Source organism: Collinsella aerofaciens, from assembly GCF_020709435.1.
Lineage (GTDB): Bacteria > Actinomycetota > Coriobacteriia > Coriobacteriales > Coriobacteriaceae > Collinsella > Collinsella aerofaciens_AU.
Map to the genome: position 1 here is coordinate 1 of NZ_JAJFDP010000002.1, position 57,671 is coordinate 57,671.

The window sequence follows — 57,671 nt, forward strand, 5'->3', positions numbered from 1 at the left end:
TGTACCACGTGCTCATGGACCCGAACCCCGACGGCGCCGCGCCGGAAGGCCCCGAACTCGCGAGGATGCGCAAGGCGATGCGGGTGACTCAGAAGAAAGCCGCCGCGGAGCTCGGCCTGTCCGCAGCCACACTCGGGCACCTGGAACATGGGAGACGGCGGTCGACGAAACTGGAGAGGAGGTATTACGAGCTCCTGTGCGAATTGGAGAGAGCGCTCCCGCAAACTGCCTCTTGACAACTTATAGGAGCGTCGGTTTTAGCGTCGAAAAACGTGGGTGCTTCAGGGGTCCAAATTAGGTCGTTCACTTCTCGGGAAACCATTCACCTTCGATTTACTGGTGCTTATAAACAGCGAGGGGGTCGCCCGGCAGGCGGCCCCCTCGCTTGTTATTCATCCCTCGGCAGCGGTTTCATGCTCCAAAAGACAACGTTCATAATCACGACAACCACCAACACCACGCCGTTGGCCACCCAAAAGCCCATGTTAAGGCCGAGCCACTCCGTGGTGCCAAACAAGTCCATCCAAATCTGCGTCCAGTTCATGCAAACGCTCCTTTCTGCATCAATCCCCCACTACAGCAGCTCGCCGTAGCGCTTGACGTAGGCCTTCTTAAGGCTTGTCGCCAGCGCCATGTACAGCAAGATGCACGGAATCAGGAACAAGAAGTACTCGACAGGCAGGGCGCCCAGACCCAGCGTGGGGCCAAGCGGGCTAAACGGGATCAGCGTGAGCAGCGCGATGCCCGTCATCGTGAGCAGCATCACCGGAGCCGAGGCACGGCTCTGGATAAACGGCAACTTAGGCGTACGGATCATGTGGATGACCAGCGTCTGGCTCCACATAGACTCGACGAACCATCCAGCCTGGAACAGCGCGATGTAGGCCAGCTGCATCTGCTCCAGCGCGGCGCCCGAGTAGACGCTCGCCAGGTCGTTGAACAGCACGCCATGGCTCACGAACAGGGGGCAGAAAACGAAGTACATAAAGATATAGGTCATAAAGTCGAAGATGGAGCTGGTGGGCCCGATCCAGATCATGAACCTGCCAACACTCGAAGCGTCCCAGGTACGCGGCACGCGCAGGAACTCCTCGTCCACGTTGTCCCAGGGAATCGCCAGGCAGCTGCAGTCATAGATCAGGTTGAGCAGGATCAGCTGGATGCTCATCATCGGCAAAAACGGCAGCAGGGCGGATGCGGCAAGCACGCTGAACATATTGCCGAAGTTGGAGCTTGCGGTCATCTTGATGTACTTGATCATGTTGGCGTAGGTCTTGCGCCCCTCGATGATGCCCTCCTCGAGCACCATCAAATCCTTCTCGAGCAAGATGATATCGGCCGACTCCTTGGCCACGTCGACCGCAGTATCGACCGAGATGCCGATGTCGGACGACTTCATGGCCGAGGCGTCGTTGATGCCGTCGCCCATGTAGCCCACCACATGACCGTTTGCACGCAGCACGGACACGACGCGCGCTTTTTGATCGGGCGTAAGCTTGGCAAAGACCTGCACGTCCTCGGCGCGACGAGCGAGCTCGGCGTCGTCCATTGCGGCGATATCGCTGCCGAGCAGCATGTTGTTGACCTCGAGTCCCACCTGCTTGCAGATGGTGCGCGTGACCTTCTCATTGTCGCCGGTCAAGATCTTGGTGGCTACACCGTGGTTGCGCAGCGCCTCGATAGCATCGGCCGTGGACTCTTTGGGCGGATCCAAAAACGCCAGGTAGCCGATCAGCACCATGTCGCGCTCATCATCGGCGCTAAAGGCACCGACAGGCGACGGGTTGGACTTTTGAGCGATTGCCAACACGCGGAAGCCGTCGTCGTTAAGGTCGGCGACCGTTGCCAAAATGCGCTCGCGCACCTCGTCGTCCAGCACGTGAACGCCGCCGTCAATCTCGGCATGCGAGCACACCGACAGCATCTCCTCGACTGCACCCTTGGTGACCATCTGGGTTTTGCCGCTTCGATCGCGCACCACGGTGGTAAGGCGACGGCGCGTAAAGTCAAACGGCACCTCGTCGACCTTCACATAGGCCTCGGAAAGGTCGGTGAGACTCGGGTCGTTTTGCTCCTCTTCCTCGGTGCATTTGATGATCGCCAGATCCATCAGATTCTTGTAGCCCGTCTGGAAATAGCTGTTGAGGTAGGCATGGCGCAGAACGCGCGAATCCTCCTGGCCATCGATGTTCCAGTGATACTCCAGCACCACCTGGTCCTGCGTCAGCGTGCCAGTCTTGTCCGTGCACAGCACGTCCATCGCGCCAAAGTTTTGAATCGAGTTGAGGTTCTTAACGATGGTCTGCTTTTTGCTCATAGCCACGGCGCCCTTGGCAAGGCACGTGGTAACGATCATGGGCAGCATCTCGGGTGTCAGGCCCACGGCGATGCTGATGGCAAACAGGCCAGCATTAAGCCAATCGCCCTTGGTGACGCCGTTAATCATAAAGACAAACGGAACCATCACCATCATAAAGCGGATGAGCACCCACGAGACGCTATTGACGCCTTTGGAAAAGCTCGTCTCTACGGCATCCTCGGACAGGCTCGATGCCATAGAGCCAAACAAGGTCTGCTCGCCCACGCTAAAGGCGAGCGCCGTCGCGCTGCCCGAGATCACACTGCTGCCCATGAGGGCGATGTTCTCGAACGACGTTGCCGAATCGGACTCGGTGCACGTCGCGGGAACCTTCTCGACCGGCTCGCTCTCGCCCGTCAGGCTTGCCTGGCTCACAAAGAGGTCCTTAGCCTCAATGATTCTTACATCGGCGGGAATCATGTCACCGGCGGACAGGTGCACGATGTCACCAACCACCACGTCGTCGATGGGAATCTCGGTCCTAGGGGCATCCTCGCGGGTGACTGTCACGGTGGTCGTAATCATATCGAGCAGCTTTTCGGCCGCGTTGCCGCTGCGCGCTTCCTGGATATAGCGCAGCGTGCCCGAGAGCACGACCATCGTGGTGATGATGATCACCGTCAGCGGGTCAAAGTCTTCGGGCGTGCTGCCCATCATCGACAACGCTGGAAACACCATGTCGGTCGCTGCCGAAATGATGGCCAGGAAAAACAGAATCGCCGTGAAGGGATTGACGAACGCGTCCGCAAGCTTGCGGGCAATCGACTTCTTCTTGCCACGCGTGACCACGTTACGCCCGTTGTCGGCTTCGCTGTGCGCGACCTCGTCGCGATTAAGGCCGCCGAGATTCGAGCCGACCCAGGATAGGGCCTCCGTCAGCGGAATGGTCGCCGCATACTGGATGCGACCCTCCGCGCGATGCCTCATCAGTTCGTTTTGCGCCTGAACCGCAGACGGCGTATGGCGCATAGTCATCTTCTTCAATTGCCTCGCTCCGTTCTATCGATCGGACGCAGGGCGAATCAGCCGCGCGCCCCCATCAAAGTGGACCCGCGCCGGCAACTTCGTCCTGCGTTACTGGTACTGTCACTGCCGCTCACGGTCCTCACCTCTCTTTCGCGTCCGCGACTGTCTACAGAATAGAAAAGCCGCAAGACCGAGCACATGGCTGGTTTCTTGCGGCTTTCTTGCGATTTGGCAAGGATTGTCAAAGTGACTATTTGGATCGATGGGAGCGAATACCCGAAGCGTTACTCGGCCATTTTGTAGCCCACGCCCCATACAGTCAGCAGGTAGTGGGGGTTGTCTGGTTCGGGCTCAATCTTCTTTCGAATTTTGCGGACGAAGGCCATGATGTTGCTGTCATCGAGCAGATACTCGTTTTGCCACACCGCCCGGTAGATTTCCTCTTTGCTAAAGACCGTACCCCGGTTGCTCGCCAAAAAGGCAAGGATGTCGAACTCCTTGGGCGTGAGCGAGACCGGCGCGTCCGACACCTTGACGGTGCGCGAGGCCAGGTCGATCGAAAGCTCGCCGATAACGATGGGTCCAGTGGCGGCACTTGCCTGCGAGCCGGCAACCGCCAGCTCGATAGCAGTCAGCTTGCCCGATGCGATATCGGCAAACACGGGCGCGAGCTCCAGGGCGGCAGCGCTGCCAGACGAGAACAGCGCGCTGCTGAGCTCGGCGGCCTCGGCCGGCGTAATCGCGATGTTGGTTCTGTTGGTACGCATAGAACCGCCCTAGAACAAGCTGCTCGAGCGGGCCAGATAGACCCGCTTGATCGTCGAAGCAACAACAAGATACAACACGCTCAGCAGCGCAACGATGCCCAGATACCATACAGGCAGCGTGGCGAGCCCAAACAGCTGCGCCACCGGACTGAGCGCAAGGAGCGCCGTGACAACGAGCATGACGGCAACCATCACCACGAGCGGTGTGCAAGGACGATCCCCGTCGCGGACACTGCGCGTTCGCAACACCAGGAGCACGAGCGATTCGGTCCATGCGCATTCCAGCAGCCAGCCGGCTTGGAAGGTCGCGATAAAGGCCGCTCGACCCGCCGCGTCGAGCGCGGCAAAGGGCGCGCCGCAGACGGCGGGGCATACGCCCAAGAACAGAATGGCAAACGTAATGATGTCGAAGGCCGAGCTCGCAAAGCCAAAATGAAGCATAAAGCTGCCGAGCCCCTTACCCGACCAGGCCCTGGGGCGGGCAATCTCTGCATCGTCAACGTTATCCCACGAAAGCGCCAGGCAGGTGGCGTCGTAGCACAGATTGAGCAAGAGCAGCTGGGTAGCGGTTGCCGGCACAAAGGGCAGGAAAATGCTCGAGGCGGCAACCGAACAGATATTGCCAAAGTTGGAGCTCGATGCGATACGGATGTACTTGGAGGCATTGGCGAACGAAGTCCTGCCCTCGCTGACGCCCTCGGCGACAACACCCAAGTCGCGCTCGAGCAGCACCAGGTCGGCCACCTTTTTGGATTCGGCCGCAGCCGAGTCCACGACAATGCCGACGTCTGCCGATGTGAGCGCCGGCACGTCGTTCACGCCGTCTCCGATATAGCCGACGATGTGGCCGGAGAGGCGAATCAGGCTAACGATCTGCGCCTTCTGTGCGGGCGTAAGCTCGGCAAACACGCGAGCCTTCCCCACCCGGATCAGCGCTTCGGATTCCTCCATGGCCTGAAGCATGCTGCCGGTGATAACGCTATCGGCGGGAATGCCCAGGCGCGAGCATGTTGAGCGAGCGACCGAAGCCGAATCACCCGTGAGCACGCGCACCTCGACGGAAAGGTTAGACAGCGCCTGCACGGCGGCACGAGCGCTCGCCTTGGGCCGATCGAAAAAGCCCAAAAAGCCGCACAGCACCAGGTCATCCCAGTCCGCCGACGTCGTGCTATAGGCGACGGCGAGCACTTTGATGCCATCGGCGCGCATGTCCTCGGCAACCTCGTAGGCGCTCTGACGGCCATCGGCATCCATGGGCACCAGCTCGCCCTTAAAGTTTGCCCAGGCGCAGCGTGTGCACACGCTTTCAACCTCGCCCTTTACGATGGTCAGATGATTGCCGGGGCGAATCTGTAGCCCCAAACAACCAAGCGCCCCGGGCGTGGCGTCGAGCTTGACACCCGAAGCCTTGGTGACGTGGTCGAAGGGGTCAGAGGCATGCAGTGCAAAGGCGTGGCCAAGGTCTTTCGCGGCAAGGTGCAGCTCGGGTGCCGCGCACGCATCGGCAATGGCCCGATTGAGCTGATTGGCAGCGGCCCCCTGGCTCGTGCTCTCCAGATACGCCAGGTTGAGCGTCTGCTCGCTTTCGTTGCCCAGGATATCGGTGTAGTACTCGAGCACCGCGGCATCTTCGGTGAGCGTGCCTGTCTTGTCAACGCACACCACGTCCATGGAGCCCAGTGACTCCATGGCGTCAACGTTCTTAACGATGACCTGCTTGTTTTTTAGTCGATGGGCACTGCCCGAAAGGCAAACGCTCGTGACAACCGGCAGCATTTCGGGAACCAGGCCCACGGCCGTGCCCAGGGCAAACAGCAGTGCCTGCGCCCAGTCGCCCAGCACAAAGCCTCGAATCATAATGACAAACGGCAGTACGATGAGCATGCATCTTACCAGGGCGGCGCAGATGCTCTTGGCGCCGGCACCAAACTGTGTGCCCATTCGAGCGCGACGGCGCAAAACGGGCTGCTCATCGGCAATGCGGGCGAGGACGGTTGCCGACGCCTTGCCGTCGACAATGGTCGTTCCCGCGCGAACGGTCTCCCCTTCCCGCTTGGCGGTCTGACCGCTCTCGCCTGTAAGCGACGATTCCGAGACAAGGACCTGGTCGCCCTTGGCAAGGGTCACGTCGACCGGGCAGAGCATGCCGGCATATAGGCGGACGACGTCGCCGGGCACAAGCCGGTCGGCATCAACTTGAATCCAACACGCATCGACGCGTTTCCAAACGGCCGCGTGGTTCGCTTTAAACATATGGCGATCAAAGCTGCGCTTGGCCTCATTTTCGTAAAACAGGCGCACCAGGCCGCCCACCAGCCACATCAAAAAGAGCACAGCTGGCGCGAACACGCCCGTCTGGCCTTCCACCTGCGGCAGGACATCGACCAAAAAAGCCAGCCCGGCAAGCGCAAGCAGCAGCGACGAGAACGGATTAAAGAACGATTTTCTAATCATCGAAGCCTCTTTCTAGCACGGCTTCGATTGTATCCGAGGGCACTCGCCGACAACCCCGCCCCAACCCTTGCGACTTCCTTGCTTTTAGCCGTGACAAAAGGGTTGTCCCTTTGTCACATTATTCGGAACGAAGGGCCTCCACGGGGTCCTTTTTGGATGCGCTGCGGGCGGGCAGCAGGCCGGCAACAACCGTCAGCAGCACCGAAATCGCGATGAGCACCAGCGCATCCTGCACGGGCAGGCTCATCAGGTTGGGGACCTGTTTGGCCGCAAGCGCCCAGGCATTGACCGGAAAACTCACGAGCACCACGACGACAATGGCAAAGACACCGGCGATGAGGCCTTCGATAAAGGTCTCGGCATTGAATACGTTGGCCACGTTGCGCTTCGACGCGCCGATCGCGCGCAGGATGCCAATCTCCTTCTTGCGCTCCAGCACACTGATGTAGGTGATGATGCCGATCATGGTGGAGCTCACCACCAGACTGATGCTCACGAATGCGATGAGCACCAAGCTGATGGTGTTCACGATGTCGGTCACCGAGCCCATGATGATACCCATGTAGTCGGTGTACGAGATTGCCTGCTCGTCGTGGCCGGCGGCTTTGACCTGCTTGTTGTACGCATCGATATGGTCGAGTACGCGCTCCTTTGCCTCAAAGTCACGCGGGAAAATCTTGACCGAGATGGGGTCGGCCTCATCCGCATAGCCCAACGTGGTCAGATTGTTGTCGTAGGTGAGCTTCGACGCCTTGGCATAGCTCATCATGAGCGAACTCAGGTCCTCGGCGTCCATGTTGAAGTGAACGGCATTGGCAAAGGCGCTCGCATCCACGTGCATGGCGCTCGCCAGGCTGGCAAAACTCGAAGACATCTGCGTCGCCATCTGGTCCATGAGCCCCGCCGCGCCCGCCTTAAGCTGGGACGATACGGTCGTCGCAATCTGCTCGCTGATTGCCTTCATCACCTGATCCATAGCCTGCTGCAGATACGGAGCCAGCTGCTTTTGCACATAGTCGGTCATCGCCTGTTGCAGGCGCTCGGCCAAGGCATCGCCGCCGAGCGCTTTGAGCTGGGCCAGGATTTGCTGGGCTGCCGTATCACTCTCAAGATACGCCGAGAACGCGGCGGCAAGCTTTGACGTGTCCTTAAGATCTTCGGGTGTCAGCGCCCTAAACTGATCAGACTGCAAAAAGCCCTCAAACAGCTGGTTGGCAAGCATTCCCACCTGCTGCATTTGCTCGGGCGTAAGTTCCAGACCGTCAAAGATACCCGAGAAATCTGGGGCTGGCGCTTTGGCCATGATGTCGCTGAAGTCGATGTCCTTCCCAACGCCCGAAAGGTCAATGTCCAGACCCGACAGATCGATGCCCGTTAGATCAATGCCGCCGCCAGCCGCACCCGAGAGCGCAGACGTATCGAACGAGAACGCGCTCTTCAGCGCCGCCTCGTCCACACTGAACATGCTGCCCAGATCCATGCCTTGCTTGGCCTCGCCTTGCAGCTCATCGAAAGACTTGCCCGTAAAGACATCCGTCTCGGGATGGGCGAGCTGCTCTTGCACAATCTGCGAATCGGCGGCGCGCTCCATAAGCTGGCGAGTCAGAGCATGCGTATAGGCAATGCCCGGAGACAACGCACTCGCATTGGCCGTCTCGTTAGGTCGCACCACGCCCACAATGTGCACGTCGATGCCATCGGCAACCTTGGCGGCCATAAAGTCGGCGTCGTCAGACATGTCGGTCCACATGCCGGTCTCTTCGTTTTTGCGATACGCATCGGCCGGCGACAGCACCTTAAACGTCGTGGACAGCGCATCGTCGTAGGTAAAGTCGGCGCCGGTCTCGGGCGTCTCGACCCCACCGTCAGCCGTCATGGCGCTGCTAACCAGATCGTTGAGTTCATTGATATCCAACGCACCGATGCTGTAGAGCGTGTAGTCGCCCACCGTGCCGCGACTCGAAAGCACCATCACGGCTTCGTTAGCAGACGTAGGCCAATGCCCCGCCACGACGTCGTATTGGCTGTCGAGCAGGCTCTGGTCGTCGATCATCTCGTTAAAGACCGAGGTTCCCATGGATTCCATGCTCACCGTTGCCGCCGAGCTCGCACCTCCGCTCATGGCCTCGGTCATGGCGTTGGGCACCAGCCGGACGGGCTTCTCGTCGCCCTTACCCGCACGATAGACAACTGGCGTCACGCCATAGCCATACTGGATGGCGTTGACCTCTTTGTCGATACCATCGCCGCCGTCGTCAAGCCATGCCTTAAAGCTCGTCATGTCGTTGGACTTAACGCTCGCAAACATATCCTTTACGGCCGTGACCACGGGAATCTTATCGGTTCCCTGAGCCTTGCCGTCGGTACCGTCGTCGGACGAGCCCTCGTTCTTGGACGTCTCATCATCCGCAGCCCCCTGCCCGCCCATCATGGACGACAGGTCGTAATCCTGCTTGGAAATGGTGAGCGGGTAGCTCGAGAGCGTATCCTCCTCGACCTTTTTGATGTAGCCGTTTACGCCGTTGGACAGCGCAAGAATCGCCGCGATGCCGATAATGCCAATCGACCCCGCAAAGGCCGTCATGGCCGTACGGCCCTTCTTGGTCATAAGGTTGCGGGCAGAAAGCCCCAGCGCCGTCACAAAGCTCATCGAGGTTTTGCGCGTAGGCTTGGCCTCGCGGCGCGTGGCGTCAGCGACATCGAAGGGATCGGAATCGTCGGTGATCTTGCCGTCCGCCAGGTTGACAATGCGCGTGGCATATTGGTACGCCAGCTCGGGATTGTGCGTGACCATGATAACCAGGCGGTCGCGCGCCACGTCCTTGAGCAGATCCATGACCTGTACGGATGTCGTTGAATCCAAAGCGCCGGTCGGCTCGTCTGCCAGCACGATCTCGGGATCGTTGATCAGGGCGCGGGCGATGGCCACGCGCTGCATCTGTCCGCCCGATAGCTGGCTCGGGCGCTTGTTAACGTGCTCGCCCAGGCCGACTTTCTCCAACGCCTCGCGCGCACGCTGGCGGCGCTCGGCATGCCCCACGCCCGTGAGCGTAAGCGCCAACTCCACGTTTTCCAAAATGGTCTGATGCGGAATGAGGTTATAGCTTTGGAAAACAAAGCCGATGCGGTTGTTGCGGTAGGCATCCCAATCGCGATCGTGAAAATCCTTGGTCGAAATACCGTCGATCAGCAGGTCGCCGGAATCGAAATGATCGAGCCCGCCGATAACGTTGAGCATCGTGGTTTTACCCGAACCCGAGGGACCCAGAATGGCCACGAACTCGTTATCGCGAAAAGACAGGCTTACGCTGTCGAGCGCCACCTGCGTAAACGACTGCGTAACGTATCTTTTGCAAATACCTTTGAGCTCCAGCATCGATGGGCTTCCTCCCCGCACAGGGACGGGCACGTCGGCCTTTCCCCATCACTCGCGTGTAATGCGTTTTTCCTACCCCATCTCACCTTTGTCATACACGCTAGCAGGAGAATTGGCAGTGAGCTAGAGGATTGGATCACTTGTGGTGCTGCATTGGCTCCGGGTCCCGCGTTGGTGCCGACCCTGAGTAGGAGCCGGCTCTACGGTCGTACCAACGATGCTGCGAAACCGGTCCCGCAACGGCTCCAAACGGGACTTCGGCAACGGTCTCACGTCAGCTCCAGACCCCAACGAGTGGCGGCAAAGCGCTCATTTCCGGCCAAGCCGCCACTCGTTCACGGCAGTCCTCGTTCAAAGTTGCCCAAAAAGGCCCTACTTCTCCAATCCACACGGCATCACATTATCGCTACCGCGACGGTCTTTGGTCACAGCAGCAAAGAAACGATAACCGCCCGAGAAGTTATAGCAGTCAAAACCGTGCTGAGCGAGAATGCGACAAGCGATGTAGCTGCGAAGACCACTTTGGCAAATAACATAAACAGGCTTTGCCACGTCAAACTCCCCCAAGCGAGCGCGCAAGTCATCAACAGGGATGTTCATAAAGCCGTCGATATGACCGCGACCATACTCGCCAACCGTGCGAACATCGAGCAGCTGCACGCTTCCGTCGCGCGGCAGATCAGGCTCCTGTTCCCAATGCCACTGCTTGAGGATGCCCGAGTCAACGTTCTCGATCATAAAACCAGCCATGTTTACCGGGTCTTTTGCCGAAGAATATGGCGGCGCATAAGCCAAATCCAAATCCTTGAGTTTATCGGCCCGAATACCGGCCTGGATTGCCGTCGCCAGCACGTCGATGCGTTTATCGACGCCATCGACGCCCACAATCTGCGCACCCAGCAGACGCAAGGTTTCCCTCTCAAACACGACTTTCATGGTCATGGGCGTCGCTTCGGGATAATAGCCCGCATGCGATCCGGGCGACAGCACAACGCTCTCGCAATCAATACCTGCCGCACGCGCTGCTTTCACAGAAATTCCCGTGCTCGCAGCTGTCAAGTCGAACACCTTGATCACCGAAGAGCCCAACGAGCCCTGATAGTGACTGTCTAGGCCACAGATCACATCGGCGACGATACGCCCCTGTTTATTGGCGGGGCCCGCAAGGGAAATCACTGCGTCCTCGCCCGTCACCTGATGCTTGACCCGCACGGCATCGCCCACGGCATATACGTCGAGAGCAGATGTCTCCATGCGATCGTTCACCACAATGGAGCCCTTGATGCCCAGCTCGATGCCAGCTTCCTTTGCCAAATGGCTCTCGGGGACAACGCCGATAGCGAGCAGCACCATATCGGCCACGATAGAATCTTCGCCCGCCACATGAGTGACCACACGGCCATCGACCTCTTCAAAACCCGTCACGTCGGCACGAAGTCGCAGGTCAATGCCATGCTCGCGCACTTCCGTGTGAAGCAGCGTTGCCATATCGTAATCCATGTTGTTCATTAGTTGACGAGGGCGCTGCAGAAGCGTCACCGTAAGGCCCAGGTCGCACAGGTTCTCGGCAGTCTCGATGCCGATAAAACCGCCGCCGATCACCACAGCGCTCTTCGGCCTATGCTCTTGTGCATAGTCATGGATATGCAGCGTGTCCTCGACCGTTCGCAAGCTGAAGATCTTATCCGAATCGATCCCCGGAAGCTCAGGGCGAATCGGGTGCGCGCCAGGCGAAAGAATCAGCTTGTCATATGTCTCGACAAATTCTTCGCCGGTGAGCAGGTTGCGGACGTCAACCGCATGCACATCGGGGTGAATGGCGATCACCTCATGACTCGTCTTCACGGCAATGCGGAATCGATTCCAAAATCCCTCGGGCGATTGCAGCGTGAGCGCAGACTCCTCCTCAATCACGCCGCCAATAAAGTATGGCAATCCGCAATTGGCATAGGACACATAGCCCGTGCGCTCGAAAACAACAATCTCCGCCTGCTCGTCAAGCCTGCGCAAGCGCGCCGCGGCCGATGCGCCGCCGGCAACGCCTCCCACGATAACCACCTTCATGGTTAACGCACCACCTTTCCACCGTAGCTATTGATTCCGCCAATGTTCTTCACGTTGCTGTAGCCTGCACGCTGGAGAAAACTCGTGGCACGACCGCTACGAGCACCACTCAAGCAATGTACAAACAGCGGGGCGTCCTTCTTTGGATATTCGGCAAGCACGCGGTCGATGCTATCGAGGGGAATGTTGACGGCCCCGGGGATATGCCCCTGCCGATACTCATCGGCGCCGCGTACATCAATCAATACCGCGCCTTCGGTCGCCTGGCACTCCTCAACACCTTTGTTGATATCCACCCCAGCAAATAAATCAAACAATCCCATGATGAGCTCCTTTGCTCGCTTGTCCTATCGCTTGATGCCAGTATGTCCGGAAGACATAGGCCGGTTCCGTGACCAAGTCACCATATGGGTGGTTTTCTTGAGAGCAAGCAGCGAGCAGCGGGCGGATAGGCACCACAGCAAAGTCATCGCTACGGCAGGCGCGCCAAACCGTCGACATCCAGAACAAGGATGCGCCCGCGCTTCACCTCGATAAGGCCCTCATCGGCAAGACGACGCAACACGCGTGTCACCGCCTCGCGAGCAGAGTTGATATCACGCGCCAATTCGTCTTGAGTGATCCGGAGCTCCATCGACTCCGCTGCCCGGCATCGCTCAACCAGATAGTCGGCAACGCGCTGGTCAAGGCGCCTGAAGAGCATCTGCTGCAGCACGCGAACCACCTGGGAGTAGCGCTGCGCCTCTACTTCGAGCATGAAAACCTTGACGTGGATATTAACGTTGGCAAGATGCTCGCAAACACCAATAGGAACAACGAGGAGCGTGGATTCTCGTGTCGCAGTTACGAGCGTGTCGAATGAGATTTGCCGAATAACGCACGACGCGGTGGTGACGCAGCATTCTCCCTCACCGAGCCGAAACAGCGTAACCTCCTTGCCCTCCTCGGAAAGAAGGCTGACGCGGATATCGCCGTGGACAATGAGGAAGACGCCCGTGCAAGAGCTGTCGCTGCCGCCAATAAGCTGTCCGGCATCAAAGGCGCGCAAGGCGGATTGCCCTAAAACAAGAGCGCGTTCGTCGTCAGACAAATGCTCCCAAAACGGAAACTTCTTTACGATATCTTGCATCCCGTCCATTTGTGGCTCCTTTCCCCATTAGGTTTAATCTAGCAGGAAAGATGCAGGTGAAAAGGGACGGCGGCATATAAATGAGCTGCCTCCCATTTCTTGGAAACGAGAACATAACAAGAGCAGATTTGATCTCGAAGAATCGAAATCAAAGAGGCCCCGGGAATCCCGAGACCTCCTCAATATACATAGTTCAGCTTGTTTATTGCCCGCTATTCGCAATCGCCTGGTCGATAAGCTTGTCGAGCGCTGCGCGCTGCTCAGCGGAGCTGATGGCGCCCACGATGGGCTCCCCTACGATGTTGCCATTCTGATCGATGACATACGTTGTCGGGAACGAGAACAAATTTGACGTAAACTTACCGGCCTCGCTATCCGACTTGAACCAGATGTTCTTATATGTCACGCCCTTCTTGCTCAGTACGTCCTTGGCATCTGCAATCTCGCCCTTGTTGCCATCGAGCGTAAAGGAATTGACGCCCACGACCTGGCCGCCCTTCTTGGCAAGCTCCTTATTCAGGTCCTCAAGGTCGCCCAACTCACCCACGCACGGCTTGCAAGTGGTGAACCAGAAGTTCATGACGGTGACCTTGTTCTTAGAGAACAGCTCGTCGCTGTTCACGTCGTTGCCATCCAGGTCCTTGCCCGTAAAGCTGGGGAACTTCGTCGCCTCGCTCGAAGCATTGGCACCAGCCGTCATGCCAGCGGTCGAAGCGTCGACGCTCTCGCCTGCACTCGGCGTGCTTCCACAGCCGGGGAACTCCTTCTCCAGGCTCTCGAGCTTGTCCTCGATCTCCTTGATCTGCTGTGCACCGGCCTTGAGTGTCTTAAGCTCATCCGCCGTGAACTCATCCTTGGCGCCGTCGATGGTCTTGAGCAGAAAATCGCCGTAATTGCTGCCGTCCTCAATCATTGCCGAGTCTTTATTTGCCGCATTAAATACCTTTTCCCACAGCGCGTTATCACTCGAAAAGATCTCGTTCTCCTTCTGCATGAGTTTTGCATACAACTCGGCGGCCTCGTCGGCATTGGCCGGCTTCTGCGCAGTGAGTTCTGCGATCTTAGGATCGGAGCTCGCAGATTCGCTCGCATTGCCACCGGGCGCCGAACATGCCACAAGGCACAAGGCCAATACCGGCACCATAAACAGGGCCGCAATCTTAGAAAGCTTCATAGTCATTCCTCCGTTTTGTCGAAGCTTGTTTACTTTTTATCGGCGGTCAAGGGAAGCTTTTCCGCCGACACATCCAGGCCATAGCGATAGCTGATGGCATCGACAGGACAGGCCCCGATGCACTTTCCGCACCGGATACATTCGGCATGATCGGGCGCGCGGACCACATCAACGTCCATCTGACAAACCTTTGAGCACTTGCCGCACGAGACACATTTGCATGCATCGACCCGAATCCCCAGCAGGGATACCTTATTCATGAGCGCATAGAATGCGCCGAGTGGACAAATCCATTTGCAGAAGGGGCGGTAGAACAAAACGCTCAGCACTACCACGGCAATGAGAACGGCAAGTTTCCAAGTAAAGAGATGTCCCAACGCAGATCGAATGCCGGCATTGGCAATGGCCAGCGGAATGGCGCCCTCGAGCACACCCTGCGGACAGATGTACTTACAAAAGAACGGGTCGCCCATGCCCACGTCGTTAACCACCAAGACGGGTAGCAGCACCACGGCAAACAGCAGCACGACGTATTTGATGTACGTGAGCGGCTTAAGCTTTTTCGTGGAGAACTTTTTGCCGGGAATCTTGTGCAGCAGCTCCTGCAGCCAGCCAAACGGGCACAGAAAGCCACATACAAAGCGTCCCAGCAGCACGCCGAGCAAAATGAGCGTACCGGTAACATAGTAAGAAAAGTTGAACTTGGACGAGCCCACCACCGACTGGAACGACCCGATGGGGCACGCACCCGATGCCGCGGGGCACGAATAGCAATTAAGTCCAGGTACGCAGACTGTTTTTCCCGCGCCCTGATAGATGCCGCCTTTGGCAAAGTTTGGCAGGTGAATGTTGGTGACGAGCGTCGCCGCCGCCTGAATGAATCCGCGAAATCGAGCCAAAACATGCGACGCAGTGTTTTCTCTTTTATCCAATTCCGATACACTCCAAGCACAGCCTAATCGCTTTGGCCAGCACGGCATCTGCCTCGCCACGCATAACGCCAAAGCACACCATGGCAATTCCGACGATCAACAAAGCGACCTGTACCACGGGTTTTACCGCTTTGAACAACCTGACCACTCCTTTCGTTACGCGACTATTGGACCATATCGGCTATAAAATCCGTGTTAAGCGCGATTTGAAATGTGCAAGGAGACTGTTATGCGTATTTTGATCGTCGAGGACGAGCGGGCGCTGTGTGACGCAATCGCGCGCAGCTTGCGAAACTTGGCGTACAGCGTCGACTGCTGTCACGACGGACAGGAGGCGCTCGACCTGCTGGGCGTCGAAGTCTTTGACCTCGTGGTACTCGACCTCAACCTTCCCCGTATCGATGGCATGACCGTGCTCAGGGAACTTAGGAAAACCGACTGCGAGACCAAGGTGCTGATTCTGTCCGCGCGTGGCGAAGTATCCGATAAGGTCGACGGACTCGATGCCGGCGCCAACGATTACCTCACCAAGCCGTTTCATCTGGACGAACTTGCGGCAAGGATCCGCAGCCTTACCCTCAGGCGCTTCGCACAAAGCGACATAGTATTAACCTGCGGAAAACTCAGCTTTGACACCAAGGCGCGCATCGCTTCCGTGGGCAGCGAGGCCTTATCTCTTACACGCAAGGAAACGGGAATCTTGGAATACCTGATGCTTAATCAGGGGCGTCCGGTAAGCCAAGAGGAGCTTATCGAGCACGTTTGGGATAGCAGCGTGAACAGCTTTAGCAACGCGACCCGCGTTCACATCTCGTCACTCCGCAAAAAGCTACGCATCGCTTTGGGATACGACCCGATTCGCAATCGGATTGGAGAGGGCTACGTTATGGAGGATAGCGAATGAAAAGGCTTTCGTTGCAATGGCGCATAACGATTATGACGGCACTGCTCACGTGCGCTGCGTGCGTGCTGACGAACTGCCTGGTCGGCTATACGGGCATGCGCTACATGGATGCTATCGGCAGCGACGTCTCGGCCCTTAGCGCAGCCGGCGAAGATTCGCCCCAGGCGTTCGACCCAACGAAAGCGACCCTCGATGACGAGGTCACGATCGTCGTAAACGACGCACAAGAGTCTTTTGGCACGACAGCCTGGTGCATCACGGCTGGAGTCACACTCCTTGGCGGCGTGCTGGCATACTTTGTGAGCGGCCGTGCGCTCAAACCGCTACGAGCTTTTGCCGCCCAGGTTGAGCGTGTGCAGCCTGACAACCTAAGCGAAATCAGACTCAGTGAAGATGTGCCCACCGAGCTACAACGATGTAGCGCCTCTTTCAACGACATGATCGCCCGTCTTGGCGAAGGGTTCTCTGCACAGCGTCAGTTTACCGGCAACGCCGCACACGAGCTGCGCACCCCGCTCGCCCTTATGCAAGCACAGATTGAACTATTCATCTCCGAGCACTCCGGTTTGCAACCCGAAACAGCCGAGCTGCTCGGCCTGCTACAAGAACAAACCGAGCGCATGTCTCGAATGACCAAGGTATTACTCGAGATGAGTGAGCTCCGCAGCGTTCCTTGCGAGGACGATGTTGAACTCGGTCCCTTGTCCGAAGAGGCCCTCACCGACCTTGCGCCACTTGCCGAGAATAAGGGCATAGCCCTCAATTGTGCTGGAGACGCTTTGACAATCGGAAGTGATACGCTCCTCTATCGGCTGGTGTTCAATCTGGTCGAAAACGCCATCCGTTACAGCCGCCCCGGCTCGACTGTCAACGTCTCCATCAGCGACAGCGACAGCCACGTGCTCCTGCGAGTCAAAGATGAGGGCCCGGGAATACCCAAACAGTACCGAGAGAGCATCTTCCAGCCGTTCTTTCGTCTAGATAAATCCCGCAGCAGGGCATACGGCGGCGCAGGACTCGGGCTAGCGCTTGTTTGGGAGATTGCAGCCCTACACGGCGGCACGGTAGAGGTCGAAGCAAGTTCCGAGAACGGGACCACCATGCTCGTGACCCTCTCAAAGGGGGCCACCACGTGATCCGACTGTCCAGGGGTCCCACTCGGCATTGCGAAACGCGTCCCAAAACTTGGACATGAGAAATGGGAGGCAGTTCGCATCTGTGCCGAGGACGAAGTCCTGGCGGGAATTCAGGATGCGCAGAGGAAGCTTACGGCAGAAAACCCCGACAGAGTCGTGACCGTCGGCGGCAACTGTATGGCGTCGCTTGCCCTCTTCGATTACCTGCACGGGAAATACGAGAACGTTGGAATCGTCTGGATCTATGCGCATCCGGATGTATCCACGCTGAATGATGGCTACCCCAACGCTCACGCCATGGTACTTGGCAACCTTTTGGAACAGGGTGCACCGCAACTCGTTTCGCGGATGCGGCATCCGGTGTTTAAGCCGAGCGATGTCCTGCATGTCGGGCTACAGCAGCTCCACGACTATCAGGAAGTTTGCTTAAACAAGCATAGGTGTTGCGGTTTTAGCCGATGTCCTCATGGAGGAAAACGACATGCTGGGTCTGTCTGATTAAAGTCCAACAGTTTCCATGAGGCATCTAGCACGGTAAAAGCTAAAGACCCGGGAGACCCCAAACTGTCAACCATCTTTACGGGTGCAAGGGAAACGGGCAAGACAGCCCCCTCTCGCTCCTATCCGAAACGGCGCTTGAACACGGCTGGATTGCAGCGAATGTCTCCGCCATGCCCGGCATGCTCGAAGATATCATCGAGCACACAAAGGAGGCCGCAGGCCGTTACCTCTCGCAGCCCCATACACGCGTGAGCGGAGTTCAAGTTGGGCAGCGGGGCGGTTTAGCGCGCCAATATAATCAAATCGTGCACTTCCATAGCCTCTCGTCTACGTGGTGTACCGTCGTCTCCCCTTTTATCAGAGTTGGGCGATTTCAGGCACCCGAGCTGAACTCAAATTGAACTCAACGATGCCTTATCGGTCGAGGGCGTCCTAGCGAGAATATACAGAGGCGCACATTTCGCAGGGAACCTCCCATTCGTTATCATATCGGGATGCTGTCAAGGCAGCGTCAATGCGTTCGACCTACACCTTCTCGCTTTTCGAGGCCTCGTCTGCAGGACCATCGGAATCGATACGGAATCGATCGGCATACCATTCATCCGAAGCAATCACCTTATGGAGCATCTGGAGATGCAGGTCGACATAGTGGCAGAACGCCTTGCCGCATTCCACGAGAGGCGCATTGTTTCTCTCGTTGGGCTCGGCTCCAAAATTAAACTCGACCTCATAGCCCTCCCCAGGCACACCCATGCTCGGCAGAACATCAATGGAGAAGTGGACGAATCCAGACGTCACCTTGTATACATCTTTTACCTTTGGATCGAACTTCTCGAGTAAGTCTTGAAGTCTTCCATCGGACATCTTCTCACCCGAGAAATCTTTCAGCTTGTTCACAGGCACACCTTGAAACACCTGCTTGAGAAAGTCATCCTGGTCTTCGGCGGCGAATAATGCGAATGTCCGCAGGCAGACTCCAACCTGTGCGCGGAGAAGCTGGGCGACGCAAACAAGATTCCTCGACTCGAGCATGGAGATGAATCCGTCTATCAGTCTCATCGCATACTCAGAGGAGGATGCCAGATATAGATCCCATTGGGTAAAGTCGCCGTTCATGAAGGGAATCACTGCATTGCGCTCGGCGACTCTCAAGGCACTCAGGCTTTGTTCTATTTTCTCAGCTTCTTGTTTGAACTGTTCGCTATCCAAAATGCCCCCAAATGCCGGCTTCTCAACAAATCAAAAAAGCAGGAGAGATAGAGATTAGGTTCCTGCTCCACTGAACCCGCGCTTCCAGTCGAGACACTCCTCCTCGAAGATCTCCCCAGAGTCCCGTCTCTCGCGCCCCTCACGGAACTGTCCATATCAGTGTAGCCAATCCAAGCACAGCCCCACCGCACGGCCCAGTCGCTTCCGGTCCTGCGTGGCCCCATGAAGGCGGAAGGGCGTGGTTGTCGTCATCGCGTTCCTTTCTCCTCATACCTTTTGGGCATGCGTCACGGGCCCCCGCGCGGCGCCGAGAGCGAATCGGCGCAGGCTTGGGGCCAGTTGCGTAGAGGTTGAGGTTCGGGTTTCGCCGGCTTACGCAGCTTGGCGGGCAGAGCGCCCGGGCTCGCTGCGCCTAGGGCGCGGCGGGATCCGCGACGCCGGAGGTGTCGATCTCGCCCAGATTGGCGAGCTGCTCGATGAGGGGGAGGCCCATCGGGTCGTCCACCTCGACGCCGCCGAGCACGATGGTGCTGTCGCGCGTGTCGATTTGGGTTGTGAACACGGCCGGGTCGAAGCCCGAAGCGATAAAGCCAATGCCCGCGAGGACAACACCCGCGGCAACGAGCCCGCCCGCCACGGCGAGGTAGATCTTCTTCGCGCTGGTCATGGTACTCACTCCTTTCTACGCCGCGAGATGCGCGGCAGCGCCGCCCTTCTCGCCCTTGCCCTTCCAGAAGGGCGAGGCGGCCTTCCTCGCCCAGAGCGCCGAAAGGCGCGCAATTTGTTTTGAGGCGGCCCAAGCGCCAGCACCAACGAAGAGCGCCACGCCGACGAGGCCGAGCCCCACGCCCGCCGAGGCGAGGGCGTACGGGAAGTGGCCGATGGTGACGCCGCTTACGGCAAGCAGGAGCTCAACTACGCCCACGCCCCCGAGTGCCGCCGCGACGATCCACACGCAGAGTGCCAGCAGCCAGATGCAGATATAGACCGTGACGGCCACGGCGGCGAAGGCGGCGAGCAGCGGCACCCACACCGGGGAGCCCACGATGGTCAGCACCCACAGCAGCGTGGTGCTGCGCCGGCGCGTCCTCGCGATCGCGCGCGGCACGGCGGGCAGGTCGTCGAGCGTGGCCTCCGCCACCTCGCCGGGTGTGCCCATGGCGGCCACGGCCTCCTCCTCGCTCATACCGTCCTCCATGCGGTCAGCGATGGCCTCCGCATAGAACGCCTTGGTCTCCTCCACCTGCTCGGCCGGCAGGCAGGCGAGCAGCTCGCCCAACCGGCCCAGAAACTCATCGCGCGTCATGGTGCGCCCCCTCAACGTATGCGTAAATCTCCCGTACGGACGGCCACTCGGCCAGGAACTCCTCGATGCGTGCTCGCCCGTCGTCCGTGATGCGGTAGTACCGGCGCAGCCGCCCGTTGTGCTCGGCGGAGCGCGCCGTGATGCACCCGGCTTTCTCCAGGCGCTTGAGCAGCGGGTAGAGCGTCGACTCCGTGAGCCCCATGCTCGCCGGTACGTCCTTCACGATCTGGTAGCCGTAGGACTCCTCGCCGGAGACGGCCGCGAGCACGCAGGCCTCCAGGAAGCCGCGCTTCATCTGTGCCTCCATCCGCACACCTCCTCTCGTCATATACTATGCTATACACACTATACGATGCAAGGTATTAGACGTCAACTCTCATCGCGAAGATTCTCCGGCCCCTGCGCGCTGCGAACGTGATGTCGCGGGGCGGTTGGCATTATGCATGAAACGTCAAGTAACGCTCTTTTGATCCACTTCCACTCGGCCCCATTCGCCTTGTACAACGCCCCCTTTCAACCTTGGGTTCAAGAGAGCCGCTAGGCTGGACGTGCCGGACGGTAAAGTCCTGGACGCCATGGTGAACTTCTCCGATGCCATGGGGGTCATGGGTCTACGCCGATGGAGTCCCACGTACGCGGCAGGGCTCGCCCGTCACCGCTGGTCGCCGGACGGTCCCCACGCCCCGCTCGCCAACGCGCAGGCGACAGCAGCAGTCCAGCGCTGGCTGGAGACGCCGGAATGCCCAGAAGATGCGTTTCCCATCGCTGCGGCAGAGCTTTTTGCAGGGGTGGCAGTTTTTCTATATCCCAAGGTCAGATAGGCTTCGGTAGCCACCTTGGAAGCATCGCCAATAGACTCTTCCTTTATACGTTCGGCATAATCGTAGGCGATACCCACAAATTCCAGTCCCGAGCAACAGGAGTACAATTGCTGCAATTGTTGCCAGCTGTTGGGAGATGGAAGATGGACTGCGATGGCTACCCGCGCATTCCCATGCCGTTGATGTGCACCGCCTTTGTGCCGGGGCAGATTGACGCTGCGGTTGCAGGCATTTCCGACCCCGATTCACGCACCATCGCCACGGCAGAAGCGCTGTACTTTCGCGGACAGGCCACGCTCGCTGCCAAGACGGCGCGCCCCTATCTTGACGCCACCGATCCCGCACTGCGCTATTCCGCATGCCTTATCTGCGGATATGCCAGTCTGTCGCTCAACCGTATCGCCGACGCCCGCCGGTGCCTTGCTGGCATCCTCGATACGCCAACTGACGAGGAATCGCCCGCCGTCCACGCCACGCATATCCTGTTCGCCTCGGCCGCGAGTGTCCTGCTGCACTTGCCTTCCCCGTATTCTGCTGAAGAGTTTTATCCACTTGCGGCGCATCTGCCCGAAGGTCTGCGCCTGTTCGCCAGCTACGTGATGGCGCATGCCCTATACCTGCGCGGCGAATATGGCCGCAGTCTGGGCATGGCAGAAAACGCCCTGATCATGAAACAGGGAAGTTATCCCATCTCGGAGCTGTTCCTGCACCTGTCGGCTTCCATGGCCTGCATGAGCCTCAAGGACATCGACGCCGCAAAGGCACACTTCGGAGCCGCTTGGGACGTTGCGCGTCCCGACGGCCTTATCGAACTCATTGGCGAGCACCACGGCCTTTTGCAGGGGCTTATCGAGGCGTGTCTAAAAACGCAATACCCTGACGACTTCGCACACATCATCGAGATTACGTATCGATTCAGCTACGGCTGGCGGCGCATCCACAACCCCGATTCGGGCGAGGACGTGGCCGACGATCTGACGACCACGGAATTCACCATGGCCATGCTCGCCTGTCGCGGGTGGACCAACGCCGAAATCGCACGCCATATGGGAGTATCGCCGGGCACCGTCAAAAACCGCCTATCCGGCGTATACGCAAAGCTTGGCATCGGCACACGCGCCGAGCTGGTCGCGCATATGTTGCGTTAGCAACCGGGCTGCCAAGCGCATCGAACGCGTTCCGGAACCCGGCGCTTCGCTCAATCAATTTGGACATTTTGACCCTTGAACGGCACTACCGCCACGGGGAACCTTCTCGCAAAATTGGATTATTTCCACCGATACCTGCGGGATGGGAGCCAAAGATGCTTGATCGCCGTTCGTTACTTGTTGCCGGAGCATCCTCGTTGGCAGGCATCATGCTGTCTCGCGTGCCGGGAAGCAAAAATGCATTCCTGCTGCCGTTCGCCCCCACCGAGGCATACGCCGACGAAGATGATCCCTTCAAGGTCTTGGTGCTCTCGCGCACCATGTTCGGTGTGGTCGTGGTCGACGTCGCCAACAAGAATACGCCCATCACGGGTGCCCAGGTCACGCTCACATCGCGCTACGCCGCAGGCAAGCGGCTCACCGCTACGACCGATGACGAAGGCACGGCCATCTTTGAGGTCGCGCCGCTTTCGGAAGGCTACGTGGACGAGGCGACGCTTCTCGACGCGTACGACTTTAACGGCGGTATCTCCATTAGCATGGCGGACTACCGTGATGTCGAGATTCCCCTCGCGCGTATCCAGGGCGGCACCGCCATAACCGCGCCCACGCGTCCGCTTTCCGACGGCGAGCCGTACTTCCGCCAGCTCACATTCGACGAATGGGACATCCAATACGCTGAAGCCACGTTCATGGCATTGCCGAAGAACGACACGGCAAACGAGCAGCCCGATACGCACGCCTTTACCGTGCAGGCACATCTGCCACAGGGTGGACAGGCAACGCTGCACATCAACAAAGTGACGCCTGCCGCGGGCAGCTCACCCGAAACCGTCACGCAGATTGGCCAAGTCAAGGCCAGCGCATCGGGTGCGGATAATCTGGCGACGTTCACACTCGAAGACAAGTTCCTCGATGCGGCATCGGACCTTCTGGAAGAAGGCTGCAAGCTGTGCTTTGTCCTCGACTATCGGGGCAAAACCTACACGCTCTCCTCCCCCATGGCCGTTGTCACTGCGCCGGCCGCAAAGGCAGAATCGGGATCGACCACTATCGTCCCCACTACCATGGACCAAGAGATCACTCCGTTTGATTTCCCGGCGGCGTTTCCCGGCATCGGCGGCAATAAGTTCACGTGCTGGATGCCCTCATTCCCCATTTTGTTCGATTTCTCGTTTGCTGGATACGTGCTGTTTGGCGGAGGATACAAACCGGTCGGCTACATGAACGATTCAGGCAATCCGGATCCGGAGTACTGGAAGAAATCGCCGCGCGAGTCGGGCGCCAAGCAGGCAAACCGCTACCTCGACGAGATGGAGGGGAAGTGGAATCAGTACAAGAGTATGAGTGCCGGTTCGGGAACCGATCCAAGAAACACTAAGCTCCTTCGCCACCATTGCACGCTGCTGTTCACGATGGATATCGCCACACAGCTGTACGGCTCGCTCGCCTACGATTGGGTGGGCAAAACCTGGGGCAACAACAACGACCCCGCATACGGCAATATTAAGGCGCTCTTTCAAGTAAGAACCGACCTCAATTGGACCGAGCAGTTTACCCTAGGACCGGTGCCGTTTTTCCTAAACGTCAACCCCTGGGTGCTGGCGAAGCTGGCGCTCGCCGTGGGTGCCCACACGCACGGCAGCGGCGCGGCGTTTTTTAAAAACATTTCGCTCGACTTTTCAAACACCTCGGGCTCATTCACCATCCAGATCGGGCTTGCCGTCACCTTTGGCGCCGGCGTTGCAGGCGTCGCTTCGTCTGCCGTGCGCGGCGCCGCATCCCTCACGCTGTTCATTGGGTACGAGAAGGCAGATGGACACCAGCTTCCGCGACTGCGCGTAGGTGCAGACGTCGATGTCGATGTGATACTCCAGTTCGTAATGTTCAAGTGGACCACCAAGGCTTGGTCGGGGTCGTGGCCCACACTCCTCGATTCGTGGAATATGTCGGTGAACAATGGCAACCAGTATGTGCTCCAGCGCTCTGAGCTCGCATTGGGTGGAGATACGCCTTACACGTTGGATGCCCGCTTCGGCACGCCCAGCAACATCGAGGCGGGCGGCGTGCCGCAATTTATCGCATCGGCCACCATCGTCACCAACGCCGAGCTGCTCGCACGCGCCGAGGTTAAGGCCGCTGTCGTAAACGCCGCGCCTGTCGCACGCGATTGGGAGCAAGCGGTCACGCGCATTGAACTCGAGGCAGATGCAGAAAGCGACGACACGGGGCAGATCGAGCATTTCGTCCACGCACTGATAGAGAACGGCGAAAACGCCGCGTCGATGTATAAGTACACCTATATCGGGCAGGCGAAGGACGCCGCTGCGGACCCCAACGCCAATTCTGCTGGTGTATCGGAGGACGAGCGTGGCGGCATCAAGCCCTCGAGCGACAACGTGCTGTTTGCTGGCGTGCTCAGCGAAGCCCACATGAAGCTAACGGTGATTGCCGGCGTGGAGTGCTTGTTCCGTATCGCCTCGGTGCGCTACGGCGAGAATGGTCGCTCGCGCCTGGTGGTGCACACAAAGGCAAACGGCACGTGGTCCGCTCCCACGCCCGTGGACTTTCCCCTTGGGTTTGGCGAGAACGACGTGGAGCGCGACGGCATATACGATTACGACTTCGACGTGGTGGAATATACGGACGGAAGAGGAAACCAGGACGCCTACGTGCTACTGGTCTCGGGCGAGCGCCCCGACGGCGACAACACCCTTTTCGATACGGCAAGCACAGCCGGCATACTGTCCGTCGTGCGCCTGCGCATAAGCAACGGCGGAGTTCGCGTGGTGTCGCATACGTCATGGCGCAGCATTTCGCGCGGCCGCCTGCAAGAGGATGGCTACCATTGCCTGCAGTGCCCGCGCATCACGGTGGGCAAGACGCTGGTCGACGGACGTCTGTCGGGTGCCTACCTCCACCGCCGCGGAACCACCGCAGAAAAGGCGCTCGGCAGCGAGGCCGAGGTTGCGCTGGAGTGCTTTACCCTGTGGTCGGACGTTTCGGGCGACAGCCTGACGTTCCGCCAAGTTCTCCGCTTTCCACAAGCACCGTCGAGTATCGAGCTGGGCGAGCCCGAAAATATCAACGGCAAAATGGTGGTGCCCGTTGCGTACGAGACTGCAGACGGTTGCGGCTGCGCATCGTACGCCGTGATCGGCCAGTCCATCGCGGGCTGGGGCGTTATGTCGCCAGATGCCACAGTACCCCACGCGGTGCCGTGGCCGCAGCACACGGGCTTTTTGGCTACCGTCAACGAGCAACTGCAGCATATTACTTGGACGCGAGGCGCATCGGTATTTGCAACGCAGCCCGTGGGTGCCGCAGGCTGCGGCCCGGCATCGTTTAGCGTAAGCAACAACGGCAGGTGCGTGCTCTATGTAGAGAACACCGATGGCAAAGTGGGACAAACCTACGACGAAGAAGGCAACCCGGTAGCAGTGATGGGCAAGCACTTCCGCATCTTCGCCAGCACCTTGGCAGGCGATCTGTTCACGGAGCCGTTCGTGATGTGCGAGCTGGACCATCCCGTCGATCAGATAACGACATTTTTGACGTCGGGGAGCATGCTCTCCGCGCTCGCCACGCACATTGTGAGCGCGGAGAAGAGCGAGGCAGAACTACACGGCATCGAAGTGCCCTTGGTGGCGTGTGCCACTCCGACGGGCGCGGTCGCTACCTCGGGCGCGGTGGTGCCCGGAGCAGCAGGCGAATCCTTCATGGTCACGGTGCGAAACGACGGCAACACCTTGCTGACCGCCGGCACGATCGATCTGTACCGAGAGGGCTCCAGTCAGCCGTTCTCCAGCGCATCCATCGGGTTCGGAGTGAACGCACGCATGGCATCGATCTACGATCCAGAGCTTGCCGAGGACGCTTCGGCCAACGACATGACACACGTGAAGTACACGCTCGAGACGCTGGGCGCACATTTTGCAACGCACCCGCTGGTAGCCGACAGTGGCAACGCCGTGCTGGCACCGGGTTGCACGGCACAGTTCCGCATGAGCTTCGCCATCCCCGAGAGTTGGAGCGACGAAGTGGGCAAACGCGTAACGCTGTATGCGAAGGCGCGTAATCTGGTGGCGCTCGATCCCGTAACGCTCGAGGAAATTCGACCGGGCGCAAACTCGGCGCTGGGTGCCGTACTGCACGAACTTCATGTGCCCGACGCGGCATGCGAGCGCTCAGAAGTTCAGGTCGGCGTATGCGGCAGCGCGGATACGACAGAACTTCACGACGCCCCGATGACGGTCGACGGCGATGGCGGCACGAGTGGCGGCAGCACTGACGAGGGCGGCGGCTCCGGCGGAAGCAGTTCCGGCAGTGGCAAGGACCACGGCAATAACAAGCGCTCCGGAAAAGCGGGCGCGCTTGCGGGCACGGGCGATGTCAACGCTCCCCTCACGGCAGCCGCTGCAGCACTCGCCGCGGCAGGCGCCGGCCTTATCGCCTACAGCGCCCGCCGCACGGCGCTCGAAACCGACACCGCCAATGAGGTCAATTCTGATAGACCTCGCTAGCTCCTAGCTACTTTTGTGAGAGACGCCGACTCGGCTCATCGAGCACCAAAAAGGGCTGGCCCCGATAACTCGGAGCCAGCCCTGAGTCGCCTGACATGGGAATCGCAGTCCGCTACTTGAGCTTCAGCGCCTCCATCATGGGCACGGCAGCATCCCAGTCGATCTTCCAGCCGATCGACACACGGACGGTTTCACCCGTCGCGGGAGCCGTCGCAAACAGCGTATGGCCGTTTTCGGGACCGGTAAAGCGCAGCCACGTTATGCCGTTGTACTCGACCTGGTCGGTTGTTGTCTCCTTGCCTTCGTAGACCTGCTCTAGGCTTGCAACCTCTTCCTCCGGCGAGCGCGGGAAAATGCTGATGTTCAGGCGTCCTCCAGTCTCGTCGTGGAAGAAGTTTGCCTTTTCGCGCTCTTCGTCGGACGAATCCAGCGTGTACCCATCGGCGGCCTCGATGCTGTACGATGCGCAGTCGATGCCCGTTAAATCTGTCTTCTCGCCAGAATCGGCCACGCCGCCGGCCGCCTTGAACTCCTTGGTCTCGCAGTCCGTGGTGTCAAAGTGCATGGCCTCATGATTCTTGGCAGGGGCGTAAGCGTCTACGAACTCGACAGTGATGGGCCCGTAGTACGCCGTCTTGGGCGCCCAGAAGTAAACATACTCAACGGTCTCGCCCGGACCGATATCTGGCCTCTCGGAAAGGTCAATTCCCTTGTGCAGATCATCGGGAGCTTCGCTTGCGACGTAGTCGAGCACAGCCGCCTTGCCAGAAGTAAACAACGGGTCGCCTGCCTCAAGATCGCCCTGAGCAGCATGCACGTTAAAGGAACTGAACGTCCTGTTCTTTGTGTTGTTGTTGGTAATCTTGATGTGCAGGTAAAAGCCGTCCTGCTGCTTGGCATCACCGCGATAGAACGTACCGTGAGCCACAGACTCATAGGTAATGCCTGCTACCTCGACCGTCTGCGAATCATAGGCCTTGGCCTTCTTGGACTTCTCCTGCACAGGTGCGCTCCCGCCCGAGCCACTCGGCGCATTACCGCCGCAGCCGGCAAGCGTACACGCCAACACAGCCGAAAGCGCCACGGTGGGAATTCCTAACAGCAGCTTCTTCGTCATGGGCTTCATCATCCTCACCGCTCCTTTCGCTTGCAGCTCATCCGTTGCCCGAGGCCTTCGTCGTCCCGTGGCATCGGCTTCCACAATGAGCGTATGACGAAACACGGCGCCGGCGAAGTGACCCGTGGCCCAAATAACGACCCACCAGCGTTCCTTATGGGCCAAAAGAACTCGCACATGCACGCCCCCGGCCCATAAAACGAGACGTCTGTCCCAATGTTCGATTCGATCCAACAATCCGCACGACACGTTTTCGACAACGTATCCAACCGCAAACGCAGCAAGACGCATTCGGCCGCCTTCAAATTTACTCGGGCAGAACCGACTCGGTTTTGTCCGAGTAAACTCGAGCATAAACTGATCCATGCGATACAATTAACTCGGACAAAACCGAGTCGGAAGGAACCGAGTAAGTGGAATTTATTGGCAGGGAGCGTGAGCTCGCCCGTATTAAGAAAACGCTCAAAGCACCCGAGCAGCGCAATGTTCTCATTTACGGCAGGCGTCGCGTCGGAAAAAGTGAGCTCATCAAGCAGGCACTAACCGATTTGTCGGACGTCGCAACGGTCTATTACGAGTGCCGCCAAACCTCCGAGGCAGACAACCTCGAGAGTCTGTCCGTCCTTGTTGCTGAAGCGCTGAGCTTTCCTCCGCTCGCCTTCACAGGCATCCGCGAGCTCATCGAATTTCTGTTTGCCCAAGCTAAAGACAAGAACATTACCCTCGTTCTCGACGAATACCCCTACTTGAGAGATGCGGTTAAAGGCCTAGACAGCATTCTTCAGACCTCAATCGACGCCCACAGGGAAGACTCACGTTTAAACATTGTCCTGTGCGGCTCCTACGTTGAGATTATGAAATCCCTCATCGAGCATGAAAGCCCCCTCTACGGGCGAATTGATCTCGCGCTTGAGCTTAAGCCCATGGATTACTTTGACGCTGCGAAGTTCTATCCCGCGTTCTCGCCCGAGGACAAGGTGCGGCTCTATAGCGTTTTTGGCGGTATCCCCTTTTACAATCGCCTCATCGATCAATCCCAAAGCGTACGCGACAACATCATCGAGCTCGTCACGGAACCTGGCGCCCGCTTAGAAAGCGAGGTGCCGTCCTATCTCAACGCCGAGATCTCGAAGATGACCAACGCCAACGAAGTTTTCGGGGCTCTCGCACAAGGCTACTCCCGTTGGGGGGACGTGCTGGCACAGTCGCATGTCTCGAGCGGTCCGGCCATGGCAGACGTGCTCGACAAGCTCATGTCACTCGAAATCGTCCAAAAGCGTGCACCCATCAACGACCCTACGAACAAGCGCAAGTCTGGCTACTTTGTAGTGGATCCGCTTTCGCTCTTTTACTATCGCTATGTTTTCCGCAATGCCTCAGCGCGTCAGCTGCTCGACTCGGAAGTCTTCTATGATCGTCACGTCTTCCAAGACTTCGAGGAAAACTACGTTCCTCATATGTTCGAGGAGATCTGCCGTCAATACCTCGTGCGGCAGAACAGGACCGGCAAGATCGAACCGGCTTTCGACGCCATAGGCAAGTACTGGTACGACGACCCCGCAAACAAAACGAGCGGCGAATTCGATGTGGTAACGCAAGACCCCGAGGGCTACGCATTCTACGAAGCAAAGTTCCGCAAATCCCCCATCACGCAAAAAATGGTCGACGAGGAAATCGCCCAAGTCGAGGCAACGGGACTCAAGTGCCATCGCTATGGATTCTTCTCCCGTTCGGGCTTCGAAGCTGGCGAAAGCGATCGAACCGTCTTCATCGACCTGCCGCAGATGTTTGGATAGGACAGGACAGGTCCCTCCCGCATTCCAAGCATTCATTATCTAATCGAACGATTGTTCGATGGATTTCGTGTTGGTTGGAATCGTCTGTGGGCTGGGCTATGCTACCTTGACTATCTATATGACTAAAACGCAGCAAAGGAGCACCGAGAGAGCGAGTATGGCAAAAAACACCGCAAACTATGGTAACGACAGTATCCGCCAGCTCAAGGACGAGGAGCGCGTACGCCTGCGCCCTGCCGTCATCTTCGGCTCGGACGGACTCGATGGCTGCGCGCATGCCGCCTTCGAGATTCTGTCCAACGCCGTTGACGAGGCGCGCCAGGGCTACGGCAAGCTCATCACCCTTACCGCCTTTCGCGATGGCTCCATTCAGGTAGAGGACAACGGCCGTGGCTGCCCGCTCGACTGGAACCCCTCCGAGAAGCGCTTTAACTGGGAACTCGTCTTTTGCGAGCTCTACGCCGGCGGCAAATACAATAACAACCAGGGCGGCGACTACGACTTCTCGCTCGGTACCAACGGCCTGGGCTCGTGCGCGACCCAGTACGCCTCCGAGTACATGGACGTCACGGTTTGGCGCGATGGCAACAAGTACTCCCTGCACTTTAAGAAGGGCAAGGTTGTCGGCGCCAAGAAGAAGGCACTCGAGATTGAGCCCAGCGACGAGAACCGCACCGGCACCACCATCAAGTGGCGCCCCGATCTTGAGGTCTTTACCTCGATCAGCATTCCCCACGACTGGTATCGCGAGACCATGCGCCGCCAGGCCGTGGTCAACGCCAACGTGACCTTCCGCCTGCGCATCGAGGGCGACGATGGTGAGTTTTCCGAAGAGGATTTTTGCTATCCCAAGGGCATCGAGGACTATGTGCTCGAGAAGGTCGGTACCGACTACCTTACCGAGCCCTTCTTTATCGAGGCCGACCGTCGCGGTCGCGACCGCGAGGACCTGCCCGACTACAACGTGAAGATTACCGCGTGCATGTGCTTCTCGCGCACCTTCATGATGCAGGAGTACTACCACAACTCATCGTGGCTCGAGAACGGCGGTTCGCCCGAGAAGGCCGCCCGCAGCGCTCTGACCAGCGCCATCGATGCCTACATCAAGCAACAGGGCAAGTACAACAAAAACGAGAGCGGCATTAAGTGGCAAGACGTCCAGGACTGCCTGGTGCTGGTGACCAACTGCTTCTCCACCCAGACGTCCTATGAAAACCAGACTAAGAAGGCCATCAACAACCGCTTTATCCAGCAGGCTATGACGGCCTTCTTTAAGGAGCGCCTCTCGACCTACTTGATCGAGAACAAAGACGCTGCCAACAAGATCATGGAGCAGGTGCTCATCAACAAGCGCTCGCGCGAGAACGCCGAAAAGACGCGCCAGAGCATCAAGACCAACCTGCAGCAGAAGACCGACATGGCCAACCGCGTGCAGAAGTTCATCGACTGCCGCTCCAAAGATAAGAACCGTCGCGAGATCTACATCGTAGAGGGCGACTCGGCAGCAGGCGCCATTCGCACCTCGCGCGATGCCGAGTTCCAGGGCGTTATGCCCGTCCGCGGTAAGATCCTCAACTGCCTGAAAGAGGACTGCCCGCGCATCTTTAAGTCCGACATCATCATGGACCTTATGCGCGTGCTGGGCTGCGGTGTGGAGATCAAGGACAAGCGCATCAAGAACCTTGGTGCCTTTGACCTGGACAACCTCAACTGGAACAAGGTCATCATCTGTACGGACGCCGACGTCGACGGTTATCACATCCGTACGCTCGTGCTCACCATGCTCTACCGCCTGGTGCCCACGCTTATCGACGAGGGTTACGTGTATATCGCCGAATCGCCGCTCTACGAGATCAACTGCAAAGAGAAGACCTACTTTGCCTACACCGAGCTCGAGAAGAACGGCATCCTCAAGGAGATTGGCGACCAAAAGTGCTCCATCAACCGCTCCAAGGGTCTTGGTGAGAACGACCCGGACATGATGTGGCTCACCACCATGAATCCCGAGACGCGTCGTCTGATCAAGGTGGAGCCCGAGGACGTCACCAAGATGGAAACCATGTTCAACCTGTTGCTGGGCAACGACGAGGCAGGCCGCAAGCGCCATATCTCCGAGCACGGCAAGGAATATCTGGACCAGCTGGACCTGCAATAGCAGCAAATCGATAACGACGGCCCATAAGAAGTTCAAGAGGAAATCGTGGCAAAGAAGAAGACGAAGAACCAGCCAAAGAAAAAGCAGGTCAACGCCGAAAACGTCATCGGCCTGCACTCCGAGGTCACCGACCAGCCGATCACGCAGACGCTCGAGGTCAACTACATGCCCTACGCCATGAGCGTCAACGTCTCGCGTGCGTTCCCCGAGATCGACGGTTTTAAGCCCTCGCACCGCAAGCTGCTCTACACCATGTACAAGATGGGTCTGCTCAAGGGCGAGCGCCAGAAGAGCGCCAACATCGTGGGTCAGACCATGAAGCTCAACCCGCACGGCGACGCCGCGATCTACGAGACGATGGTGCGCCTGGCGACGGGCAACGAAGCGCTGCTTGCCCCCTTCGTAGAGTCGAAGGGCAACTTTGGCAAGTACTATTCGGGCGACCTGAGCTACGCCGCCTCGCGTTATACCGAGGCCAAGCTCTCCCCCATCAGCGCCGAGATCTTCAAGGACATCGACAAGGATCCGGTCGACTTCGTCGACAGCTACGACGGCGCCATGAAGGAGCCGCGCCTGCTGCCCACCACGTTTCCCAACATCCTTGTCTCGGCCAATAAGGGCATCGGCGTCGCCATGGCATCCGACATCTGCGGCTTCAACCTCAACGAGGTCTGTACTGCCACCATGCACTACCTGCAGGATCCCGACTGCGACCTGCTCGAGTACATGCCCATGCCCGACTTCTCGACCGGCGGCGAGATTATCTACCGTCGCGAGGAGATGGAGAAGATCATCGAGACCGGCCTTGGCAGCTTCCAGATTCGCTCCCGCTGGCGCTGGATTCCCGAAGAGCGCATCATCGAGGTGTACGAGATTCCCTACACCACCAAGACCGATGTCATCATCGAGCGCATCGTCAAGCTCTCCAAGGAGGGCAAGGTCAAGGAGATCGCCGACATCCGCGATGAGACCGACCTTTCGGGTCTGCGCATCGCCATCGACCTTAAGCGCGGCGTCGACCCCGACAAGCTCATGGCCAAGCTCTATCGCTCGACCACGCTGCAGGATTCGTTCTCGTGCAACTTCAACGTGCTGGTCGATGGTTACCCTCGCGTTATGGGCGTGCGCCAGATTCTGCACGAGTGGGTCAAGTGGCGTATTGAGTCCACGCGTCGCCGCATTAACTTTGACCTGGGCAAAAAGTCCGAGCGCCTGCACCTGCTGCACGGCCTCGAGGCGATCTTGCTCGACATCGACAAGGCCATCGCCATCATCCGCGGCACCAAGCTCGAAGCCGAGGTCGTGCCCAACCTTATGAAGGGTTTCGACATCGACGAGACCCAGGCCGAGTTTGTTGCCGAGCTTAAGCTCCGCAACATCAACGAGGAGTACATCCTCAACCGCACCAAGGACATTGCCAAGCTTGAGGGCGAGGTTGCCGAGCTTGAGGAGATCCTCTCCAGCGAGGAGAACATCAAGAAGGTCATCAGCGACGAGCTGGCCGCGGTCAACAAGAAGTACGTGATGCCGCGCCGCACGGGCAGGATCGAGCCCCACGAGGTCATCGAGGTAAGCCTGGAGCCCGAGGTCGAGGAGTACCCGGTTACCATCATGCTCTCGCGCGATGGCTATCTTAAGAAGATGACGGACCGCGTGCTCAAGAAGGCGACCACGCTCAAGTACAAGGACGGCGACAAACCCTTTATCGAGTTCCCGTCCTCCAATACGCACGAGCTGCTCGTGTTTACCAACAAGAGCCAGGTGTATAAGTGCAAAGTCGCGGCGTTTGAGGATACCAAGTCGGCACAGCTGGGCTCGTACCTGCCGACCGATCTCGAGATGGAACCCGACGAGAGCGTCATCTGGGTCATCGACCCCGAGGACTACAAGGCCGACGTGCTGTTTGTCTTTGAGAACGGCCGCGTGGTGCGCGTCGCGCTTTCTGGATACGTCACCAAGACCAACCGCAAGCGCCTCAAGAACGCCATTTACGGTGGCAGCAAGCTGCTGTATGCCCAGGTACTCAAGGAAGATCGCGACATCGCGCTGGTCTCGAGCGACTATCGTTTGATGAACTTCAACACGTCGCTGCTCAAGACCAAGACGACCACCAACACGCAGGGCGTCCAGGCCTTTACCGCCAAGAAGGGCCGCTCGGTCACCACCGTCGGCACGACCGAGGAAATCCTTGGCGCCGGCGTCTCGGCCGAGAAGTTCACCGCGCAGAGCCTCCCCTCAGCCGGTGCCCTCATGAAGGAAAACGACATGCCGAGTCTGTTTGACTAAAACAGCGGCAGCCAAACCGTCATGGTTTTACAAAGCAGCGGGGCCCGAAGCGCAGCAACATCGCGCTCCGGGTCCCATGCATTACAGCAGCATCATCCCTATAGACAAAATGCTGCATAAAGTGGAACAGACATAAGCCCATCATTCATTCCAAAGGGCTTAGTCGATAGCCTGATAAGGCGCACGCCTGGATGGGTCTTTTTTAGCGAGGACAGACTTCGAGATCTTGTGTTCTCCCCCGCCTTGACTTCAATCGCAGACAAGCATCCCTGTTTCTCTACTACAAAGTCGATTTCCGCACGATTGTCTCGCGCCCAATAATGCAGCGGATAGCCCATGGCTGAAAGCTGTTGGGCAACGTAGTTTTCGGTAAGTGCGCCCATGAATGTGCCACCGATACCGGCAAGAATATCGGCGCGTTGAGCACCGGCTTTGGAGACGAGCAGCCCTGTATCAGCCTGATAGATTTTAAAAGCAGAAGGGTTAACAAAGGCCTCTAAGGGGCTTTCGATCTGCCCGACTAGGCTGCAGCGCGCCACCGTACCCGACAATACAAGCCAGTCGAGAGCATCTCCAAAGAGAGACGCATTGCCCCCCGCTCGCACTACCTTGTATTGAAATTTACGATTCTCTTTGGCAAGCTGCTGTGGAATGGAGTCGAAGCACGCACGCGTCTTTGCGCTCAAGCGTTCATCAGCATATTTATTGGTGTCGGCGGAATATCCGTCGAGAATAATCCGATGCTTTTCGGCCACATCAATGATTGACTGATCATCGATGTACGTTTGGACCGCCTCGGGCATTCCGCCAACAACAAGATACTGTCGATAGAGCCCAAGCGCCTTTTCATGAAGGCTTGGCGCAAGAGGTCCCATTGACTCGAATGATGAGCGTATCTCGTCGACCAGCTGATCGTGCCCCATCGCCCAGAGAAACTCCTCGAAATCGAGTGGAGTCATCTCAATCAAGTCGGTCTTTCCAACGGGGAACGAATACGACTGATGGTTAATGGCAACCCCAAGAAGCGACCCAGCAGCCGCAACGTAATACTCGGGAGCATCTTCGCAAAAGTATTTAAGGGAAGTGAGCGCTTCCTCGCATGCCTGGATCTCGTCAATGAACAGTAAGGTTTTGCCAGGCACGATACGCTGCCCCGTGCGAGCCTCGATCGCGTGTACGATCGAATGAGGGTCAAGACCGCCCGAAAAATCCGCTCGCGCCGACCGGTCGTTCTCAAGATTAACGTAGACAACCGATTCGAAAAGATCCTGGGCGTACGTTCTGAGCAGATAGGTCTTGCCACACTGGCGCACGCCTTTGACCAGCAAAGGTTTTCTATCAGCCTTGTCTCGCCATTCCCTAAGGAGCTCGTCTGCCTTGCGACGCATACGCAACCTTCCCTCATGAATTTCTGTTCAACAATATTTTAACGCAGATTAATTTGTTTTCAGTTATTTTTCTGCGTTTAAAAATTGTTCTATACGGTACTTGAGGGAATACACCCCTATTCATATACTCGCGATACAACCGATTGCTATGTGTTCTTCTTGTCCTTAGGCCAGCTTGCGAGCGAGCTCTCGCACCTCTTTCAACTTGGGCGACGATGCCATGCTGTCGCGCTCGGTCATACCGCTGATGGCGACAATGCCCTGGTCCTCCCACTTGCAGTACGCGCAGGTTGACTTGTACATAGCGATCGCCGCATCATAGACGCCCTCGCTGTGGCTATCGAGCAAAAGGGCCGTCTTGGTGAACGGGAAGCCCGTGGCACCGAAGGCGTACAGGCGGTCGATGGCGGCCTTCTCCTGCGCAGTGATATCAAACCAGTAGATGGGCGAAGCGAAGACTCCCTCCTTCATGCCGCAGGCGCTCGGCACGCATTTTGTTGTAAGCAAAACAGATGGAGCTATTCAGTCGTCTGTAGATCGCATCTCTCGTTCGCGCTCTCCAAAGAAGGTGCAAGCAGAAGCATCACGGGCATTGATCGGCGCCGATATGGATCACGACATGAAACCGTAAGGGTTGGCCAGAGGTTGCTAGATTCAGTAGCTCGCAGCAATAGAGCGAATGACGACTTCGGCGATATAATCCGTGTCATCTTGATTGTTCCCGCGCGGAAGGTACAGCTCATGTCCAAGCTCAACATCGACCAGCGATCGATTCGCGATCTTCTCACCGATAAGCGATCAGACTTCCTCATCCCCGACTACCAGAGGCCCTACGCCTGGGGCGAGGATGAATGCGCAACGCTGTGGGATGACCTGTTCTCGTTCGCTTTTCCAGGCGATGACTACGAGCGTTTCGACAGCGAGAACGACGAATACTTCCTAGGACCCATCGTCACCTTTAAGAACCTCTCTGGCCAACTCGAGATCATTGACGGCCAGCAACGCCTCACCACCATCATGCTGCTGCTCCGCGCGTTCTACGACAAGTTCACCAACATGAAGGATAAGCAGTCTGTGAAGATGCGCGAGGCAATCGCCCGTTGTGTATGGAAGACCGACGAGTTCGACGAGCCCGACATGGAGCGTCTCAAGATCGACTCCGAGGTTGCATCGGACAACGACAAAAATGAATTCCTCGAGATTTTACGAGAGGGCAATGTAGGCGATGGCTGGAAAAGCGCCTATGCCCGCAACTTTGCTTTCTTCCAGAGGAAAATTGAGCAACTGGTGAGCGAGTGGCCCACCTACACCGTCTACATGGCCACACGCGTCATCAACAATGTGATACTGTTGCCCATTGAAGCGGAGTCGCAGGACACCGCGCTACGCATCTTCTCGACTCTAAACGACCGAGGGTTGCCTCTCTCGGATGCCGACATCTTCAAGAGCCAGTTCTACAAGCATTATTCCGACACGGGGCGCAAGGATGAGTTCATCCGTCGCTGGAAGGGGCTCGAGGAGGGAGCGAACGCTATCTTCCGGCCCATGCGCGGTACACCAACCGATGAGCTATTTACGCGCTATATGTACTACCGCCGCGCGAAGAAAGGCATCCGCGACACGACCACCGCATCGTTGCGCGACTTCTTCGGTGCCGATGGCTACGCCATACTCAAGGAGGACGCCACGCTCGGCGATCTTGAGGCCCTACTCGGCTTCTGGCAACGCGTCGACGCGCAGGAAGGATTCAGCGAGCGCGTGCTCCGCAGGCTCTTCGTGCTGAACTACGCCCCCAACGGCATGTGGACCTATCTGCTAAGCGTATGGTTCCTTGCCAACAGCGACAGCAAAGGTGTCCTCGATGACGAGGCACTCTACGGCTTTCTAAACAAGATCACGGCATTCATTTTCGCCTACGCCATTGAGCGACCCGGCGTGAACGCGCTGCGTTCGCCAGTGTATCCCGAGATGATCAACATCGTGGAGCACCGCCCGGTGGAGTTTCCTAACCACCACTTCAATCGCGCAAATATTGCTGAGCGATTCCGGACCTACGTGTTCACCAACGGCAGGCCTGTAACGAAGTCCATGCTCACTTGGTGGGCGTACGCAGACCCAGATCAACCACTCATGGACCTAGACACCACGCTCGAAATTGAGCACATCTATGCCAAGAAGCGCAACGAGATAGACCCGCTCGTCGATCAATCCAGCCTGGAGGCGCTGGGTAACAAGGCGCTGCTCGAGAAGCGTGTAAACATCCGCGCGGCCGACTACAGATTCTGCGATAAACGCAAGTACTATGAGGGATACACCGACGGCAATGGCAAGCGCAAAGCCGGAACAAATATCGCGGAACTCAAGCGCCTGACGCAAGTCATGGGAGACTTCACCGAAATAGACATCGCGACTCGCACGGCACGGATCATCGATGCCTTCGTGGACTACCTGGGCGACAACGGGCTTTTGAGCTAAGGAGCGAACATGTTCGAAAGACTAACCAAGTACGCTGGCAAGCTGGCGGACAGAAACATGAATGTCGAGTTTGGGGGCGGGACGTTCGGACTCGAGGATTTCGTCGACGATTTCTATGAACTGGACGGGTTCGCGGACACCAGCTACTTCGAGACGCTTGAACGCCATAGCATCGACACCTCGGAAGGCATAGACAGCTGCGACATCGACCATGGGGACATTGACCTGATACGTGCATGCATCACGTGGTGCGTTCGTGGCGACCGCTTCTGCGACGGACTCCTTGCCGCGCAAGCCAGGAGCGGGTTTCTGGACCGTTGCCTCTCCCGGCTGAAGGAGCTCGACGAGGGCCGATCGACTGCCGCGAAGACATTTCGACCGTGACAGCTACCAACGATAAGCAATAAATCAAGGAGCGTTCCTCAGATAAAGGCCAGTTACAGCTGGTAGCAAAACTTGCAAAAAATAGCAAAAGTTGCAAAAGAAAATGTCAGCAACTATGCATGGCAATCAGTAACCCTCTTGGCAAGGGAAGTAGGCTTTCCACCAACACCGATTGCCATGCGTTCTTCTTGCCCTTAGGCCAGCTTGCGAGCGAGCTCTCGCACCTCTTCCAACTTGGGCGACGATGCCATGCTGTCGCGCTCGGTCATACCGCTGATGGCGACAATGCCCTGGTCCTCCCACTTGCAGTACGCGCAGGTTGACTTGTACATAGCGATCGCCGCATCATAGACGCCCTCGCTGTGGCTATCGAGCAAAAGGGCCGTCTTGGTGAACGGGAAGCCCGTGGCACCGAAGGCGTACAGGCGGTCGATGGCGGCCTTCTCCTGCGCAGTGATATCAAACCAGTAGATGGGCGAAGCGAAGACAACCATATCGGCGCCTTTCAGCGACTCGATCACGTCGGCCATGTCATCCTTCTGCACGCAAGTGCCCTCGTGGGCGAAGCAATACTGGCACCCCAGACAACCAGCGATCTTCTTGCTGGCAACGCGGATGACCTCGACCGTATTGCCGGCCTCGCGCGCGGTCTCGGCAAAGGCCTCGACCATAGTGTCGGTATTGGCGCCCTTGCGCGGGCTACCGCTCAATACAACGATATTCATAAGAATCTCCCTTCTTCATGCCGCAGGCGCGCGGCACACATTTCGTTGTAACCAAAACAGATGGAGCTATTCAGTCGTCTGTAGATCGCATCTCTCGTTCGCGCTCTCTAGACACAATCTCATTGCCTGATAACTCCTCGACCGTCTTGATTCTCTCTCCGAAAATTGAACAGCAAATCGTTGCTCACAAAGTATCGACTGTGGGAAAATTAGCTTGAGCTTTCTCCCTGCTCGCGTAAGCGTTCGCGTGAAAGAGCCTAGCCGCATCGGCCAGGCGCAATATAGATCCGCGAAACCGGCCTACGAACAAGGAGCGTCTTATGTATGAACAGCATGTTGCACCGCAGACCCATAACAAACGGACTGGCCTGTCTATCCGCGACGTCAAGCGTCATGCAGACGCCAGAATCGCCGCCTTCGGAGTAAGCATTCTTGTGGCAGGACTGCTTTTGCTACCCTGCGCAGCACTGGCGACAGAAATGCCCGAAACCGATGTCGCAGCACCCATTACCTGCAACGAAGCCAACGCAGAAGGCAGCCTCACAGCTACCACCGTTGTCGACCATAACTATGACCTGGAGCTCCCTCCTGCCTTCATGTTGGTCCAGAATGAGGCGTTTGTATACGATTTCCCCGACAAACCCGAGGACTTCATCTACGGGCTTAACGACACCGTCCATCTCTTCAAGATCGACACCGATACCGAAGGCCTTATAAAAACCGAGAACCCCAAAGAGGCCAGCGTCTCTATTGCCCTGACCATGATCGACAATCACGTTAGAGTAACCGCTGTCTTTACAGGCGGCTACGCCGACGACCAAATCCCTTACAGACTGAACCTCACCAGCTCAACCCGCCTCGGCACACACGTTGACCGCGACTTCGACAGCGGGCAGGGGATTACGCACGAGACGCGGCACGATTACTACATCCGCTACGTCTTCGACAGCGACGTGCACTTGATTGCAACCGATACGAGCGGTTCCAAACCCGATCCAAGTGTTAAACCGAGCCCAGAGGTCAAACCCGAACCGGAAACCAAGCCCGAGCCCACACCGCAGCCCAAGGCAGAAAAGCCCGCGGCAAATCCCGTTTCCACTAAGGCAGTAGCGGCGGTTAAACCAGCCAGGACCACCCTACCCGCTACGGGCGACAACGGCGCGATAGCAGTCGCCCTGAGTGTTGCCGGTGGCGTAGTTGCATCAGTTAGCATTTCCGCAACAAGGCGTCGCAACCGCTAGCTAAAACAAATACGCCATTCACACAGGCAAACAACCAAGCTCCAACGAAAACGGTCCAGTCATCCGACTGTGCCGCACTCCAGTAGTTCGCAGAGGATATCAAGGAGGTGACCCAGGCTTCCCTTGTCGCCCTCGAGCTGTGCGACAGGCAGATCAGGTTTGGGAAGTAGAACGGCCCTTGCGCGAGGCGTGAATCGGCAAGTCTGACGTTTATTCCCGGGGCCAAGCAGGGCCGGAGGTTTTATTGGCGGCTCTTACGGGCGGCGCGAGTTTTGGCGAGGACGTAGGCATCGGGGTCGTCTTTGAACCAGGGGCAACGGCGCACGCCGGAGACCATATGGCGGTGGGGGCAGCCGCCCATGCACATGGGCAGAATGTGGTGCACGGATGATTGGGCGTCCACAGGCCGAGTGAAGCCATAACAACACTTCGCGCATCGAGCAGTTTGAGCCGGCGTGCGCATGTCGGCGCCATACCGGGAAGGGAGGGCCTTCTTGTGGGGCGGACGACCCCATTGCAGTCTCCTTCCGCTCTATAACTACGGAATCAACGGCAGCCGCAGGAGAATCGCTATCGTACTCGTAGCGGTTCTCCGCCCCCTAAGCAGCGTGTCCGCTACGAAACGACCGTCTTGTAATAGGCGCCGAAGTCTGCGAGCGAGTCCATGATGGGCATCATCTGGCGGCCGAGCTCGGTAAGGCCATACTCAACGCGGGGAGGATTCTCGCCATAGTCATGGCGAAAGACCAGCCCATCATCCTCCATCTGCCGTAGGCTGTCGGTAAGCACCTTCTGAGAGATCCCCTCAAGGTTGCGGCGCAACTCGTTGAAACGCCAAGGGCGTACGCGCAAGTTACGGATAATGAGCAGCTTCCACTTTCCGCCAATGAGCGCTACCGCCGTTGCGACCGGACACTCCGGAAGCTCCTCTTTCGCCATCATGGGAGACCCAACCTCCTTGACCATACCGGTTTCACAAAAAAGTACACAGTTACAAATATGTGCGTACTCGTATTTGCATGCGCCTTCGCGTTGAATATAGCTCACGCAGGAGATGCCTACAAGGTAAATTAACCCCAAGAGAGGAACCATTATGGCTAATTATGCAAAGACCCACATCGGTAATGAGAGCCGTGTCGAGCTGCACGAAGTGCTCGGGCTTACCGGGGCAGAGGTGAGTGTCAACAATCTTCCCGCCGGCGCTGGCGTTCCGTTCGTCCATGCACACAAGGAAAACGAGGAGATCTATGGCGTGCTCGAGGGCGCGGGCTCGGTCACGATCGACGGTGAGGAAATCGAGCTTGCAGCCGGCGACTGGCTGCGCATTTCCCCCGCCGCACACCGCCAGTTCCGCGCCGCGTCCGACTCGGGCATCGCATACGTCTGCATCCAGGTCAAGCAGGGGTCCCTTAATGCCTTCACGGCCGACGACGCTATCATGTTCTAATTCGCAATCGATGCGCAAGGGGCCAATGAAGCCCCGTCCGTTGGCCCCTTGCGCAAATCTGCTGACGCAAAACTACCCCACATCCCGGCCGGCTTCACGCAAAAGAGGCGGAGGCACGCTTTGTCGGTTCCGGAAATAAAAGCCAAGACAGTTACAATATAATCACTTCGGACTCAGGACGTTGAGCTTTCGTTTTGTCCCAAATCCTTGCCAGCTCTGTGGCGGATACCGAAAGCTGCAGATCGATTATCTGCGGATTGTATTAATCCATGCCTGAATATCTTTCTCAGAAGTACGGAGCATGGATTCATCAAACTGCACATCGAGACCCGGCTTCACGATTGCGCCCTTGCAGGCTTCCTCAAAGTCCTTCAGCGCGTGTCCCAGCCAGCCGCCATTGGTGGCAAACGGATACACGATCTTCCCGGTCAGGTCAGCCCGCTCCAGGAAACTGCGCATGGCGGGCGCAAAGGTGTACCACCAGACAGGAGAACCCAGGATGATGGTGTCGTAATCTCTCCAGCCAATGTGCAGCGGCTTCAGTTCCGGGCAATAACCCTCGGCAATCTCACGCTGCCCCTGATTGACGACTTCATCATAATCGCCATCGTAGGGAACAACCGTATCCATACGAGCAATATCCCCGCCGATTTCCCTCTGGATCATCTCGGCGATGCGCTTCGTGTTGCCTCCGTAGGAGTAGTACAGAATCAAGGTTTTCATTTCACGCTTTCTCCTCATGCAAGAGGCTTTCCGCTGAACACGGGAAATGCGCTGAATTCACCATAGTTGGCGATGCGCTCCATGTTCTTGAGAGTTTCCATGTCTTCCTCGGAGATTGCGAAATCCACGCCCGCGTTGCTTTCCATGTGGGCGGGATCTGCCGTCTTGGGAAGCGCGACGGCTCCAAGCTGAAGGACGTAGCGGATGCAGAGCTGGGCGGCAGATACGCCGTACTTCTCTGCCATCTTAACAATCGCCGGATTCTTCAGCGCCTCGCCGTGGGCGATGGGAGAGTATGCCTCCACCTGAATGCCCTGCGCCTTGCAGAAGTCCACCAATGCCGAATCGGTGTTGGTGATGTGCAGGAGGATCTGATTGACCATGGGCATCACGCGGCAAGAACCCAGGAGGTTCTCAAGGTCATCTTGCAGGAAGTTGGACACGCCGATTACCTTGACCTTGCCCGCCGCCCGCGCGTCCTCCAGCGCACGCCAGACCTCCTTGTTCTCCTCGAAATAGCGCTTCTCCACACGGAACTCGCCCCACGGCTGGGGAGAGTGGATGATCATCTGGTCGAGGTAGCCGAGCCCCATCCTCTCCAGCGTCTCATCGATGGACTTCGCCGCATCCTCGTAGGTCTTCAGCTCTGCCGCGATCTTGCTGGCGACGAAAAGCTCTTCCCGGCGAACGCCGCAGGTGTGCACGCCCTCGCCGACGCCGCGTTCGTTTCCGTAGGCCTGCGCGGTGTCGATCAGGCGATAGCCCAGCTTTACCGCCTCGCGAACGGCTTCCGCCGCCTCGGCATCGTCGATGAATCAGGTGCCCAGTCCCAGCTTGGGAACCTGAACTCCGTTTGCCAACGGGTAGGCTTCATTCAAGATCATCGTTCTACTCCTCGCCCCAGATATCCTTTGCCATGCGGAAAACCGCCCACGCCTTGGGCCAGCCGCAGTAGAAGGCTGCATGGGTCACGACCTCCGCGATTTCTTCTTTTGTAATACCGTTCTTCTTTGCCGTCGTCAGGTGATAGCGGAAGCTCTCATCGGTAAGCCCCTGAGCCATCAGCGCGACGACGGTCACGAGGGGGCGGTCGCGGAGGCTGAGCTGCCCCTCTCGGCTCCAGACCTCTCCGAAGAGCACGTCATCGTTCAGTTCCGCGAATTTCGGGGCGAATTCGCCCAGGGCATCTCTGCCTGCCGTCTGCTTGACTGCCATGTTTCGTTCCTCCCTACAGCCTTGCGTACTCTTCATGGGATACCGGCTCGCACCACTCGTTCTCGCAATTCACGCCGGGAACCTCCACGGCGATATGGCTGAACCAGCTGTCCTCCTTCGCTCCGTGCCAATGCTTGACGTTGGCGGGGATCATCACGACGCAGCCCTCGTGCAGGCTGACGGCGGCCTTGCCTTCCTCCTGGTACCAGCCCTCACCAGCCGTGCAGATCAGGAGCTGACCGCCTCCTTTGTCCGCATGGTGGATATGCCAGTTGTTGCGGCATCCCGGCTCGAAGGTCACGTTGGCGGCGAACAGGCCGCCTTCCGGATCGGTCAGCGGATTCAGGAACGACTCGCCGGTGAAGTACTGGGCATAGGCGGTGTTCGCCGTTCCCGTGCCGAATGCGTTGACCTTCTCGAACTGCTCTTTTCGTTCATACCTCATAATTGAAACCTCCTGCTAAAGATTATCGATTCACGCCATAGCGCAGCCAGACCGCCCCGCCGTCCATGGCCTTCGCCTCTTTCGGCGTGAAGCCAAGGGCCTTGCTCTCCGAAATGCCTTCTGCGGCTCGGAAAACCGGAGGCGTATCCGGGCTCCCGTCTGCCGCCGCCGCCAACACGATGCTAATCTCATCGCACATCCCCGCTTGCAGGAACGACCAGTTCAGCACGCCGCCACCGCCCAGCATCAGGGTCTCGATGTTGAATTCTTCTTTCAGCTTGGAAAGGGCCAGACCGTGATCCAGCTCCGTTTCTCCCGCGATGATGTACGAGATTCCCAGCTTTCTCAAAAATGCCCTGTAGGCGTTGCCGACCCGCTCTGTCAGCACCTCGACGACATGGGCGGTGGTGTCCACATAGCGCAGGGTGCTGCTTTTCCACCCCAGCTTGCCGTGGGGGTCCACGGAGACATAGAACATTCCGAAGTCCGGCTGCGCGATGAAATCACCTGCCGGAACGACCGGCGCATCTTCGTCCAGTTCCGGCTTCCTGTAGAAGGTGAAGTTGTCGTCCGTTGTCACTCTGCCGGACAGCCAGCCCTGGTGATGGTAAAAGGGCTCTTTCCCAAAGGCGATGTCGTAGAACGCATCGCCCGCCGCTCTGCCCTGCGGCGTTCCCATGTAACCGCCCATGATCTTTCCGTCCAAAGCGCACATCATGTGGCAGAAAACATACGGCCTGTTCACGTTCGATTCCCCTCCTTATGATTGACAAACATTCTGTTTGGAAGCATGCTTCCTTTAAACTTCATGTGCATCCTAGAACTTAAAGTTAACTTTAAGTCAAGGGGATTCTGGAATAATTCGGAGGGGTTTTCAGATGGTCTATACGGTGGGGGAAATGGCGAAACTGCTGGGGGTTGCGGCGTCCACCTTACGCTACTACGACAAGGAGGGGCTGCTGCCCTTCGTGGAGCGCTCCTCCGGTGGCATTCGCATGTTCCGAGAATCGGATATCGAATGGCTGCAGGTGATCGGCTGCATGAAGAAAGCCGGGATGTCCATCAAGGACATCCGGCAGTACATTGAGATGGCGCTGCAAGGAGACGACACCATCGATTTGCGCCTTGCCATGTTCCGGCGCCAACAAGAAGTTCTGAAACAGCAGATGGCGGAATTGCAGCACACCATGGAGATGGTGGATTATAAGTGCTGGTATTACGAAACGGCGAAGGAAGCGGGTACGGTCGATGCCCCGCAGAAGATGGAGCTTGCCGAAGTCCCGGAACGCTTTCGGAAGATTCGGCAGGAGCTGCGCACTGCGCCGGGGACTGCGGCAACGATATAACAAGACTGCTTAGGCAACGGCAGTCAACCGCTTGATAATCACGGTAACTTTACCGTTCAAAAAAGTACTACCAACAAACGACCACCCCGGCTATCCGCTGTTCGCGGAAGAGCAGGGGAGCTCTTGTCGCCGGGATGGAACCTTTTCAACTCGCAGAATAGCAGAATCGCCTCGCAAGCCAGAATCAGCACGGGACGGCAGCGGGCAGAACCGCCACCGCTAAATTACCCTCACGCTGTCACTGGCAGCCCTGATTAAATATGCTAGGTATCTCGGGATAATGCTATCGGTCGCATACGCGCAAGAGTGTCCGCTGATTGCAGCCGGTTGTTCCCCTTCCTACGCCAATGGTGTGCAGACATCTTCGATATTCTTGCTCGTTCTGGCGAAAATCGCGTCTCCAGGGTTTGCCTTTTTCGATTTAGCGTATTGCTCTTCAGATCATCGTGGTGTGCTCGTAGCCGCGCTCCACGAGGAGCCGCTCGGCAACGTCGAGAATCTTCTCGACCGTCTCCTCCAGGTACTTATTGCGTGCCACGAGCACCTCCGTCCTTGTTATCGCGATAAACATACCATGAGTGGCGTACGGGTCGAGAAGGGCTGGCGCCAAAAGAGCCCAACGGCCGTTACAGCTTCGTTAGAAACGCGCCCCACCATGGATGTTGAACCCGAAAGGTAAGGCGCGCGGGCACGGCGACTCGGCCCGCGCGCCCGGAAGAGAAAGGATAAGCCCATGGATTACATGCTCGAGACGCGCGGGCTCACCAAGCGCTTCGGCCGCGGCGACCAGGCGCAGGACGCCGTGGCCGACGTGAGCCTTCATATCCGCGAGGGCGAGGTGTACGGGCTGCTCGGCCCCAACGGCGCCGGCAAGTCGACAACGCTCAAGATGATCTGCGGGATGCTGCGGCCGACGGCCGGGGAGATCCTCTTTGCCGGGCACGCCTGGCGCCGCGAGGACCTCTACGCAATCGGCAGCCTCATCGAGGAGGCGCCGCTCTACCCCAACCTCACCGCACGCGAGAACCTGCGCGTGCGCACCACGCTGCTGGGCCTTCCCGAGAGCCGCATAGATGAGGTGCTCGCCGCCGTGGACCTCGCGGACACTGGGAAGAAGCGCGCCGGGCGCTTCTCGATGGGCATGCGGCAGCGCCTGGGGCTCGCGCTGGCGCTGATCGCCCGGCCACGCCTGCTCGTGCTCGACGAGCCCACCAACGGCCTCGACCCCATCGGCATCGAGGAGCTGCGCGACCAGATCCGCGGCTTCGCGGCGGCGGGCACGACGGTGATCGTCTCGAGCCACATCCTCTCCGAGGTGCAGCAGATGGCGGACACCATCGGCATCATCTGCGGAGGGCGCCTCGCCTACGAGGATGCGCTTCGGCCCGGGCAGGACCTCGAGGAACTCTTCATGAGCTTCTGCCGGGAAGGGCGACGAGCACGCGGGGAGGTGGCGGCATGACGGGCGAGAAAGGCGGCCTGCTCGCGGGCCTGCGCGCCGAGGCCCTGAAGTCGCGCCACGCGGCACCGGTTCGCCTGGCCGTGCTCATGGCGCTGCCGATGCCGCTGCTCGGCGCGATGCCCTACCGGGGCGTGCAGATCTTCAGCGCGTGGAACTACTGGTACGCGCTCTTCCTGCCCGTGTCTCTCTCACTCGTGGTGGCGTGCGTCGCGCGGGCGGACGCTCGTACGCGGATGCGGGGGCTTCTGGGCCTGGGCTTCCCGCTCGGGCGCGCCTGGTGGGCCAAGGCGCTCTGGTGCCTCGCACTCTGCATGCTCTCGAACCTCGTGGTCTTCGGCATCTACCTCGCGGGATCGGCGTTCTCCTCGCAGGGCCTCACGGCCGCGGGCACGCTCACGATGCTCCTCTGCGCGCTCACCAACACGGTGACCGCGGCGTGGATGATCCCCGCAGGGCTCTTCCTCACGGCGCGGCTCGGCATGCTCGCGGGCATCTTCTGCCCGCTCGCCGCACAGCTCGTGGGTGGGTTCGCCTGGTCGCTGATGCCGCTGCCGCAGCTCTTTCCGCCGTCGGCGAGCATGGTCATCCCCACGAGCTTCATCCCCGTGCTGCCGAGCGGCGAGCCACTCGCGGCGGACATGGCGCTCGGCGGGGCGCTCACGGCGGACGGCATGCTCACACTGGCGGGCCTTGCGGTCTGCGCGCTCGCGTTCGCCGCGCTCACGGCGGCGGGCGCGGCCTGGTTCGCACGCTCCGAGGAGAGGTGATGGCCATGACACGACTCTCCGACCCGACGCCGCGCATGACTCTCCCGCGGGCCCTGCTCTCCGAGGCCCTGCGCCTGGCGCGCTCCCCGCTCACGGCAGTGCACCTCGTCTGCGGCCTGGCAGCCGGTCTTGCCTGCGGCGAGTACTTCTCCATAGCCCGATGGGACCCGGCGCTGGGCGCAGACGCCTACGCCCAGTTCCTCGGCGCCCTCATGCCGCTCATGTCCGCCATCGTCTGCGGGCTCGCCGTGGACGAGGAGCGCGCTGCCGGGCGCCTCGCCAACCTCACGGCAGTCCCCTCGCGCGGGCGCGCCGTCGCGGCGAAGCTGCTCGCCCTTGCGGCGCTCGGCGCGGGCGCGCTGGCCGTGGCGCTCGGCGTGTTCGGGGCCGTGCTCGCCGTTGCCGGGCGCCTGCCGCTCGGGCCCGCTCCACTTGCGGCCACTTGGGCGGGCATCGTGCTGGGCAGCCTGCCCCTCTACGCGCTGGGGCTCGGCGTGGCTCTGCGCTTCGGCCGCAACGCCACCATCGGCGCCGGCGCGGCAGGGGTGCTCCTCGCGTTCTTCTCAGTGGGCGGACTTGCACACGGCCTCATGACCGGCGAGCTCACCGGTGCCCTGGCGACGCCCCTGAGCTGGGTGCCGCTCGCCTGGCCCGCGCGCCTGGGGTCGCTCGGGGTAGAGGCCTTCATCGACGCCGCACGCGCGGCGGGCCCTCTCCTCACGACTGCGCTCGCTGGCCTCGTGCTCACCCTGGCAACCGCCGCCGTCCTTATCGCCTGGTTCTGCCGCTTCGAGGACGGGAGGGCAGATGCGTAGGAAGCCGCTCGCCGCCGTGCTCGCCCTCCTCTCCGCAGCGCTCGTCCTGGGCGGGAATGCCCTGCTCGTCGCCGGCTGGGGGTCGGCGCTGCGCTCGATCGCCGACCGCGTGCTGCCCAACCCTGAGATCGCCATGTGGGCGCCCGCGCCCGCGGCTGCGCGCGGGGCTCTGGACCGCTGAGCGCGGCGCAAGTACAATGCCGACGGGAGTTTCAGGAGGTCGAACATGGCGAGGATACTGGCAGTGGATGATGAACGGGCGATCCTCGACGCGCTCGCGCGCGTCCTCGGCCGCGACGGCCATGAGGTCGTCAAGGCAGCGGACCCGACGGCGGTCCTGGAGATGGACCTCTCGCGCTTCGACCTCGTGCTCTGCGACGTCATGATGCCGGGGCTCGACGGCTTCGAGCTCGTGCGGCAGATCCGCCCGGACTTCGACGGGCCCATCATCTTCCTGACCGCGCGCGTGGCCGAGGAGGACGCCGTGGCCGGCTACGGCCTGGGCGCCGACGACTACGTCCGCAAGCCCTTCGGGGCCGCGGAGCTGCGCGCCAAGGTCGCGGCCCATCTACGCCGTGAGCGCCGGCCGCGCTCGCACGCCCTCTCCTTCGGGGAGGTGCGGATCGACCTCGGGGCGCGCGGCCTCGCCGTGGGCGACGAGGCCGTGCCGCTCACGCCCACCGAGTACGCCATCTGCGAGTACCTCGCCCGCCACCCCGGGCAGGTCATGAGCCGCGCACAGATACGCGAGGCGGTGCTCGGCTGGGAGAGCGACGCCGACGACGCGGCCATATCCATGCAGGTCAGCCGCGCCCGGAGGAAACTCTCCGAGGCCGGCGCCGATCCGATCGCGACCGTCTGGGGGATGGGGTACAAGTGGCAGCTCTGAGGACCGGGGCGCGAGGTCGCGGGGGCATGCCGCTCTCCTTCGTCATCGCGCGCTACTTCGCCTACGCGTTCGCGGCGGTCGCCACGGCGTGGCTCGCCGCGTTCATGGCGCTCTCCGCGGCGATCAACGCGGGCTTCGTCTACGAGGCAAGCTGGGGGCCGGCCAATGCGCGCGAGGTCGCGGAGGGCCTGGCACGCGACGGCGTCTGCGGGCAGCAGGACGTGCCGACGGCGTACCGCTACCTCATCCTGAATAAGGACGGATACGTGCTGATGACAGACCTCGAGGGCACGCGGCTCGAGGACGCGACGGAAATGGCCCGTGCGGCACTCGCCGCGGATCCGGGCACAGTGGAGATCGAGGGCGGAGGCTCGGGCCTCACCTACGCCGCGTTCCCGCTCAAGGGCGGCGGGGCCTGCGCACTCGTCAGCGAGTACCTGCCGCAGTGGGTCTCGCGCGACCTCGCCGGCCTGCTTCCCAACCCGCAGAACCTCATGCTCGTCGGCGCCGCTGCGGGAAGCGCGCTCGCGCTCGCGCTCGTGGCGCGCCGTGCGAGCCGCGTGATCTCGCGCAAGATGGCGCCGCTCGCGGAGGCAGCGGGGCGCGTCGGCGCGGGGGATCTCGACTTCGCGGTCGGCAGCACTAACGTGCGCGAGGTGAACGACGTCCTCGCCGCGATGGACGCCATGCGGACCTCCCTCGCCGAGTCGCTCGAGGCCCGCTGGGCCGCGGAGCGGGGGCAGCGCGAGCAGGTGGCGTCGCTCGCCCACGACCTCAAGACGCCGCTCACCGTGCTGCGCGCCAACGCCGACTTCGTGGCGGAGGAGCTGGAAGACGAGAAAGACGCCGACCTCGCGGCCGCCGCGCGCGACATAGCCGGCAGCGTCGAAAGGCTCGACGGCTACGTGCGCCTGCTCATCGAGGCCTCGCGCGGGTCCGGCGGGGCGGAGAGGGCCCCCATGCGGCCGGCCGAGCTCTGCGAGCAGGTCCTCGCCGAGGCCGCCCAGATCACCCGGGCGCGAGGCGTGACGCTCGACACGACCACGGGCCCTGCTGTCGCGGGCGCGCCCGAGGCCCCGCTCGACCGAACCGCCCTGGCGCGAGCCGCCGCGAACCTCGTGGCCAACGCCGCCGAGCACGCGCGCTCGCGCGTGGCGGTCTCCTGCGACGTCGAGGGCGGCCACCTCGTCATCGAGGTGGCCGACGACGGACCGGGCTTCTCTCCCGCCGCCCTCGAACGCGGCTGCGAGCGCCTCTTCACAGACGACTCCTCCCGCTCCTCGCGCGACGGAGGCCGCCACTACGGGCTCGGCCTCCACGCCGCCTCCGAGGCCGCGAGCGCCCACGGGGGCTCCGTCTCGCTCGCCAACAGCCCCTCGGGCGGCGCGGTGGCCACCATCGCGGTCCCCCTGTGCGGGGCCTGACGACTCAGGCCCTCACAGCGGCGTGGCTCGCAACCAAACGCTTCCATCTTGAAACACGGGGAGTAAATCGCGAAATCGCAGGTGAAAGAGAGTAAAAAGGCAAAGAAAAAGCCTCCGTTCCAACATGGGAACGGAGGCTCGATAATCGAGTTTACTCACCAATGTCGCTGGTGGTTTTGCCGTAACTCTCGTACGAAACGAAACTCAGGAGCACAGTGCGGCACTCAAAAGTGCAGGTCAGAACCCTGTCAGCCTACTCCCATTCGATCGTCGCGGGCGGCTTAGACGTGATGTCGTAGCACACGCGGTTGGCGCCGGGGACCTCAGCAACGATGCGGCCGGAGATGCGGGCCAGGACGTCGTAAGGCAGTTTGGCCCAGTCGGCGGTCATGGCATCGCTGGACTCGACGGCACGCAGGATGATCGGGCGCTGGTAGGTGCGCTCGTCACCCATAACGCCGACGGACTTGATGTCGGGCAGAACCGCAAAATACTGCCAGCAGCTGTGCTCGGAGTTACGCTCGCCGGTCTGCTCATACAGGCGCTGGTTGTAGGCGTCGAGCTCCTCGCGCACGATAGCGTCGGCGTTCTTGAGGATCTCGAGCTTCTCCTTGTCGACCGCGCCGATGATGCGGATGGCCAGACCCGGACCCGGGAAAGGCTGACGGAACACGATGTGACCCGGCAGGCCCAGCGCCAGACCAAGTGCACGGACCTCGTCCTTAAAGAAGTGATCGAGCGGCTCAATAAGGTCGAAGTGCACGCCCTCGGGGAACGGGATCAGGTTGTGATGGCTCTTGATGGTGGCCGTCTTGCCGCCCGTCTTGCGAGCGCCGGACTCGATGATGTCGGGGTAGATGGTGCCCTGAGCCAGGTACTTGACCGGCTTGCCATCGGTCTCGAGCTGCTGAGCAACCGCGAAGAACTCTTTCCAGAACTGCGTACCGATGATGCGGCGCTTCTCCTCGGGCTCGGTCACGCCGGCCAGAAGCTCGGCATAGCGGTCCTCGGCGTGGACGTGGATAAAGTCGACGTCAAACTGCTTGGTGAAGACCTCCTCCACCTGCTCGGGCTCGCCCTTGCGCAGCAGACCGTGGTTGATGAACACGCAGGTCATCTGCTTGCCCACGGCGCGAGCGCCCAGCGCAGCCACGACGGAGGAGTCGACGCCACCGGACAGGGCCAGAATCACGCGGTCGTCGCCGACCTTCTCGCGGAACTCGGCCGTCATGGTCTCGACCAGGTTGTCCATACTCCAGTTGGGCTCCAGGCCGCAGATCTCAAACAGGAAGTTGCTCAGCAGCTGCTGACCATACTCGGAGTGCTTGACCTCGGGGTGGAACTGCGTGGTGAAAATCTTGCGCTCGACGCACTCCATGGCAGCAACCGGGCACACGTCAGTGCTGGCGGTAACGGTAAAGCCCTCGGGCACCTCGGAAACGGCGTCGCGGTGGCTCATCCACACGGTCTGCTCCATGGGCGTGGAGTTAAAGAGCTTGGCGCCGGCCGTGCGCGTGATGGTGGCGCGGCCGTACTCGCCCACCTCGGAGTGACCGACCTTGCCGCCGAGCGTCACGGCCGTGATCTGATGGCCGTAGCAAAAGCCCAGGACGGGAAGGCCCAGGTCAAAGATGGCAGGGTCGATGGACGGAGCGTCTTCGGCGTACACGGAGGCCGGGCCGCCAGAAAGGATGAGCGCAGAGGCGTTCATCTCGCGAATCTCGTCGGCCGAGATGTCGCAGGGGACAATCTCGGAATACACGTTGAGGTCGCGGACGCGACGGGCAATGAGCTGACCGTACTGCGCACCAAAGTCGAGTACGAGGACCTTTGCGGAAGCCTTTTGATCCATGGTTTCCCCCTCTTGTTGGCGGGGAGCCGGTGCCCACCCGCGTGAATGAACGAAAATAACCTCCATAGTGTACACGTTATATGGGGTTTCTCGTCCCTCGCAGCCATCAGCGCACGGCAAACGCACGACCTGGGCCCCTATTTGACGGCAATTGAAGTGTTACCAGACGTTACAGATGATGTAATACGTTTGAACATTGAACGCTCTGTGCCACAATACTGCCGAACGACTCCGCCTCTGCGGCGGCAAATACGATAGGAATACCAGCATGAAGCGCATCCTTCTCATCGCCACGGGCGGCACCATCGCATCGACCGAGGACGGCAACGGCCTCTCCCCCGCCCTGACCGGTGAGGAACTCGCCCAGAGCGTCCCCGAGATCTCGGGCCTCTGCGAGCTCGACGTCGTGCAGCCCATGAACATCGACAGCACCAATATGCGCCCGAGCGACTGGATGCGCATCCGCGATGTCATCGTCGAAGGTTATTCCGACCACGACGGCTTCGTGATTCTGCACGGCACCGACACCATGAGCTACACCGCGGCGGCGCTTTCCTATCTGATTCAGGACAGCCCCAAGCCCATCGTGCTCACCGGCTCGCAAAAGCCCATGGGCAACCCCTTTACCGATGCCAAGCTCAACCTGTACCAGAGTCTGCTCTATGCACTCGATGAGCACTCGCACGACGTCTCGATCGTGTTTGGCGGCGTCGCCATTGCCGGCACGCGCGCCCGCAAGCAGCGCACCATGAGCTTTAACGCGTTCATTAGCGTCAACTATCCGCCCATCGCCTATATCCGCAACGGCCGCATCGTGCGCAACGGGCTTCACGGTACGCATCAGGGCGAAAACCCGGTGCATTTCTACGACAGCATCGACCCGCGCGTATTTGTACTCAAGCTTACGCCCGGCGTAAACCCGGGCATCCTCGACGCCCTAGCCGATAGCTACGACGCCGTGATTCTAGAGACCTTTGGCATTGGCGGTATCCCCGAGTTTGGTGAGTCGGGCGAGTCGTTCCAAGAGGCAATTTTCCGCTGGGTCGATTCGGGCCGCACCGTCGTTATGACCACGCAGGTCCCCGAAGAGGGCCTCGATCTGGGCGTTTATGAGGTTGGCCGTGCTTACGCCGATCATCCGGGCATTCTGCGCGGCGATGACATGACCACCGAGACGCTCGTGGCCAAAACCATGTGGGCGCTCGGCCAGTCACGCGATGCGGCTGAGATTCAGCGTCTGTTCTACAGCCAAGTCAACCACGACCGCATCCCGATGGCGTAATTCAGCTGTCGGCGGGTATCCCCTATTAGATACCCTCAAGAAGCTCTGACACCGTCATACCGAGTGCGGGTGCGATCTTAAATAGAACCTTGAGCGTGATATTTGCCGTCCCATCTTCGATTCGGTCGAGGTAGGGTCGGCTGATTCCTGTCGCCACACAAAAATCAACCTTGGAGATACCAAGGTCTCTGCGTGTCTCTTCGACCCGCCTACCAAGAATCTGTTTCGCACGTTCGTCCATGCAGCCGAGTTTGAAATGGAGCCGAACATAAACGTAAACTATAGTTTACGTTTTGCCGAATACACAGGAGTTTTCTATGTCGGGTTCTTCGGTCCGCATGTACCGAGCCACGCCTCGCACAAACAGCGCGCCGCCCAAGCTCGTCGTCGTTGAATCAGAATGCCTTTCGCCCGATGAGCGCACAGCATTTGCATTGCTATCAAGTCGCGTCGCCGCCGTTCTGGTCCCTTGCCCGGCGCAAGGTGAACTTGCTATCCAATGCCAGGCGCACAGCTGCTCGCTCAATCAGGCTACCGTGATCGCAACCAGCCAACGCGGTCTGCCCCTTCTCCTGGAAGCCGGTATCGCACTCGCCCTTCGCGGCGCCGGATACGAAAACGAGGCCGCCGCCGACATGGTCTTTAGACCACGATCGAGCGGCGGCCTCGCAGCAGCTATCGAATATGTGTGCAGACTCGTTGCCTAAAAGGACAAGCTAGAAACCAAAGCCAAAGCCCGTTCCGGTAATCGCCGAGTACATAAAGTAAACGTTGATCACGTTGAGGAACACACCCGTGATGCAACCGTTGCGCAGGTAGCGTTCGCACACGATGCGCGCCATGGCGGCGGAGTCATCATTGTTTTTAGCTTGACGTCCCGCCGTAAAGTATGTCGCCACGCTCAGCAGCAGGTTGAGCACCGGCAGCGCCAGCAACTCGTAGCTCTTGCCCCAGCGCGTCACCTCGCCGGCGGCGTTAAACTTCGTTGCCACCTCGGGACCAATGTTGGGGATAACGCACGCTGCGACCACCAGCGGAATCACCGCAAGTACGAGCAGCGCAATACCCATGTAGCCAGCTTTTTTGCCGTATTTAAACATATGCGTCGCCCTTACACGTTAAAGCGGAAGTGCACGACGTCGCCATCGGCCATGACATAGTCCTTGCCCTCAATACGCAGTTTGCCGGCGGCCTTGGCGCCCTGCTCACCGCCGAGCTCGATGTAGTCGTCATAGCCAATGACCTCGGCCTTAATAAAGCCGCGCTCAAAATCGGTGTGGATGACGCCGGCGGCCTGCGGGGCGGTCGCGCCCTGACGAACCGTCCAGGCCTTGACCTCCATCTCGCCGGCCGTAAAGAACGACTGCAGACCGAGCAGCTTATAGGCCGCCTGCGCGAGCACGTCCAGACCGGGCTGTTCCAGGCCCAGGCTCTCCAGGTAGTCGGCGGCGTCCTCGGGATCGAGCTCGGAAAGCTCAGCCTCAATCTTGGCGCAGATGGGCAACGGCTTGACGCCATCGATGGGCGCCAGGTCGTCGTTGAGCATATCCTCGTCCACGTTGGCCACATACAGGATGGGCTTCATGGTGAGCAGGAACAGCCCCTTGGCGGCGGCACGTTCCTCGTCGGTCATCTCCATGGATGCGGCGCGCTTGCCCTCGTTGAGCCAGGCAAGCAGGCGCTTGGCGACCTCGAACTTGGGCATGAGCTCCTTGTCGCGCTTGGCCTCCTTCTCGAGCTTAGGCAGCTGCTTCTCGAGCGTGCCCATGTCGGCCAGGATGAGCTCGGTCATGATGGTGTCGGCATCGCCGGCGGGATCGACGAACTCGCCCGTGCGGCCCACCTCACGCATGACGTTGGGGTCCTTAAAGTAGCGCACGACCTCGCAGATGGCATCGGTCTCGCGAATGTTGGCCAGGAACTGGTTGCCCAGGCCCTCGCCCTCGTTAGCGCCCTTCACCAGACCTGCGATGTCGACGAACTCGACCGTCGCCGGCACAATGCGGCCCGGGTTAACGATGTCGGCAAGCTTTTGCAAGCGGCTATCGGGCACGTCGACGATACCCACGTTGGGGTCGATCGTGGCAAACGGGTAGTTGGCGGCAAGGCCGGTCTTTTTGGTAAGCGCGGTGAACAGCGTCGACTTGCCCACGTTGGGCAGGCCCACGATACCGATGGAAAGGGACACGACAGCTCCTTTTGGTACAGGTACTTCAAACCGTATAAGTATAGCGCCGCCGCAGCATCCGGGCGAATCCGGACACCACGACGGCGCAAATGAAGCAGAGATAGAGCTCGCTGACTAGTCCGCGAGCTTTTCCACCTGGTCGAGCATCTTGTCCAGCTTGGCCTTTGCCTCGGCCTTAACCTTCTCAGCTTCTTCGTGAGCCTTCGCCTTCTGAGCGGCCTTTTCCTCGGCCTCGGGGTCGACAACGACCAGATTGGACGCATCGTGCTCGACCAGCTTGAGCGCATGCTCGGGGCACACCTTGACGCAGGCTCCGCAACCTAGGCAATACGTGGACTCCAGTGCAAAGCGACCGCTTCCCACCAAATCGCAGGCAAACGTGGGGCACACGTTGACGCACTCGCCGCACGACGTGCACTTGTCAAAATCGCATTCCGGTGTGCTCACCTGCATATTCTGGGCAAGCTCGGGGTGGTTCTGCAGCGTCGAGAGCACCAGCTGCCGCCCGTGCGTGAGCGAACGGCGACGCTTGGTCGTCGTGGTGCCGCACATGGTGTTGAGCGTGCGCTCGAGCTGCGTGATCTGGTGACGGTGAGCCTTCAACTTCTGCGTCACCGAGGCCAGCGCCGCCGTCGCCGGATTGAGCTTGGTCACCGTCAGGCCCGTGGTGCGGGCAATCTTATCCATGTACTCCTTGCGCTCGTACTCGCGGCGCTTATGGCATTTGAGGCTCTTGGGGTCGACCTCCAGGCCCATGCCCGTACCCGCCCACTCCTCGGCGGTAGCAATGGCCTCGCCCAGAATGTCCTCGCCACCGGTGTTGCGGCACTTATCGCACACGCCCAGTGGCAGGTAGACGCTCACGTTGGGATAGTCCGCCAGTACCGAGAACCAGGTCTCGGCCGTAATATCGCCCACGCAGGCAACGACGACCTCGTTTTCGCGCGGCATGCGCTTGAGGGCGCGTGTGCAGGTGACGTAGGCGGTCTCGTGGCTCGTAGCAGCGGAGACGATATCGTCATACAGGTTTTTAGGCGCCAGGCGCGGCGAGATGATCGCCTCGGTCGGACAGGCAGCGGCGCACAGGCCGCACTTGCGACAGGAGTCGAGGATCTCGATGGCGTCTTCCTCGACCTCGATAGCGTTGACCGGGCACACGTCCATGCACGCGGTGCAACCGCTCTTTTCGTTTTTGCAGGTCAGGCACGGAATGGTGTTGCCGCGCGGGCGCTCCTTGTAGTCGGCAGGATTCCACTGCGGCGCCGACGGATCGAGTGCATCGGTCACGCCGCCAAGCGGGTTTTTAAGAAAGTCGAAACCCTTGCTGATCTCGATAATGTCATCAAACAGATCGTGTTCCTGCGCCATGCGCGGCCCCTCCCTGAGCAGTGCAAACAAGCAAGAGATAATGATACGCTATCGGCCCACGCCTCGGGCAAATTACACGCGGCTCATCTTTGCGGCAAATAGTCCATGGCCT

Annotated in this window: 55 protein-coding genes; 23 read left to right on the forward strand and 32 right to left on the reverse strand. The window is 59.4% G+C overall.

Annotated elements, in window-relative coordinates; genetic code table 11:
* The coding region (locus LK493_RS01620; protein ID WP_227789890.1) for a helix-turn-helix domain-containing protein at positions 1-236 on the forward strand (236 nt) is incomplete at its 5' end.
* 152 nt (positions 237-388) lie between these two features.
* Here LK493_RS01620 and LK493_RS01625 read toward each other — a convergent pair.
* From LK493_RS01625 to LK493_RS10405, 11 genes are all read right to left on the reverse strand, one after another.
* Positions 389-544, reverse strand: a complete 156-nt coding sequence (locus LK493_RS01625) for a hypothetical protein (protein ID WP_117746131.1) — start codon at positions 542-544, stop codon at positions 389-391.
* 30 nt (positions 545-574) lie between these two features.
* Complete coding sequence (gene mgtA, locus LK493_RS01630; RefSeq protein ID WP_195503701.1) at positions 575-3,334, reverse strand: magnesium-translocating P-type ATPase; 2,760 nt, start codon at positions 3,332-3,334, stop codon at positions 575-577.
* Between the two features lie 275 nt (positions 3,335-3,609).
* Positions 3,610-4,092 carry a winged helix-turn-helix domain-containing protein gene (locus LK493_RS01635; RefSeq protein ID WP_117746130.1) on the reverse strand — a complete coding sequence of 161 codons (483 nt, stop codon included), beginning with the start codon at positions 4,090-4,092 and terminating at the stop codon, positions 3,610-3,612.
* A 9-nt stretch (positions 4,093-4,101) separates the two neighbouring features.
* Positions 4,102-6,546: an HAD-IC family P-type ATPase gene (locus LK493_RS01640; RefSeq protein ID WP_227789891.1), complete on the reverse strand. Its 2,445-nt coding sequence runs from the start codon at positions 6,544-6,546 to the stop codon at positions 4,102-4,104.
* Between the two features lie 118 nt (positions 6,547-6,664).
* Positions 6,665-9,922 (reverse strand): ATP-binding cassette domain-containing protein, encoded by a 3,258-nt coding sequence (locus LK493_RS01645; protein WP_227789892.1) that lies wholly within the window; start codon positions 9,920-9,922, stop codon positions 6,665-6,667.
* 372 nt (positions 9,923-10,294) lie between these two features.
* Positions 10,295-11,986, reverse strand: a complete 1,692-nt coding sequence (locus LK493_RS01650) for an FAD-dependent oxidoreductase (RefSeq protein WP_227789893.1) — start codon at positions 11,984-11,986, stop codon at positions 10,295-10,297.
* 2 nt (positions 11,987-11,988) lie between these two features.
* The gene (locus tag LK493_RS01655) at positions 11,989-12,309 is read right to left on the reverse strand and encodes a rhodanese-like domain-containing protein (protein ID WP_227789894.1); all 321 of its coding nucleotides are present in this window, start codon (positions 12,307-12,309) and stop codon (positions 11,989-11,991) included.
* A gap of 149 nt (positions 12,310-12,458) precedes the next feature.
* Positions 12,459-13,124, reverse strand: coding sequence for a Crp/Fnr family transcriptional regulator (locus LK493_RS01660; protein WP_227789895.1), 666 nt, complete (start codon positions 13,122-13,124; stop codon positions 12,459-12,461).
* A gap of 193 nt (positions 13,125-13,317) precedes the next feature.
* Positions 13,318-14,289 (reverse strand): TlpA family protein disulfide reductase, encoded by a 972-nt coding sequence (locus tag LK493_RS01665; RefSeq protein ID WP_227789896.1) that lies wholly within the window; start codon positions 14,287-14,289, stop codon positions 13,318-13,320.
* Positions 14,290-14,318: 29 nt separating this feature from the next.
* Positions 14,319-15,221, reverse strand: a complete 903-nt coding sequence (locus tag LK493_RS01670; protein ID WP_227789897.1) for a 4Fe-4S binding protein — start codon at positions 15,219-15,221, stop codon at positions 14,319-14,321.
* Positions 15,214-15,303 (reverse strand): CD1871A family CXXC motif-containing protein, encoded by a 90-nt coding sequence (locus LK493_RS10405; RefSeq protein WP_022094046.1) that lies wholly within the window; start codon positions 15,301-15,303, stop codon positions 15,214-15,216. The genes LK493_RS01670 and LK493_RS10405 overlap by 8 nt, the downstream gene beginning before the upstream one ends.
* A 129-nt stretch (positions 15,304-15,432) precedes the next feature.
* On the opposite strand from LK493_RS10405, the gene LK493_RS01675 reads away from it, so the two are divergent.
* From LK493_RS01675 to LK493_RS10330, 3 genes are all read left to right on the forward strand, one after another.
* Positions 15,433-16,125, forward strand: coding sequence for a response regulator transcription factor (locus LK493_RS01675; RefSeq protein WP_227789898.1), 693 nt, complete (start codon positions 15,433-15,435; stop codon positions 16,123-16,125).
* Entirely contained in the window at positions 16,122-17,261 is a 1,140-nt protein-coding gene (locus LK493_RS01680; RefSeq protein WP_227789899.1) for a HAMP domain-containing sensor histidine kinase, read from the forward strand. The genes LK493_RS01675 and LK493_RS01680 overlap by 4 nt, the downstream gene beginning before the upstream one ends.
* 78 nt (positions 17,262-17,339) lie before the next feature.
* Positions 17,340-17,759, forward strand: coding sequence for an arginase family protein (locus tag LK493_RS10330; RefSeq protein WP_408583386.1), 420 nt, complete (start codon positions 17,340-17,342; stop codon positions 17,757-17,759).
* A 528-nt stretch (positions 17,760-18,287) separates the two neighbouring features.
* Here LK493_RS10330 and LK493_RS01690 read toward each other — a convergent pair.
* From LK493_RS01690 to LK493_RS01705, 4 genes are all read right to left on the reverse strand, one after another.
* Positions 18,288-18,971: a hypothetical protein gene (locus LK493_RS01690; RefSeq protein WP_195361944.1), complete on the reverse strand. Its 684-nt coding sequence runs from the start codon at positions 18,969-18,971 to the stop codon at positions 18,288-18,290.
* A gap of 412 nt (positions 18,972-19,383) precedes the next feature.
* Complete coding sequence (locus LK493_RS01695; protein ID WP_118081429.1) at positions 19,384-19,638, reverse strand: hypothetical protein; 255 nt, start codon at positions 19,636-19,638, stop codon at positions 19,384-19,386.
* 15 nt (positions 19,639-19,653) lie between these two features.
* Positions 19,654-20,277 (reverse strand): DUF1700 domain-containing protein, encoded by a 624-nt coding sequence (locus LK493_RS01700; protein ID WP_138114217.1) that lies wholly within the window; start codon positions 20,275-20,277, stop codon positions 19,654-19,656.
* Positions 20,264-20,584 (reverse strand): PadR family transcriptional regulator, encoded by a 321-nt coding sequence (locus tag LK493_RS01705; RefSeq protein WP_006234594.1) that lies wholly within the window; start codon positions 20,582-20,584, stop codon positions 20,264-20,266. Before LK493_RS01705 ends, LK493_RS01700 begins: the two co-directional genes overlap by 14 nt.
* A gap of 657 nt (positions 20,585-21,241) precedes the next feature.
* Between LK493_RS01705 and LK493_RS01710 the strand changes: the two genes are divergently transcribed.
* The gene (locus tag LK493_RS01710; protein WP_227789900.1) at positions 21,242-22,246 is read left to right on the forward strand and encodes a helix-turn-helix domain-containing protein; all 1,005 of its coding nucleotides are present in this window, start codon (positions 21,242-21,244) and stop codon (positions 22,244-22,246) included.
* Positions 22,247-22,401: 155 nt separating this feature from the next.
* Positions 22,402-26,769, forward strand: a complete 4,368-nt coding sequence (locus LK493_RS01715) for a hypothetical protein (RefSeq protein WP_227789901.1) — start codon at positions 22,402-22,404, stop codon at positions 26,767-26,769.
* Positions 26,770-26,881: 112 nt separating this feature from the next.
* Here LK493_RS01715 and LK493_RS01720 read toward each other — a convergent pair whose 3' ends face one another.
* Positions 26,882-27,898, reverse strand: a complete 1,017-nt coding sequence (locus LK493_RS01720; protein WP_227789902.1) for a DUF5067 domain-containing protein — start codon at positions 27,896-27,898, stop codon at positions 26,882-26,884.
* Between the two features lie 401 nt (positions 27,899-28,299).
* On the opposite strand from LK493_RS01720, the gene LK493_RS10275 reads away from it, so the two are divergent.
* The 3 genes from LK493_RS10275 (at position 28,300) to LK493_RS01735 (ending at position 34,123) form a co-directional block, all read left to right on the forward strand.
* Positions 28,300-29,682 carry an ATP-binding protein gene (locus tag LK493_RS10275; protein WP_196022200.1) on the forward strand — a complete coding sequence of 461 codons (1,383 nt, stop codon included), beginning with the start codon at positions 28,300-28,302 and terminating at the stop codon, positions 29,680-29,682.
* Positions 29,683-29,839: 157 nt separating this feature from the next.
* A complete protein-coding gene (locus tag LK493_RS01730; RefSeq protein ID WP_227789903.1) occupies positions 29,840-31,837 on the forward strand; it encodes a DNA gyrase/topoisomerase IV subunit B in 1,998 nt (665 codons plus the stop codon).
* A 45-nt stretch (positions 31,838-31,882) separates the two neighbouring features.
* Positions 31,883-34,123, forward strand: a complete 2,241-nt coding sequence (locus LK493_RS01735; protein ID WP_227789904.1) for a DNA gyrase subunit A — start codon at positions 31,883-31,885, stop codon at positions 34,121-34,123.
* A 98-nt stretch (positions 34,124-34,221) separates the two neighbouring features.
* Here the strand turns inward: LK493_RS01735 and LK493_RS01740 are convergent, their stop codons facing one another.
* A complete protein-coding gene (locus tag LK493_RS01740; RefSeq protein ID WP_055309969.1) occupies positions 34,222-35,511 on the reverse strand; it encodes an ATP-binding protein in 1,290 nt (429 codons plus the stop codon).
* A 165-nt stretch (positions 35,512-35,676) separates the two neighbouring features.
* On the reverse strand, positions 35,677-35,982 hold the full coding sequence (locus LK493_RS01745) for a hypothetical protein (RefSeq protein ID WP_187359586.1): 306 nt from the start codon (positions 35,980-35,982) through the stop codon (positions 35,677-35,679).
* Between LK493_RS01745 and LK493_RS01750 the strand changes: the two genes are divergently transcribed.
* From LK493_RS01750 to LK493_RS01760, 3 genes are all read left to right on the forward strand, one after another.
* Positions 35,981-36,142 carry a hypothetical protein gene (locus tag LK493_RS01750; RefSeq protein ID WP_227789905.1) on the forward strand — a complete coding sequence of 54 codons (162 nt, stop codon included), beginning with the start codon at positions 35,981-35,983 and terminating at the stop codon, positions 36,140-36,142. The genes LK493_RS01745 and LK493_RS01750 overlap by 2 nt on opposite strands.
* Positions 36,143-36,252: 110 nt before the next feature.
* Positions 36,253-37,986 carry a DUF262 domain-containing protein gene (locus LK493_RS01755; RefSeq protein WP_055309968.1) on the forward strand — a complete coding sequence of 578 codons (1,734 nt, stop codon included), beginning with the start codon at positions 36,253-36,255 and terminating at the stop codon, positions 37,984-37,986.
* Positions 37,987-37,995: 9 nt separating this feature from the next.
* Positions 37,996-38,370: a DUF6508 domain-containing protein gene (locus tag LK493_RS01760; RefSeq protein ID WP_055309967.1), complete on the forward strand. Its 375-nt coding sequence runs from the start codon at positions 37,996-37,998 to the stop codon at positions 38,368-38,370.
* A gap of 194 nt (positions 38,371-38,564) precedes the next feature.
* Here LK493_RS01760 and LK493_RS01765 read toward each other — a convergent pair whose 3' ends face one another.
* Positions 38,565-39,095 carry a flavodoxin family protein gene (locus tag LK493_RS01765; RefSeq protein ID WP_227789906.1) on the reverse strand — a complete coding sequence of 177 codons (531 nt, stop codon included), beginning with the start codon at positions 39,093-39,095 and terminating at the stop codon, positions 38,565-38,567.
* Between the two features lie 320 nt (positions 39,096-39,415).
* On the opposite strand from LK493_RS01765, the gene LK493_RS01770 reads away from it, so the two are divergent.
* On the forward strand, positions 39,416-40,336 hold the full coding sequence (locus LK493_RS01770; protein ID WP_227789907.1) for a hypothetical protein: 921 nt from the start codon (positions 39,416-39,418) through the stop codon (positions 40,334-40,336).
* 241 nt (positions 40,337-40,577) lie between these two features.
* On the opposite strand, the gene LK493_RS01775 is transcribed toward LK493_RS01770, so the two are convergent.
* Both LK493_RS01775 and LK493_RS01780 read right to left on the reverse strand, forming a co-directional pair.
* Positions 40,578-40,739, reverse strand: coding sequence for a hypothetical protein (locus LK493_RS01775; RefSeq protein WP_155813822.1), 162 nt, complete (start codon positions 40,737-40,739; stop codon positions 40,578-40,580).
* Positions 40,740-40,951: 212 nt separating this feature from the next.
* Complete coding sequence (locus tag LK493_RS01780) at positions 40,952-41,278, reverse strand: winged helix-turn-helix transcriptional regulator (protein ID WP_055286984.1); 327 nt, start codon at positions 41,276-41,278, stop codon at positions 40,952-40,954.
* Positions 41,279-41,429: 151 nt separating this feature from the next.
* On the opposite strand from LK493_RS01780, the gene LK493_RS01785 reads away from it, so the two are divergent.
* Complete coding sequence (locus tag LK493_RS01785) at positions 41,430-41,783, forward strand: cupin domain-containing protein (protein ID WP_055309965.1); 354 nt, start codon at positions 41,430-41,432, stop codon at positions 41,781-41,783.
* 246 nt (positions 41,784-42,029) lie between these two features.
* On the opposite strand, the gene LK493_RS01790 is transcribed toward LK493_RS01785, so the two are convergent.
* The 5 genes from LK493_RS01790 to LK493_RS01810 all read right to left on the reverse strand — a co-directional run bounded on the left by LK493_RS01790 (position 42,030) and on the right by LK493_RS01810 (position 44,911).
* Positions 42,030-42,506 (reverse strand): flavodoxin, encoded by a 477-nt coding sequence (locus LK493_RS01790; protein WP_227789908.1) that lies wholly within the window; start codon positions 42,504-42,506, stop codon positions 42,030-42,032.
* A gap of 14 nt (positions 42,507-42,520) precedes the next feature.
* The gene (locus LK493_RS01795; protein WP_203572385.1) at positions 42,521-43,318 is read right to left on the reverse strand and encodes an aldo/keto reductase; all 798 of its coding nucleotides are present in this window, start codon (positions 43,316-43,318) and stop codon (positions 42,521-42,523) included.
* A gap of 76 nt (positions 43,319-43,394) precedes the next feature.
* Positions 43,395-43,721, reverse strand: coding sequence for a carboxymuconolactone decarboxylase family protein (locus tag LK493_RS01800; RefSeq protein WP_227789909.1), 327 nt, complete (start codon positions 43,719-43,721; stop codon positions 43,395-43,397).
* Positions 43,722-43,734: 13 nt separating this feature from the next.
* Positions 43,735-44,166, reverse strand: coding sequence for a cupin domain-containing protein (locus LK493_RS01805; protein WP_227789910.1), 432 nt, complete (start codon positions 44,164-44,166; stop codon positions 43,735-43,737).
* Between the two features lie 22 nt (positions 44,167-44,188).
* Complete coding sequence (locus LK493_RS01810; protein ID WP_227789911.1) at positions 44,189-44,911, reverse strand: dihydrofolate reductase family protein; 723 nt, start codon at positions 44,909-44,911, stop codon at positions 44,189-44,191.
* A gap of 133 nt (positions 44,912-45,044) precedes the next feature.
* Between LK493_RS01810 and LK493_RS01815 the strand changes: the two genes are divergently transcribed.
* Complete coding sequence (locus LK493_RS01815; protein WP_006234618.1) at positions 45,045-45,512, forward strand: MerR family transcriptional regulator; 468 nt, start codon at positions 45,045-45,047, stop codon at positions 45,510-45,512.
* 436 nt (positions 45,513-45,948) lie between these two features.
* Here LK493_RS01815 and LK493_RS01820 read toward each other — a convergent pair whose 3' ends face one another.
* A complete protein-coding gene (locus LK493_RS01820; protein WP_216596234.1) occupies positions 45,949-46,050 on the reverse strand; it encodes a TetR/AcrR family transcriptional regulator in 102 nt (33 codons plus the stop codon).
* Positions 46,051-46,245: 195 nt separating this feature from the next.
* Between LK493_RS01820 and LK493_RS01825 the strand changes: the two genes are divergently transcribed.
* The 6 genes from LK493_RS01825 to LK493_RS01850 are packed head-to-tail and all read left to right on the forward strand — an operon-like array spanning position 46,246 to position 50,869.
* Positions 46,246-46,974 carry a lantibiotic protection ABC transporter ATP-binding protein gene (locus tag LK493_RS01825; RefSeq protein WP_055309961.1) on the forward strand — a complete coding sequence of 243 codons (729 nt, stop codon included), beginning with the start codon at positions 46,246-46,248 and terminating at the stop codon, positions 46,972-46,974.
* Positions 46,971-47,741, forward strand: a complete 771-nt coding sequence (locus tag LK493_RS01830; RefSeq protein ID WP_055309960.1) for an ABC-2 family transporter permease — start codon at positions 46,971-46,973, stop codon at positions 47,739-47,741. Before LK493_RS01825 ends, LK493_RS01830 begins: the two co-directional genes overlap by 4 nt.
* Positions 47,741-48,556 carry an ABC-2 family transporter permease gene (locus LK493_RS01835; protein WP_227789912.1) on the forward strand — a complete coding sequence of 272 codons (816 nt, stop codon included), beginning with the start codon at positions 47,741-47,743 and terminating at the stop codon, positions 48,554-48,556. The genes LK493_RS01830 and LK493_RS01835 overlap by 1 nt, the downstream gene beginning before the upstream one ends.
* The gene (locus LK493_RS01840) at positions 48,549-48,737 is read left to right on the forward strand and encodes a hypothetical protein (RefSeq protein WP_055309958.1); all 189 of its coding nucleotides are present in this window, start codon (positions 48,549-48,551) and stop codon (positions 48,735-48,737) included. The genes LK493_RS01835 and LK493_RS01840 overlap by 8 nt, the downstream gene beginning before the upstream one ends.
* A 45-nt stretch (positions 48,738-48,782) precedes the next feature.
* Positions 48,783-49,445, forward strand: coding sequence for a response regulator transcription factor (locus tag LK493_RS01845; protein ID WP_227789913.1), 663 nt, complete (start codon positions 48,783-48,785; stop codon positions 49,443-49,445).
* 26 nt (positions 49,446-49,471) lie between these two features.
* Positions 49,472-50,869, forward strand: a complete 1,398-nt coding sequence (locus LK493_RS01850; RefSeq protein WP_227789914.1) for a sensor histidine kinase — start codon at positions 49,472-49,474, stop codon at positions 50,867-50,869.
* A gap of 253 nt (positions 50,870-51,122) precedes the next feature.
* Here the strand turns inward: LK493_RS01850 and guaA are convergent, their stop codons facing one another.
* Complete coding sequence (guaA, locus tag LK493_RS01855; protein ID WP_055309954.1) at positions 51,123-52,721, reverse strand: glutamine-hydrolyzing GMP synthase; 1,599 nt, start codon at positions 52,719-52,721, stop codon at positions 51,123-51,125.
* Between the two features lie 268 nt (positions 52,722-52,989).
* Between guaA and LK493_RS01860 the strand changes: the two genes are divergently transcribed.
* Positions 52,990-54,003 carry an asparaginase gene (locus LK493_RS01860; RefSeq protein ID WP_227789915.1) on the forward strand — a complete coding sequence of 338 codons (1,014 nt, stop codon included), beginning with the start codon at positions 52,990-52,992 and terminating at the stop codon, positions 54,001-54,003.
* Between the two features lie 25 nt (positions 54,004-54,028).
* Here LK493_RS01860 and LK493_RS10335 read toward each other — a convergent pair whose 3' ends face one another.
* Positions 54,029-54,244, reverse strand: coding sequence for a helix-turn-helix domain-containing protein (locus tag LK493_RS10335; protein WP_227789916.1), 216 nt, complete (start codon positions 54,242-54,244; stop codon positions 54,029-54,031).
* A 76-nt stretch (positions 54,245-54,320) separates the two neighbouring features.
* Here LK493_RS10335 and LK493_RS01870 point away from each other — a divergent pair, with 76 nt between their 5' ends.
* Positions 54,321-54,710, forward strand: a complete 390-nt coding sequence (locus LK493_RS01870; protein WP_227789917.1) for a hypothetical protein — start codon at positions 54,321-54,323, stop codon at positions 54,708-54,710.
* Positions 54,711-54,719: 9 nt separating this feature from the next.
* On the opposite strand, the gene LK493_RS01875 is transcribed toward LK493_RS01870, so the two are convergent.
* The 3 genes from LK493_RS01875 to LK493_RS01885 form a co-directional block, all read right to left on the reverse strand.
* Positions 54,720-55,103: a DUF1648 domain-containing protein gene (locus LK493_RS01875; protein WP_089572786.1), complete on the reverse strand. Its 384-nt coding sequence runs from the start codon at positions 55,101-55,103 to the stop codon at positions 54,720-54,722.
* An 11-nt stretch (positions 55,104-55,114) separates the two neighbouring features.
* Positions 55,115-56,191 (reverse strand): redox-regulated ATPase YchF, encoded by a 1,077-nt coding sequence (gene ychF / locus LK493_RS01880; protein ID WP_035136922.1) that lies wholly within the window; start codon positions 56,189-56,191, stop codon positions 55,115-55,117.
* Between the two features lie 114 nt (positions 56,192-56,305).
* Complete coding sequence (locus LK493_RS01885; protein ID WP_195361398.1) at positions 56,306-57,559, reverse strand: 4Fe-4S binding protein; 1,254 nt, start codon at positions 57,557-57,559, stop codon at positions 56,306-56,308.
* Positions 57,560-57,671 lie beyond the last annotated feature (112 nt).

Coding starts and splice junctions, on each gene's coding strand:
- LK493_RS01625 (WP_117746131.1), bottom strand. CDS start 544: ATGAACTGGACGCAGATTTGGATGGACTTGTTTGGCACCACGGAGTGG.
- mgtA (WP_195503701.1), bottom strand. CDS start 3,334: ATGACTATGCGCCATACGCCGTCTGCGGTTCAGGCGCAAAACGAACTG.
- LK493_RS01635 (WP_117746130.1), bottom strand. CDS start 4,092: ATGCGTACCAACAGAACCAACATCGCGATTACGCCGGCCGAGGCCGCC.
- LK493_RS01640 (WP_227789891.1), bottom strand. CDS start 6,546: ATGATTAGAAAATCGTTCTTTAATCCGTTCTCGTCGCTGCTGCTTGCG.
- LK493_RS01645 (WP_227789892.1), bottom strand. CDS start 9,922: ATGCTGGAGCTCAAAGGTATTTGCAAAAGATACGTTACGCAGTCGTTT.
- LK493_RS01650 (WP_227789893.1), bottom strand. CDS start 11,986: ATGAAGGTGGTTATCGTGGGAGGCGTTGCCGGCGGCGCATCGGCCGCG.
- LK493_RS01655 (WP_227789894.1), bottom strand. CDS start 12,309: ATGGGATTGTTTGATTTATTTGCTGGGGTGGATATCAACAAAGGTGTT.
- LK493_RS01660 (WP_227789895.1), bottom strand. CDS start 13,124: ATGGACGGGATGCAAGATATCGTAAAGAAGTTTCCGTTTTGGGAGCAT.
- LK493_RS01665 (WP_227789896.1), bottom strand. CDS start 14,289: ATGAAGCTTTCTAAGATTGCGGCCCTGTTTATGGTGCCGGTATTGGCC.
- LK493_RS10405 (WP_022094046.1), bottom strand. CDS start 15,303: ATGGTGTGCTTTGGCGTTATGCGTGGCGAGGCAGATGCCGTGCTGGCC.
- LK493_RS01675 (WP_227789898.1), top strand. CDS start 15,433: ATGTGCAAGGAGACTGTTATGCGTATTTTGATCGTCGAGGACGAGCGG.
- LK493_RS01680 (WP_227789899.1), top strand. CDS start 16,122: ATGAAAAGGCTTTCGTTGCAATGGCGCATAACGATTATGACGGCACTG.
- LK493_RS01695 (WP_118081429.1), bottom strand. CDS start 19,638: ATGACCAGCGCGAAGAAGATCTACCTCGCCGTGGCGGGCGGGCTCGTT.
- LK493_RS01700 (WP_138114217.1), bottom strand. CDS start 20,277: ATGACGCGCGATGAGTTTCTGGGCCGGTTGGGCGAGCTGCTCGCCTGC.
- LK493_RS01705 (WP_006234594.1), bottom strand. CDS start 20,584: ATGGAGGCACAGATGAAGCGCGGCTTCCTGGAGGCCTGCGTGCTCGCG.
- LK493_RS01710 (WP_227789900.1), top strand. CDS start 21,242: ATGGACTGCGATGGCTACCCGCGCATTCCCATGCCGTTGATGTGCACC.
- LK493_RS01715 (WP_227789901.1), top strand. CDS start 22,402: ATGCTTGATCGCCGTTCGTTACTTGTTGCCGGAGCATCCTCGTTGGCA.
- LK493_RS01720 (WP_227789902.1), bottom strand. CDS start 27,898: ATGATGAAGCCCATGACGAAGAAGCTGCTGTTAGGAATTCCCACCGTG.
- LK493_RS01730 (WP_227789903.1), top strand. CDS start 29,840: ATGGCAAAAAACACCGCAAACTATGGTAACGACAGTATCCGCCAGCTC.
- LK493_RS01740 (WP_055309969.1), bottom strand. CDS start 35,511: ATGCGTCGCAAGGCAGACGAGCTCCTTAGGGAATGGCGAGACAAGGCT.
- LK493_RS01750 (WP_227789905.1), top strand. CDS start 35,981: ATGCCGCAGGCGCTCGGCACGCATTTTGTTGTAAGCAAAACAGATGGA.
- LK493_RS01745 (WP_187359586.1), bottom strand. CDS start 35,982: ATGAAGGAGGGAGTCTTCGCTTCGCCCATCTACTGGTTTGATATCACT.
- LK493_RS01755 (WP_055309968.1), top strand. CDS start 36,253: ATGTCCAAGCTCAACATCGACCAGCGATCGATTCGCGATCTTCTCACC.
- LK493_RS01760 (WP_055309967.1), top strand. CDS start 37,996: ATGTTCGAAAGACTAACCAAGTACGCTGGCAAGCTGGCGGACAGAAAC.
- LK493_RS01765 (WP_227789906.1), bottom strand. CDS start 39,095: ATGAATATCGTTGTATTGAGCGGTAGCCCGCGCAAGGGCGCCAATACC.
- LK493_RS01770 (WP_227789907.1), top strand. CDS start 39,416: ATGTATGAACAGCATGTTGCACCGCAGACCCATAACAAACGGACTGGC.
- LK493_RS01780 (WP_055286984.1), bottom strand. CDS start 41,278: ATGATGGCGAAAGAGGAGCTTCCGGAGTGTCCGGTCGCAACGGCGGTA.
- LK493_RS01785 (WP_055309965.1), top strand. CDS start 41,430: ATGGCTAATTATGCAAAGACCCACATCGGTAATGAGAGCCGTGTCGAG.
- LK493_RS01790 (WP_227789908.1), bottom strand. CDS start 42,506: ATGAAAACCTTGATTCTGTACTACTCCTACGGAGGCAACACGAAGCGC.
- LK493_RS01800 (WP_227789909.1), bottom strand. CDS start 43,721: ATGGCAGTCAAGCAGACGGCAGGCAGAGATGCCCTGGGCGAATTCGCC.
- LK493_RS01805 (WP_227789910.1), bottom strand. CDS start 44,166: ATGAGGTATGAACGAAAAGAGCAGTTCGAGAAGGTCAACGCATTCGGC.
- LK493_RS01815 (WP_006234618.1), top strand. CDS start 45,045: ATGGTCTATACGGTGGGGGAAATGGCGAAACTGCTGGGGGTTGCGGCG.
- LK493_RS01825 (WP_055309961.1), top strand. CDS start 46,246: ATGGATTACATGCTCGAGACGCGCGGGCTCACCAAGCGCTTCGGCCGC.
- LK493_RS01830 (WP_055309960.1), top strand. CDS start 46,971: ATGACGGGCGAGAAAGGCGGCCTGCTCGCGGGCCTGCGCGCCGAGGCC.
- LK493_RS01835 (WP_227789912.1), top strand. CDS start 47,741: ATGGCCATGACACGACTCTCCGACCCGACGCCGCGCATGACTCTCCCG.
- LK493_RS01840 (WP_055309958.1), top strand. CDS start 48,549: ATGCGTAGGAAGCCGCTCGCCGCCGTGCTCGCCCTCCTCTCCGCAGCG.
- LK493_RS01845 (WP_227789913.1), top strand. CDS start 48,783: ATGGCGAGGATACTGGCAGTGGATGATGAACGGGCGATCCTCGACGCG.
- LK493_RS01850 (WP_227789914.1), top strand. CDS start 49,472: ATGCCGCTCTCCTTCGTCATCGCGCGCTACTTCGCCTACGCGTTCGCG.
- guaA (WP_055309954.1), bottom strand. CDS start 52,721: ATGGATCAAAAGGCTTCCGCAAAGGTCCTCGTACTCGACTTTGGTGCG.
- LK493_RS01860 (WP_227789915.1), top strand. CDS start 52,990: ATGAAGCGCATCCTTCTCATCGCCACGGGCGGCACCATCGCATCGACC.
- LK493_RS10335 (WP_227789916.1), bottom strand. CDS start 54,244: ATGGACGAACGTGCGAAACAGATTCTTGGTAGGCGGGTCGAAGAGACA.
- LK493_RS01870 (WP_227789917.1), top strand. CDS start 54,321: ATGTCGGGTTCTTCGGTCCGCATGTACCGAGCCACGCCTCGCACAAAC.
- LK493_RS01875 (WP_089572786.1), bottom strand. CDS start 55,103: ATGTTTAAATACGGCAAAAAAGCTGGCTACATGGGTATTGCGCTGCTC.
- LK493_RS01885 (WP_195361398.1), bottom strand. CDS start 57,559: ATGGCGCAGGAACACGATCTGTTTGATGACATTATCGAGATCAGCAAG.